The 56887-nt window shown below is 70.5% G+C and carries 53 protein-coding genes (2 of these 53 only partly in view); 17 read left to right on the forward strand and 36 right to left on the reverse strand.

Annotation, left to right across the window (positions count from 1 at the left end; all coding sequences use genetic code 11):
• A protein-coding gene (locus ACX114_RS30585) for an ATP-binding protein (RefSeq protein ID WP_459290363.1) crosses the window boundary here: on the forward strand, nt 1–642 show its 3' portion. 1926 nt of this gene lie to the left of the window's left edge; the window shows 642 of its 2568 coding nt (coding positions 1927–2568); its start codon lies beyond the left edge, outside the window; it ends in the stop codon at nt 640–642.
• A gap of 23 nt (nt 643–665) precedes the next feature.
• On the opposite strand, the gene ACX114_RS30590 is transcribed toward ACX114_RS30585, so the two are convergent.
• Both ACX114_RS30590 and rho read right to left on the reverse strand, forming a co-directional pair.
• A complete protein-coding gene (locus ACX114_RS30590; RefSeq protein WP_459290365.1) occupies nt 666–986 on the reverse strand; it encodes a hypothetical protein in 321 nt (106 codons plus the stop codon).
• Nucleotides 987–1011: 25 nt separating this feature from the next.
• A complete protein-coding gene (gene rho / locus ACX114_RS30595; protein ID WP_459290366.1) occupies nt 1012–2625 on the reverse strand; it encodes a transcription termination factor Rho in 1614 nt (537 codons plus the stop codon).
• 495 nt (nt 2626–3120) lie between these two features.
• Here rho and ligA point away from each other — a divergent pair, with 495 nt between their 5' ends.
• The 6 genes from ligA to ACX114_RS30625 all read left to right on the forward strand — a co-directional run bounded on the left by ligA (nt 3121) and on the right by ACX114_RS30625 (nt 11381).
• Nucleotides 3121–5145 (forward strand): NAD-dependent DNA ligase LigA, encoded by a 2025-nt coding sequence (gene ligA / locus ACX114_RS30600; protein ID WP_459290368.1) that lies wholly within the window; start codon nt 3121–3123, stop codon nt 5143–5145.
• A 10-nt stretch (nt 5146–5155) separates the two neighbouring features.
• On the forward strand, nt 5156–5443 hold the full coding sequence (locus ACX114_RS30605; RefSeq protein ID WP_120586990.1) for an acylphosphatase: 288 nt from the start codon (nt 5156–5158) through the stop codon (nt 5441–5443).
• The gene (locus ACX114_RS30610) at nt 5440–5883 is read left to right on the forward strand and encodes a DUF3052 family protein (RefSeq protein ID WP_014398919.1); all 444 of its coding nucleotides are present in this window, start codon (nt 5440–5442) and stop codon (nt 5881–5883) included. The genes ACX114_RS30605 and ACX114_RS30610 overlap by 4 nt, the downstream gene beginning before the upstream one ends.
• 574 nt (nt 5884–6457) lie before the next feature.
• Nucleotides 6458–9151 carry an Rne/Rng family ribonuclease gene (locus ACX114_RS30615; RefSeq protein WP_459290370.1) on the forward strand — a complete coding sequence of 898 codons (2694 nt, stop codon included), beginning with the start codon at nt 6458–6460 and terminating at the stop codon, nt 9149–9151.
• Nucleotides 9152–9501: 350 nt separating this feature from the next.
• A complete protein-coding gene (locus ACX114_RS30620; protein ID WP_459290372.1) occupies nt 9502–10905 on the forward strand; it encodes a YihY/virulence factor BrkB family protein in 1404 nt (467 codons plus the stop codon).
• Nucleotides 10906–11030: 125 nt separating this feature from the next.
• A complete protein-coding gene (locus tag ACX114_RS30625; protein ID WP_459290374.1) occupies nt 11031–11381 on the forward strand; it encodes an HU family DNA-binding protein in 351 nt (116 codons plus the stop codon).
• A 3-nt stretch (nt 11382–11384) separates the two neighbouring features.
• Here ACX114_RS30625 and ACX114_RS30630 read toward each other — a convergent pair whose 3' ends face one another.
• From ACX114_RS30630 to ACX114_RS30680, 11 genes are all read right to left on the reverse strand, one after another.
• Nucleotides 11385–13460, reverse strand: coding sequence for a flagellar biosynthesis protein FlhA (locus tag ACX114_RS30630; protein WP_459290376.1), 2076 nt, complete (start codon nt 13458–13460; stop codon nt 11385–11387).
• Nucleotides 13460–14506, reverse strand: coding sequence for an EscU/YscU/HrcU family type III secretion system export apparatus switch protein (locus tag ACX114_RS30635; protein WP_459290378.1), 1047 nt, complete (start codon nt 14504–14506; stop codon nt 13460–13462). Before ACX114_RS30635 ends, ACX114_RS30630 begins: the two co-directional genes overlap by 1 nt.
• Nucleotides 14503–15297 (reverse strand): EscT/YscT/HrcT family type III secretion system export apparatus protein, encoded by a 795-nt coding sequence (locus ACX114_RS30640; protein ID WP_459290380.1) that lies wholly within the window; start codon nt 15295–15297, stop codon nt 14503–14505. The genes ACX114_RS30635 and ACX114_RS30640 overlap by 4 nt, the downstream gene beginning before the upstream one ends.
• A complete protein-coding gene (locus ACX114_RS30645) occupies nt 15294–15563 on the reverse strand; it encodes a flagellar biosynthetic protein FliQ (RefSeq protein ID WP_459290382.1) in 270 nt (89 codons plus the stop codon). The genes ACX114_RS30640 and ACX114_RS30645 overlap by 4 nt, the downstream gene beginning before the upstream one ends.
• A gap of 4 nt (nt 15564–15567) precedes the next feature.
• Nucleotides 15568–16293, reverse strand: coding sequence for a type III secretion system export apparatus subunit SctR (sctR, locus tag ACX114_RS30650; protein WP_459290384.1), 726 nt, complete (start codon nt 16291–16293; stop codon nt 15568–15570).
• Complete coding sequence (locus ACX114_RS30655; protein ID WP_459290386.1) at nt 16290–16751, reverse strand: hypothetical protein; 462 nt, start codon at nt 16749–16751, stop codon at nt 16290–16292. The genes sctR and ACX114_RS30655 overlap by 4 nt, the downstream gene beginning before the upstream one ends.
• Nucleotides 16748–17899 (reverse strand): type III secretion system cytoplasmic ring protein SctQ, encoded by a 1152-nt coding sequence (gene sctQ / locus ACX114_RS30660; RefSeq protein WP_459290388.1) that lies wholly within the window; start codon nt 17897–17899, stop codon nt 16748–16750. Before sctQ ends, ACX114_RS30655 begins: the two co-directional genes overlap by 4 nt.
• A 133-nt stretch (nt 17900–18032) precedes the next feature.
• Nucleotides 18033–18515, reverse strand: coding sequence for a hypothetical protein (locus ACX114_RS30665; RefSeq protein WP_459290390.1), 483 nt, complete (start codon nt 18513–18515; stop codon nt 18033–18035).
• A gap of 7 nt (nt 18516–18522) precedes the next feature.
• Nucleotides 18523–19338: a flagellar M-ring protein FliF gene (locus tag ACX114_RS30670; RefSeq protein WP_459290392.1), complete on the reverse strand. Its 816-nt coding sequence runs from the start codon at nt 19336–19338 to the stop codon at nt 18523–18525.
• Between the two features lie 15 nt (nt 19339–19353).
• Nucleotides 19354–19842, reverse strand: a complete 489-nt coding sequence (locus tag ACX114_RS30675; RefSeq protein WP_459290394.1) for an ATP-dependent helicase HrpB — start codon at nt 19840–19842, stop codon at nt 19354–19356.
• A gap of 12 nt (nt 19843–19854) precedes the next feature.
• On the reverse strand, nt 19855–20352 hold the full coding sequence (locus tag ACX114_RS30680; protein ID WP_459290396.1) for a hypothetical protein: 498 nt from the start codon (nt 20350–20352) through the stop codon (nt 19855–19857).
• Between the two features lie 215 nt (nt 20353–20567).
• Here ACX114_RS30680 and ACX114_RS30685 point away from each other — a divergent pair, with 215 nt between their 5' ends.
• A complete protein-coding gene (locus ACX114_RS30685; RefSeq protein WP_459290398.1) occupies nt 20568–20900 on the forward strand; it encodes a PilZ domain-containing protein in 333 nt (110 codons plus the stop codon).
• 18 nt (nt 20901–20918) lie between these two features.
• On the opposite strand, the gene ACX114_RS30690 is transcribed toward ACX114_RS30685, so the two are convergent.
• The 9 genes from ACX114_RS30690 to ACX114_RS30730 all read right to left on the reverse strand — a co-directional run bounded on the left by ACX114_RS30690 (nt 20919) and on the right by ACX114_RS30730 (nt 29994).
• Entirely contained in the window at nt 20919–21320 is a 402-nt protein-coding gene (locus ACX114_RS30690) for a response regulator (RefSeq protein ID WP_459290400.1), read from the reverse strand.
• Between the two features lie 129 nt (nt 21321–21449).
• On the reverse strand, nt 21450–22175 hold the full coding sequence (locus ACX114_RS30695) for an SH3 domain-containing protein (RefSeq protein WP_459290402.1): 726 nt from the start codon (nt 22173–22175) through the stop codon (nt 21450–21452).
• The gene (locus ACX114_RS30700; RefSeq protein ID WP_459290403.1) at nt 22175–24052 is read right to left on the reverse strand and encodes a BatD family protein; all 1878 of its coding nucleotides are present in this window, start codon (nt 24050–24052) and stop codon (nt 22175–22177) included. Before ACX114_RS30700 ends, ACX114_RS30695 begins: the two co-directional genes overlap by 1 nt.
• On the reverse strand, nt 24036–25076 hold the full coding sequence (locus ACX114_RS30705; RefSeq protein ID WP_459290405.1) for a tetratricopeptide repeat protein: 1041 nt from the start codon (nt 25074–25076) through the stop codon (nt 24036–24038). The genes ACX114_RS30700 and ACX114_RS30705 overlap by 17 nt, the downstream gene beginning before the upstream one ends.
• Entirely contained in the window at nt 25073–26128 is a 1056-nt protein-coding gene (locus ACX114_RS30710) for a VWA domain-containing protein (RefSeq protein ID WP_459300326.1), read from the reverse strand. The genes ACX114_RS30705 and ACX114_RS30710 overlap by 4 nt, the downstream gene beginning before the upstream one ends.
• Nucleotides 26128–27141, reverse strand: a complete 1014-nt coding sequence (locus ACX114_RS30715; protein WP_459290407.1) for a vWA domain-containing protein — start codon at nt 27139–27141, stop codon at nt 26128–26130. The genes ACX114_RS30710 and ACX114_RS30715 overlap by 1 nt, the downstream gene beginning before the upstream one ends.
• A complete protein-coding gene (locus tag ACX114_RS30720) occupies nt 27113–28102 on the reverse strand; it encodes a hypothetical protein (RefSeq protein WP_459290409.1) in 990 nt (329 codons plus the stop codon). The genes ACX114_RS30715 and ACX114_RS30720 overlap by 29 nt, the downstream gene beginning before the upstream one ends.
• On the reverse strand, nt 28099–28980 hold the full coding sequence (locus tag ACX114_RS30725; protein ID WP_375761152.1) for a DUF58 domain-containing protein: 882 nt from the start codon (nt 28978–28980) through the stop codon (nt 28099–28101). The genes ACX114_RS30720 and ACX114_RS30725 overlap by 4 nt, the downstream gene beginning before the upstream one ends.
• A gap of 24 nt (nt 28981–29004) precedes the next feature.
• A complete protein-coding gene (locus ACX114_RS30730) occupies nt 29005–29994 on the reverse strand; it encodes an AAA family ATPase (RefSeq protein ID WP_223761076.1) in 990 nt (329 codons plus the stop codon).
• A gap of 116 nt (nt 29995–30110) precedes the next feature.
• Here ACX114_RS30730 and ACX114_RS30735 point away from each other — a divergent pair, with 116 nt between their 5' ends.
• The 5 genes from ACX114_RS30735 to ACX114_RS30755 all read left to right on the forward strand — a co-directional run bounded on the left by ACX114_RS30735 (nt 30111) and on the right by ACX114_RS30755 (nt 35040).
• The gene (locus tag ACX114_RS30735; RefSeq protein ID WP_459290412.1) at nt 30111–31079 is read left to right on the forward strand and encodes an alpha/beta fold hydrolase; all 969 of its coding nucleotides are present in this window, start codon (nt 30111–30113) and stop codon (nt 31077–31079) included.
• Between the two features lie 102 nt (nt 31080–31181).
• The gene (locus ACX114_RS30740; protein ID WP_459290414.1) at nt 31182–32351 is read left to right on the forward strand and encodes a PPC domain-containing protein; all 1170 of its coding nucleotides are present in this window, start codon (nt 31182–31184) and stop codon (nt 32349–32351) included.
• A gap of 72 nt (nt 32352–32423) precedes the next feature.
• A complete protein-coding gene (locus ACX114_RS30745; protein ID WP_459290416.1) occupies nt 32424–33434 on the forward strand; it encodes a DUF2157 domain-containing protein in 1011 nt (336 codons plus the stop codon).
• 2 nt (nt 33435–33436) lie between these two features.
• Nucleotides 33437–34546 (forward strand): DUF4401 domain-containing protein, encoded by a 1110-nt coding sequence (locus ACX114_RS30750; protein WP_459290418.1) that lies wholly within the window; start codon nt 33437–33439, stop codon nt 34544–34546.
• Nucleotides 34543–35040 (forward strand): GDYXXLXY domain-containing protein, encoded by a 498-nt coding sequence (locus ACX114_RS30755; protein ID WP_459290420.1) that lies wholly within the window; start codon nt 34543–34545, stop codon nt 35038–35040. Before ACX114_RS30750 ends, ACX114_RS30755 begins: the two co-directional genes overlap by 4 nt.
• 17 nt (nt 35041–35057) lie before the next feature.
• Here the strand turns inward: ACX114_RS30755 and ACX114_RS30760 are convergent, their stop codons facing one another.
• From ACX114_RS30760 to ACX114_RS30800, 9 genes are all read right to left on the reverse strand, one after another.
• A complete protein-coding gene (locus tag ACX114_RS30760) occupies nt 35058–36782 on the reverse strand; it encodes a sigma-54-dependent transcriptional regulator (protein WP_459290422.1) in 1725 nt (574 codons plus the stop codon).
• Nucleotides 36783–37149: 367 nt separating this feature from the next.
• A complete protein-coding gene (locus ACX114_RS30765) occupies nt 37150–37821 on the reverse strand; it encodes a trimeric intracellular cation channel family protein (protein ID WP_459290424.1) in 672 nt (223 codons plus the stop codon).
• Nucleotides 37822–37841: 20 nt separating this feature from the next.
• Nucleotides 37842–38639, reverse strand: a complete 798-nt coding sequence (locus ACX114_RS30770) for a class I SAM-dependent methyltransferase (protein WP_459290426.1) — start codon at nt 38637–38639, stop codon at nt 37842–37844.
• 7 nt (nt 38640–38646) lie between these two features.
• A complete protein-coding gene (locus ACX114_RS30775; protein WP_459290428.1) occupies nt 38647–39405 on the reverse strand; it encodes a ZIP family metal transporter in 759 nt (252 codons plus the stop codon).
• Between the two features lie 32 nt (nt 39406–39437).
• Nucleotides 39438–40724 carry a COG3014 family protein gene (locus ACX114_RS30780; protein ID WP_459290430.1) on the reverse strand — a complete coding sequence of 429 codons (1287 nt, stop codon included), beginning with the start codon at nt 40722–40724 and terminating at the stop codon, nt 39438–39440.
• A 9-nt stretch (nt 40725–40733) separates the two neighbouring features.
• A complete protein-coding gene (lpoB, locus tag ACX114_RS30785) occupies nt 40734–41345 on the reverse strand; it encodes a penicillin-binding protein activator LpoB (RefSeq protein WP_120590943.1) in 612 nt (203 codons plus the stop codon).
• A 14-nt stretch (nt 41346–41359) separates the two neighbouring features.
• Nucleotides 41360–42175 carry a hypothetical protein gene (locus tag ACX114_RS30790; RefSeq protein ID WP_120566749.1) on the reverse strand — a complete coding sequence of 272 codons (816 nt, stop codon included), beginning with the start codon at nt 42173–42175 and terminating at the stop codon, nt 41360–41362.
• A gap of 10 nt (nt 42176–42185) precedes the next feature.
• Nucleotides 42186–42749: a hypothetical protein gene (locus ACX114_RS30795; RefSeq protein WP_459290432.1), complete on the reverse strand. Its 564-nt coding sequence runs from the start codon at nt 42747–42749 to the stop codon at nt 42186–42188.
• 131 nt (nt 42750–42880) lie between these two features.
• Complete coding sequence (locus tag ACX114_RS30800; protein WP_459290434.1) at nt 42881–44521, reverse strand: mechanosensitive ion channel family protein; 1641 nt, start codon at nt 44519–44521, stop codon at nt 42881–42883.
• Between the two features lie 181 nt (nt 44522–44702).
• Between ACX114_RS30800 and ACX114_RS30805 the strand changes: the two genes are divergently transcribed.
• The 4 genes from ACX114_RS30805 (at nt 44703) to ACX114_RS30820 (ending at nt 49775) form a co-directional block, all read left to right on the forward strand.
• Complete coding sequence (locus tag ACX114_RS30805) at nt 44703–45089, forward strand: response regulator (protein WP_014398957.1); 387 nt, start codon at nt 44703–44705, stop codon at nt 45087–45089.
• A complete protein-coding gene (locus ACX114_RS30810) occupies nt 45089–46666 on the forward strand; it encodes a multiheme c-type cytochrome (protein WP_459290437.1) in 1578 nt (525 codons plus the stop codon). The genes ACX114_RS30805 and ACX114_RS30810 overlap by 1 nt, the downstream gene beginning before the upstream one ends.
• A gap of 125 nt (nt 46667–46791) precedes the next feature.
• Nucleotides 46792–48744, forward strand: coding sequence for a lytic transglycosylase domain-containing protein (locus ACX114_RS30815; protein ID WP_459290439.1), 1953 nt, complete (start codon nt 46792–46794; stop codon nt 48742–48744).
• Nucleotides 48745–48971: 227 nt separating this feature from the next.
• Complete coding sequence (locus tag ACX114_RS30820) at nt 48972–49775, forward strand: L,D-transpeptidase family protein (protein ID WP_459290441.1); 804 nt, start codon at nt 48972–48974, stop codon at nt 49773–49775.
• A gap of 4 nt (nt 49776–49779) precedes the next feature.
• On the opposite strand, the gene ACX114_RS30825 is transcribed toward ACX114_RS30820, so the two are convergent.
• From ACX114_RS30825 to ACX114_RS30845, 5 genes are all read right to left on the reverse strand, one after another.
• The gene (locus ACX114_RS30825) at nt 49780–51537 is read right to left on the reverse strand and encodes an ATP-binding protein (RefSeq protein ID WP_206790164.1); all 1758 of its coding nucleotides are present in this window, start codon (nt 51535–51537) and stop codon (nt 49780–49782) included.
• An 86-nt stretch (nt 51538–51623) separates the two neighbouring features.
• Complete coding sequence (locus ACX114_RS30830; protein WP_459290443.1) at nt 51624–54149, reverse strand: protein kinase domain-containing protein; 2526 nt, start codon at nt 54147–54149, stop codon at nt 51624–51626.
• Nucleotides 54150–54267: 118 nt separating this feature from the next.
• Nucleotides 54268–55041, reverse strand: coding sequence for a hypothetical protein (locus ACX114_RS30835; RefSeq protein WP_459290445.1), 774 nt, complete (start codon nt 55039–55041; stop codon nt 54268–54270).
• A complete protein-coding gene (locus ACX114_RS30840; RefSeq protein WP_459290447.1) occupies nt 55038–56324 on the reverse strand; it encodes an ABC transporter permease in 1287 nt (428 codons plus the stop codon). The genes ACX114_RS30835 and ACX114_RS30840 overlap by 4 nt, the downstream gene beginning before the upstream one ends.
• Nucleotides 56321–56887, reverse strand: partial view of an ABC transporter ATP-binding protein gene (locus tag ACX114_RS30845; protein WP_459290448.1) — the 3' portion only. 138 nt of this gene lie beyond the right edge of the window; the window shows 567 of its 705 coding nt (coding positions 139–705); its start codon lies off the right edge, out of view — the gene reads right to left on this strand; its stop codon occupies nt 56321–56323. Before ACX114_RS30845 ends, ACX114_RS30840 begins: the two co-directional genes overlap by 4 nt.

A 56887-nucleotide genomic window follows, 5' to 3' on the forward strand; every position in this document is an offset into this window, starting at 1 on the left:
CTGCACCTGGAGCTGGTGGAGCGCGGCCTGGGCCGGGACGCGCCCCCCAAGGCGCTGGAGCGGCTGAAGCAGGCCCGGTCCTTCATCCGGCGGCTGGCGATGCTCGTGGACGTGCTGATGGACGTGTCGCAGATCACCAGCGGCCGCCTGAAGCTCACCCGCACGGACGTGGACCTGGGCGACCTGCTGGTGGAGGTGACGCGCTTCGCGGAGGAAGAGGCGCGCCGTGACGGCACGCCGCTCACCGTGGACGTGAAGGGCCCGGTGATGGGCACCTTCGACCCATCACGCATCTCGCAGGTGGTGCACAACCTGGTCGCCAACGCGCTGAAGTTCGGCCGGGGCCGTCCGGTGGACGTGACGCTGCAGCCGGATGGCGAGGTGGTGCGGCTGTGCGTGGTGGACCACGGCATCGGCATCAAGCCGGAGGACCGCGAGCGCATCTTCGAGCGCTTCGAGCGCGCCGTGTCCACGCACCACTACGGCGGCCTGGGCCTGGGGCTCTGGGTGTCGCGTCAGGTGGTGGAGGCGCACCAGGGCCGCATCGACGTGGAGGACACGCCGGGCGGCGGCACCACCTTCCGCGTGACGCTGCCCCTGAGGGACCCGCTGGCGGACGTGGCCAACGGACTGGCCAGCTAGAAGCGAGAGGGAGATGCCGCCCGCTACTGGCAGGCGGCGGCGCAGCGCGCGTTGCGGCACGTGGGGATGCACCGGCCGCAGTCCACGCTGTTCGGAGTGCACGTCCCGTCGCACCGCACGTTGCTGCAGTCCGGCCCCACGTCGCGGTGGGTGATGGCGGTGCCCTCACCACAGCACGCGTTCGCGACGCAGTCCGAGTCGTCGTAGCAGACCTGGCTGGAGAGCACCGGCGGGGTGTCCTCAATCGGCAGGTCCTCCACCCCCAGGTCGCAGCCCGCCAACAGCCCCAGGGTGAGGCCCGCGACCGCGCGGGCGACAAGAAGAGGCAGGCGGGCACGACGCATGGGGGCTCCTTGGGCCGGAAGGGAACTACCGGTTCATCGAGCCCAGGAACTCCGCGTTCGCCGCCGTCGGACGCATGTGCTTGAGCACGAACTCCATCGCGTCGATGGGGGTGAACGGGTGGAGCACCTGGCGCAACGCCGTAATGCGCACCAGGTCCGCCGGAGACAAGAGGAGCTCCTCCTTGCGGGTGCCGGATTTGTTGATGTCGAGCGTTGGGAAGATGCGCTTCTCCATCAACTTCCGGTCCAGGACGATTTCGGAGTTACCCGTGCCCTTGAACTCCTCGAAAATCACCTCGTCCATGCGGCTGCCGGTATCGATGAGCGCCGTGCCGATGATGGTGAGGCTGCCGCCCTCCTCGATGTTGCGGGCCGCGCCGAAGAAGCGCTTGGGCTTGTGGAGCGCGTTGGCGTCCACGCCGCCGGAGAGGATCTTGCCGGACGCGGGCACCACCGTGTTGTAGGCGCGCGCCAGACGGGTGATGGAGTCCAGCAGGATGCAGACGTCGTACTTCTGCTCGACCAGGCGCTTGGCCTTGTCGATGACCATCTCCGCCACCTGCACGTGGCGCGTGGCGGGCTCGTCGAAGGTGGAGGACACCACCTCGCCGCGCACGCTGCGCTCCATGTCCGTCACTTCCTCCGGGCGCTCGTCCACGAGCAGCACGATGAGGTAGACGTCCGGGTGGTTGCGGCTGATGGCGTGCGCGATGTTCTGCAGGAGCACCGTCTTGCCGGCCTTCGGAGGCGCCACGATGAGGCAGCGCTGGCCCAGGCCGATGGGGCAGAACATGTCGATGATGCGCGTGGTCATCTCCGACGACTCGTGCTCCAGCTTGAGCTTGCGCGTCGGATAGAGCGGCGTGAGGTTGTCGAACAGGATGCGCTCGCGCGCCGCGTCCGACATGGGGTCCGCGAAGTTGACCTTGTCCACCTTCTGCAGCGCGAAGAAGCGCTCGCCCTCGCGGGGCTGGCGGATGGGGCCCGTCACCGTGTCGCCGGGCCGCAGGTTGAAGCGGCGCACCTGCGACGGCGACACATAGATGTCGTCCGGGGACGGCTGGTAGTCGCTGTCCGCGCTGCGCAGGAAGCCGAAGCCGTCGCTCAAAAGCTCCAGCACGCCTTCCGCGTGGACCTCGAAGCGCTTGTCGGCGATGCCGCCCAGCAGCGCGAAGATGAGGTCCTGCTTCTTCAGCCCCTGGTAGCCCTCGATGCCCGTGTCGTGGGCCATCTTCGCCAGGTCGACAATCTTCATCCGCTTCAGGTCATTGAGCTTGATGACCTGCATCGGGGTGCCGTCGCGCTCGACCTCCGTGATGGCGGGGGATTCGGCGGACTCCGGCGGGGCGGCCGGAGCGGCCTCCTCGGCGGGCGCCTCCTCCTCCGTGCCGCGCAGCTCCTGGAGCTCGTCGTCGCGCACGGGACGGGAGATGGGCGTGAGCACCGGGCGGGGCGCTTCCGCGGCGACCTCGGGGGCCTCGGCCTCCTCGGCGGGAGCCTCTTCACGACGAGCCGGCGCGCGGCGCGACCGGGGAGCCGGCTTCTCCGCCTCCTTCGCCGCCGCGCGCTTGCGCCGGGGCTTCTCCTCGGTGAACTCCGGCTCGACTACCTTCTCTCGGGGGGAACGGGCTTTGGCCATGACGGTCTGCGAACGGACGTAGGGGGAATCGCCCGAAGGCTCGGGCAGGCTGTACGCGGGACGGCGATCCGTCCGCGCGGCGCTCGGAAGCACCTTCCAGGGGGCAGCACCACCCAAGTCCTGGGAACGGACCGGAGGGCGCGTGGGCCTGTGGTTGGGAAGAGACGGCGCCGGGGGAACCCCTGCGCCAGGAACCGCGCTGGAAACTATTGACCGCCTCCAGAGCTGTCAAGGCATCCGTGCCTGGCTCTGTCCCGTTTTTCAGGGGGTTGCACTGGAGGGCGGGGGTATTGCGAACAGGGAATCCGCTATGTAGCTGAAATTCGGGCCTAAAGGGGCAACGGATGCGCTCCCTTGCCGTGAACACGCGTCCCCGGGTCCCCCTTCCCGAGCGCGTGCGGCGGCCCTGTCAGGTGGTGCCGGTAGAGTGCCCTTCCTCCAACGCGGGGCGTGCGCAACTGGCCGCGCCCCTGAATTGGGGTAAGGACACACCCCGTGGACACCTTCCCGAAAGCCGAAGCCCGCGCCCGAGCGCTCCGTCAGGAGCTGGCCCACCACAACCACCGCTACTACGTGCTGGACGCGCCGGAAATCAGCGACGCCCAATACGACACGCTGATGCGTGAGCTCCAGGGGCTGGAGGAGAAGTACCCCCAGTTGGCGACGCCGGACTCGCCCACCCAGCGCGTGGGCGGCGCGGCGGTGGAGGACTTCGGGCAGGTGGTGCACACCACGCAGATGCTGTCGCTGGCGAACATCTTCGATGACGCCGGGCTCACGGAGTTCGACGACCGCATCCGCAAGCAGACCGGCCTCACGCAGGTGGGCTACGTGTGCGAGCCCAAGCTGGACGGCCTGGCCATCTCCCTGAGGTTCGAGGACGGCCGCTTCGTGCAGGGCGCCACGCGCGGCGACGGCACCACCGGCGAGGACGTCACGGGCAACCTGCGCACCATCAAGAGCCTGCCTTTGGAGCTGTTCCCCCAGGACGGCGTGAAGGTGCCCAGGCGGCTGGAGGTGCGCGGCGAGGTCTTCATCCGCAAGGAGGACTTCCGCAAGCTCAACGAGAAGCGCGAAGAGGCGGGCGAGTCGCTCTTCGCCAACCCGCGCAACGCCGCCGCGGGCAGCCTGCGCCAGCTGGACCCCAAGGAGACCGCCGCCCGGCCCCTGTCCGTCTATCTGTATGAGTGCGTGCCCGGCGACGGCGTGCCCGCCTTCAAGACGCACACAGAGAAGCTGGAGTACTTGAAGACGCTGGGCCTGCCCATCAACCGCTACGCGCACGCGGACGGGGCGGACGGCGTGCGCCAGCGCTACGACGAGTCCCTCAAGGGCCGCCACGCCCTGCCCTTCGAAGTCGACGGCATGGTGGTGAAGGTGGACGACGAGGACCTGCGCCGCCGCCTGGGCCAGGTGTCCAAGAGCCCGCGCTGGGCGGTGGCCTACAAGTTCCCGCCGGAGGAGGAGTCCACCACGGTGGAGGACATCGGCATCCAGGTGGGCCGCACGGGCGCGCTCACGCCGGTGGCGCACCTGAAGCCGGTGAAGGTGGGCGGCGTGATGGTGTCTCGCGCCACGCTGCACAACGAGGACGAGTTGCGCCGCAAGAACGTGCGCAAGGGCGACACCGTCTTCGTGCGCCGCGCGGGCGACGTGATTCCGGAGATCGTCTCCGTGGTGCTGTCCAAGCGCCCGGAGGACTCCCAGCCCTTCACCTTCCCCACCCACTGCCCGGTGTGCCACGCGGTGGCGGCCAAGGACGAGGACGGCGCCATCATCCGCTGCACGGGCGCGTCCTGCCCCGCGCAACTGGTGGAGAAGGTGCGCCACTTCGCCAGCCGCCTCGCCCTGGACATCGAAGGCCTGGGGGACAAGCTGGCCACGCAGCTGGTGACGTCCGGCCAGGTGAAGACGTTCGCGGACCTGTTCGCGCTCACCCGGGACTCGCTGCTCAAGCTGGAGCGCATGGGAGAGAAGAGCGCGGACAACCTGCTGGCCTCCATCGAGGGCAGCAAGAACACCACCCAGCGCCGCTTCCTGTATTCGCTGGGCATCCGCCACGTGGGGGACTCCACGGCGCGCGCCCTGGCGGAGGCCTTCCCGGACGTGAAGTCGCTCTTCACGGCCAGCCTGGAGGACATCAGCCGGGTGAAGGACGTGGGCCCGGTGATGGCGCAGGTCATCCACACCTTCTTCCAGGAGCCCCAGAACCAGGCCGCCATCCAGGCCCTGCTGGACGCGGGCGTCCACCCGGCCCCCCCGGCGGTCGCCACGGGCGGCCCCTTCGTGGGCAAGACGGTGGTGCTCACCGGCACCATGGAGCGGCTTGCGCGCGAGCAGGCCAAGGAGGAAATCGAACGGCGCGGCGGTAAGGTCTCCGGAAGTGTCTCGCGCAAGACCGATTTCGTCGTGGCCGGAGAGGACGCGGGTACCAAGCTGAAGAAGGCGCAGGAATTGGGCGTAAGAATCCTGGATGAGCAGGCGTTCCTGAAGCTGCTAGAAGGGGACGCCAGAGCATGAGGCCAGAGGCATGAGCACGCAGCGCCGGGCGACCCTGCGCATCCAGGGCACGGTCCAGGGCGTCTCCTACCGGGAGAGCGCCCGCCAGGAGGCGCTGCGTCTTGGCCTGTCCGGCTGGGTGCGCAACCGGAGCGACGGCTCCGTGGAGGCCACGGTGGAAGGCGAACCGGGCGCGCTGGAAGACTTCATCCGCTGGTGTCACACGGGTCCCCGCATGGCGCGCGTCACGGACGTGGCGCGCACGGACGGGCAGGCCTCTGGCGAATTCCGCACCTTCACCGTGGAGCGCACATCATGACGCCCTACGCGCTGGCTTCCCTGCCGGCCATGCTGGGCATCCGGTCCGGCACCAAGGTTTCCGTCATCAACCCCCCGCGGGGCTTCGTGCAGAAGCTCAACCCGCTGCCGGACGGGGTGGAGTTCCTCGTCACGGCCCAGACGGGGCTGGACGTCATCCTCTTCTTCACCTCCGACGCCACGGAGCTGGTGCAGCGGCTGCCCGCGCTGTCGCGCGCCACCACCCTCAACGGCGGCATCTGGGTCTGCTGGCCCGCCGGCGAGGGCGTGAAGACGCGCCTGTCCGAGGACTTCGTGCGCCAGGCGGCGCTCGATATCGGCCTCGTGGACAACAAGATCTGCATCATCGACGAGACCTGGACGGGCCTCAGGCTGGTGCGGCGTCCGAGAGGGAAGCTGGACAAGCCGGAGGGGCGCAAGCAGGCCCCTGCCCAGGCCTGAACGTCCGTTTCCGAGCGTCCGGGGACCCGCCGGGCGGGCCCGCCCTCCATCTGCCCGACAGTGGATGAACGGGCGCATCGGGCCTTTACACACCTGGAGGGGCGTGGAAAACTCTCCGTGTTTCTGGGCGGTTGTGTGACGCCCCGCGTTGGCGGGACATCACGCCCAGGCAGGAATTTCGACGGGTTGCGCTTCCGGTTTCCTTCGGATGCCCCTGCTGCTCCGGGGCCCCCAGACGCCCCCCCAAGGTGGCCCACATGACGGGCACCGACCGGGTGTGGAAGAGGGGGCGGACGGCACGGGCGTGGTGGAAGCCTCGAGCGCGTGAAGAGAAGCAGCCCCGCCCGGTACGGTGCCGGTCGCAATGCGGGGCGACATGACTCGGAGGAGCAGGCGGCGATGTCCTCGGCCCCCACCCAGGCGATGCGTTCTCCCTCCGGGACTTCCGGAAGGCGTGCACACGCCGGAGGCCCCCTGGCCGCCTCTCCCTTCGCAGCGCGCTCGGAGGTGTGGCGTCTCGCCGCCTCCCGTCCGGTGAGGTCCCCCCTACCGTGCGCGCCTCCAGGATTCATCCATGAGCAGTGTGCTCGTCATCAATGCCGCGGGTCGGGAGACCCGGGTGGCGCTCGTCGAGGGCGGCCATATCGCGGAGTTCTACCTCGAGCGTAAGAAGGACAAGGGCGTCGTCGGAAACATCTACAAGGGTCGCGTCGTCCGGGTCCTCCCGGGCATGCAGGCGGCCTTCGTGGACATCGGGTTGGAGAAGGCCGCCTTCCTGTACGTCAGCGACGTCGTCTACGACCCGGACTTCGCCCGCGCGCAGTTCGAGCTGACCGAGGGCGAGCACGAGGACGCCCCGGAGGTCCCCACCGAATCGGAAGCCGACGCCGTGGAGTTCGCGGCCGCCAGCGTCCCGGACGCCACGCACGCCCTGCCCGCCGGCACGGAGGCCCCCGCGGCCGTCCCGGAGCCGGTGCTGGCGCACGACGGCGCGCTGGCGCTGGACGTCCAGGCCCAGGCCACCCCGGCCGTGGAGCCCGCCCCGGAGGCCTCGCCCGAGTCCGTGAAGCCGGCTCCGGAGGCCACCCCGGCCCCGGTGGAGGCCCAGGCGGCTCCCGAGCCGGTCGCGGCTCCCGTGGCCGTCATCGCGGAGACCCCGGCCGAGGGCGCCCTGCGGGAGGAGGCCCCGGTCGAGGTGTCCACCGCCGCCGTGGCGGTGCCGCTGACGGAGAACGGCACGCCTCCGGTGGAGGCCCCCGCGGTGGTGCAGGAGACGCCCGCGGAGAGCGCCACCGTCGCAGCCATCGCCGGGTCCGGCGTGGCGCCCGCGACGGAGGGCGGCGCCGCCGAGCCGCCGCCGCACGCGGCCGCCCTGGGTGAGCTCATCCCCTCCCCCGCCGCCGACGCCCGTCCCGCCGAGGTCTCCGGCGAGCGCCGCACGCCGCGTGAGGCGCGCGAGGCCCGCGAGCCGCGCAACCGGGAGGGCCGTGAGAAGGACAAGGACAAGCGCCGCCAGGAGCAGCCCCGCCGCGAGAAGCGCGACGAGGAGAAGGAGAAGCCCAAGCAGCGCAAGACGGACAAGATTGAAGACCTGCTGAAGGTGGGCCAGGAGGTGGTGGTCCAGATTTCCAAGGACCCCATCGGCACGAAGGGCGCGCGGCTCACCTCGCACATCTCCATCCCCGGCCGTCACCTGGTGTTCATGCCCACGGTGGACCACGTGGGCATCAGCCGCCGCATCTCCAACGAGAAGGAGCGCCGCCGGCTGCGCGAAATCGTGGACCGGCTGCGTCCGCCCGGCACGGGCTTCATCGTGCGCACGGTGGCGGAGAACGTTCCCCAGGAGAAGCTGGAGAGCGACATCCGGTTCCTCATCGAGGTGTGGAACCAGGTGGTGCGCCGCAACGAGAAGCGCGGCGGACCGGGCCTGCTGCACCCGGACCTGGACCTCATCCTGCGCGCCACGCGCGACCTGTTCGCCCACGACGTGGAGAAGCTCGTCGTGGACGACGCGGAGGAGTACGAGCGCATCCAGGGCTTCGTCACCGCGCAGGACCCGGCCCTGCGCGACCGCGTGGTGCTGCACGAGACGGACGAGCCCGTCTTCGACGCCTACGGGATTGAACAGGAGCTGCAGCGCGCCACCCAGCGCAAGGTGTGGCTGAAGAGCGGCGGCTACCTGATCATCGACCAGGCGGAGGCGCTCACCGCCATCGACGTCAACTCGGGACGCTACGTCGGCAAGAAGAGCCTCGAGGAGACCATCACCAAGATCAACGTCGAGGCGGCCAAGGAGATCGTCTACCAGCTCCGGCTGCGCAACATCGGCGGCATCATCATCTGCGACTTCATCGACATGGAGAAGGCGCAGAACCGCGACAAGGTCTTCAAGTCGCTGCAGGAGGCGCTGGGCCGGGACAAGGCCAAGACGAACGTGCTGCGCATCTCCGAGCTGGGCCTGGTGGAGATGACGCGCAAGCGCGTGCGCGAGTCCATTGGCCGCGTGCTGCACGAGGACTGCCCGTACTGCGACGGCAAGGGCTTCGTGAAGACGGCGACCACGGTCGCGTACGAAATCTTCCGCGAAATCCGCCGCGAGGCGCCGGGCTACAAGGACTCCACGCTCGTCATCAACTGCAACGCGGAGGTCGCGCGGCTCCTGCAGGGTGAGGAGCGCAACGAGCTGCGGCACCTGATGGACCGCTACAACAAGTCCATCCAGGTGAAGGCGCAGCAGAACTACCACCGCGAGCAGTACGACATCTACGGCCGGTCGGCCACCGGCCCCGAGCACAAGGTGGCCTCGTCGCCGGGCTCCGGTGACGGCGAGCTGGCGATGCAGCAGCGCCGCCCGGATAGCAATTACGGCGGCGGCCGGCAGGACCCGGGCCGCCGCGGCGGTGGCCGGGACCGAGACCGTGAGCGCGGCGGCGGTGAGAACCGCGGCGGCGGCGAGAGCCGCGGTGGTGGCGAGCGCGGCGGGGAACGCGGAGGCGAGCGCGGCGGCGGTGACCGTCGCGAGGGCCGCCGTCCCGAGCGCGGCGAGCGCGGCGGTGACCGCAACCGGGACCGTGAGCGTCGCGGCGGTGGCGAGGGCCGTGGCGGTGAGCGCGGCGAGCGTGGCGGCGGTGAGAGCCGTGGCGGTGAGCGGTCCGAGCGCGGAGGCGGCTCCGGCGGTGGCCACAACGGCGGCAATGGTGGCGGCACGCCTCCCGCAGCGTCCGGCGGGGGCTCGTCCGAGCCGTCCGGCGGAAGCAGCGAAGGCTGAGCACTCGAGCGACACCGGGCCCTTGAGCCCGGTCCCTGAATGACCGCGAAGGCCCGGTGGGTACAACCCGCCGGGCCTTCTGCATTGGCGCTGGAGCACGGCCTCCCGCATGGTGGACAGCCAGGCGGCCAAGGTCCGTGCATGTACGGACAACGTCCGCTCTGGCGGGGTGGGAGGGCTGGTTCAGCGGGGCGGGGTTTGGCTACGGTGGCACTTCCACGCCGGGGGTGTCGTCGAGTCCCTGGCCCATTTGAATCGCCTGGGATGAACCGCTCGCCTCCGCGCCTTCGCACGCACCTGGACTCCCGCGACCTGGCCTCCCCGGGCGGGAAGCGCACCGGGAGGGAGCCGTGAAGCTCCGGAAGCTGTCCTGGGGCGTGCGGCGGTCGCTGGTGCGTGCGCGGGCCTGGGCGCTCCAGATGGCGGCCCGCATGTGGGCGCCTTTCGGGGCCACGTCAGCGGGCCGCTTCGCGGCGGACATCTTCTTCGCGGGGCGCACCGTGGCGCGCGGCTTCATGGGCGAGAACCTGCGCCTGCGCGCCGCCGCGCTCACGTACATCAGCATGTTCTCGCTGGTGCCGCTGCTGACGGTGGGCATCGTGCTCTTGCGCACGCTCCACCAGGAGCAGTTCCAGCGGAAGCTGCGCTTCGTCATCTCCGAGGTGCTGGCACCGGGGGTCAGCGAGGAGTCCGCCGCCCTGCTCGACCGGTTCCTGCACCCGGGCAACTCCATCGCGGTGGGCAGCGTGGGCTTCCTCGCGGTGCTGCTGTCGGCGGGCTCGCTGCTGCGCCACATCGACGGCGCGGTGAACGAGTTGTGGGGCATCCGTCGCCAGCGCCCGTGGCTCACGCGGCTGGCCATCTACGCGGGCCTGCTGCTCTTGGGCCCCATCTTCATGGCCATCTCCTTCTCCGGCACCGGCCGGGTCCGCGTGCTCTTGCAGACCTACGCGCCCTCCGCGCCGTTCTTCATCGGGGTAGGCACCACGCTCATCGCCATGGGCAGCCTGACGCTGCTGTACCTGTGGACGCCGTATGCCCACGTGCGCGTGCGCTCGGCGCTGGCGGGCGGACTGGTGTCGGGCCTGGGGTGGATGCTGGCGAAGCAGGTGTACGCCGAGTTCGCCGCGCGCAGCTTCCTCTACAACCCCCTCTACGCGTCGCTGGGCGCCCTGCCCCTGTTCCTCGCCTGGGTGTACGTGAGCTGGCTGGTGATGCTGTTCGGCGCCCGGCTGTCGTACGCGGTGGAGCACGTCTCCTTCCGCGACTCGCTCTTCGCCTTCGGCAGCCACCCGCGCGCGCACGAGTTGGTGGGCGCGCGCGTCGCCCAGGACGTCACCCTGTGCTGGGTGGATGGCGCCACCCCGCCCCTGCCCCGGGAGCTGGCCACGCGGCTGCGCGTGCCGGAGTCACTGGTGCACGAGGTGGTGGACCGCATGGTGGAAGCCCGCCTGCTGGAGCGGGGACGGCGGGGCGGCCTGCGCCCCACGAGGGACCCCGCGGACATCACGCTCGCGGACACCACGCTCGCCGTGCACGGGGTGATGATCACCGGCGGCCCCGAGACCTGGACGGGCCCCAAGGCCCCGGGCTTCGAACAGTTCGAGCCCCTGTTCCAGGCGGCCGACTGTGCCGGGGTCGATCTGCTGCGCCGCACCCGGTGGCTGGACCTGGTGACGCCGCTGCGCCCGGGGCTGCTCGCCCCGCCCGCCCCCGAGGCCCCCAAGGCAGCGGCCAGCGGCGGAAATCCGTAACGTTTTTAGAGGTTTGGAAGCCCACCCGGCTTGCAAGGAGGAGGTGTTCTGTTATGTATTCGGGACTCGACCACGGGCCAGAGAGCCCTGTCACCAAGGGGTCACGGGGTTTGCGGGAGCGTCCGATGCTCAAGTCCGATCTGATCAACATCCTCGTTGCCAAACGAGGCGTGACCCAGAAGCAGGCGGAGGCGACCATCGAGACGATCTTCGAGTCGATGAAGGACGCCCTCTGCCGCGGGGAGAACATCGAGATTCGCGGGCTGGGCGCCTTCCACGTGAAGAACTACCAGGGCTACCAGGGCCGCAACCCGAAGACGGGCGTGGTCATCCCGGTGAAGCCCAAGCGCGGCCTGCTCTTCCGCACGGGCAAGGAGCTGCGCGACCGGGTCAACCGCCCCGCGCCGCTGCAGACCCAGTCGGACCTGCCGCCCTCCTCCGAGTTCAAGGGCAGCAACGGCACCGGCACCCTCTAGGCTTCACCGCCCCACGGCGACCGGCGCCAGCCGGCCGATGGGGCGAATCTGCAGGTCCCCGTCCAGCTCGCCGTAGGTGAGCACCGCCACGTCCGGGAACGGGCCCTCGCACAGCTTGCGCAGCGGACGGCGGATGTCCGGGGCCGTGAGCAGCACCGCCCGGCCCCCGTTGGCGATGACCCGCACCCCTTCCAGTATCTCCATGATGCGCTCCGGCTCGGGCGCGGGCCCTCGGGGACCGCTGGCGCGCAGCACCTCCTCCACTTCGGGATCCACGAGGTACGCGTACAGCGGGCCCGTGGGCGCGAACTGGTGGCTCAGGTAGCGGTGCAGGGCCTGACGGCAGCGCTCGGCCAGGGCCATGGCGTCGCCTTCGGTGGTGGGCGCCACGAGCGCCTCCAGGATGGCGCGCAGGTCGCGGATGCTCACCTGCTCCTGCACGAGCCGCCGCAGCACGTCCACCAGCAGCGGCAGCGGCACCTTCTGCAGCGCCTCCTTCACCAGCACGGGCGACTGAGCCTCCAGCCCCTCCAGCAGCCCCTGCACCTCCTGAAGGCCCAGCAGCGCGGCGGCGCGCAGGCGCAGCACGGCCCGCAGGTGGTCCGCGATGAGCTCCGAGGGCTTGCGCATCGGCACCTGGGCCAGCTCCAGCCGGGAGCGGGCCCCCTCCCCCACGCGGCTGATGGGCCGCCCGCTGGCGGGCTCCACCGCCGCCTCCGCCTGGACCTCCAGGAAGGCCAGCTCACCGGGAGGAACGAGCGCGTACAGGGCGCCGGGCTGCACCACGCCGCCACCGGCGGGCACTTCATCCAGGAGGATGCGGTACTCCCCCGGCCCCAGGTAGGCGGCGTGGGTCCGCACCCGGATGCCGGGGATGCGCACGCCCAATTCGAAGAACAGCTCGTCGCGCACGGCGTTCAGCACGGTGTGCACGAAGGCGCCGCCGTCTGCCTCCGCGAGCGGCGTCAGCTGCGCGGACAGGTCCAGTGTGAGCGGTGTCACTCCAACAGGTGCCTTCGCGCTCTCCGGCGGCTTGCCCGCGGCTCCAGCGGGCACTGCGGCCTCCTGGGAGGCGCCATCCTTCGACGCTGGCTTCTCCGGCGCCTGCCCCTTGCGCCGCACCGCATACCCGAGCCCGCCGAGGCCCGCGGCCAGCGCGAGGAAGGTCAGGTGCGGCATGCCCGGCATCAAGGCCAGCGCGACGCACAGGCCCGCCACGGTGGTCAGCGTGCGGAAGTCACCGAAGAACTGGGAGCCAATCTCCGCCCCGAGCGAGTCCTCCTCTTTTTCCGACGCCACCCGCGTGACGACGAGGCCCGCGGCCACCGCGATGCACAGCGAGGGTACCTGGGACACGAGCCCGTCACCGATGGCGATGAGGGCGAAGGTGGCGGCGGCCTCGGAGAAGGACTGGCCGTTCTGCAACACGCCGATGAGGGTGCCGCCCAGCAGGTTCACCGCGACGATGACCAGGCCCGCGATGACGTCGCCCTTCACGAACTTCATCGCGCCGTCCATGGCGCCGAACATCTGGGACTCGCGCTCCAGGTCGCGCCGCCTGCGCCGGGCCTGGGTCTGGTCGATGGCGCCCGCGCGCAGGTCCGCGTCGATGGACATCTGCTTGCCGGGCATGGCGTCCAGGGTGAAGCGGGCGGACACCTCCGCGACCCGCTCGGCGCCCTTCGTCACCACCAGCAACTGCACCAGCGTGAGGATGGCGAACACCACCGCGCCGACCACGTAGTCGCCTCGCACCACGAACTCGCCGAAGGCCTGGATGACTTCGCCCGCGTGGCCCTCGGAGAGCGCCAGCCGTGTGGACGACACGTTGAGCGACAGCCGGAACAGCGTGGTGAAGAGCAGCAACGTGGGGAACGACGTCACCCGCAGCGCGTCCCTCGCGTTCAACGCCGCGACCAGCAGCGCCACCGCCGCGGCCAGGTTCACCGCGAGCCCCATGTCGAGGAGCCACGCAGGCAGCGGAATGATGAGCGCCCCCAGCACCGCCGCCATCGCCACCGCGAGCACGACGTCCGAGGACTGACGGGCCTTCAGCAAGACCTTCAGGAATGGGGGCATCACGTCTGTCTCCGTGGACGGTCGTCCGTCTCGCGAAGCTCCATCGCTGTCCGCAACACGACGGCCGCCGCCTGGTACAGCTCCTCGGGGATGGACTCCCCAACGTCGAAGTGGATGAGGCTGCGGGCCAGCGGCACGTCCCGGACCACGGGGATGCCCTGCCGGCGCGCCTCCTCCTTGAGCGCGAGCGCGTCCTGTTCGCGGCCCTTGGCCACGAGATAGGGCGCGTCGCATTCGCCCGCGTCGTAGCGGAGCGCGACCGCGATGTGCGTGGGGTTGACGATCACGGCGGTGGCCTTTTGCACTCCACGTGCCGGACCGCCCTGCGCCAGTTGGCGATGCAGGGCGCGCCGCTGTCCCTTGTGACGTGGGTCGCCCTCGCTCTCCTTGTGCTCTCGTTTGACCTCTTCGCGGGTCATCATCAGCTCGTGACGGTGCCTGCGACGGGCGAGCGCGTAGTCCACGGCACCGCACCCCAGCACCACCCACGCCAGTCGCGTCACCAGCGCCGCCAGCCGGCCGAGCAGGAACTCCATTCCCCGGGTTCCATCGAGCCACGCGGTCCGCAAGGCGTCCGGACCGACGGACTCCACCTCGTTCCAGATGATGAGGCCCAGCAGCGCGGCCACGAGCAGCGCCTTGCCCAGCTCAAGCATCGGCCGGACGCTGAAGAGACGCTTGAGGCCCGCCGCGGGATTGATGCGCTCGAGCTTCGGCGCGGCGTGGCGAGCGTCCAACTCGAAGCCCACGGTGGCCACGGAGACCGCCAGCGAGGCCGCGAGCGCTCCGCCCAAGGCAGGGCCGCACAACCGCGCGGCGACCCAGGCCCCCTCCTCCCAGGCGCCAGCGGCGGTCTGTTCCAGCATCAACCGCGCGGTCCAGTCCTTCAGCCGGGCAAAGCCATCGGGCGCGAACGCGATGAAGCCCAGCAACCCGCCCAGCGTCGTCGCGCTGGAGGTCAACATCCGGCTGCGCGGAAGCTGGCCCTTGCGCCTGGCCTCTCGCAGCCGTTTCGCGGTGGGCTGCTCCGTCTTCTCGCCACTCATCGGGAGACCTCACCCAGCAGCGCCAGCGCGCCCTCTGTCGAGGCCACGCCCGCGAGCAGGCGCTCACACAGCAGGCCCACGCCCAGCCACAGCAGCGCTCCGCCTCCGAGGATGCGCAGCGGAGCCCCCAGCTCCTGGAGGTTCACCTGGGCCGCGGCCCTCGATGCCATGCCCAGGAAGCAGTCCACCGCGAGCGATGCAGCCGCCACTGGAGCGCCCACCGCGAGCCCCGTGGCCATGGCGCCGCCCACCATCACCACCACGTGCAGGGCCGAAGCCTCCGTGGGCACGAAGGCCCCCAGTTGGACCACTCCGAAGCCGCGCAGCAGGGCGGAGAGCACCACGGGGAACAGCGCGCCCGACACCACCCTCGCCACCAGCAGGTGGTACAGCGCGTCTCCCGTGGCCGACTCGCGGCTCCCCGCTTGCGGCAGGCTCGCCTCCGCGGAGGTTCCCCGGAACAGGTCGATGAACCGGCCGCCCATCCTCGCCGCGTCGAAGGGCAGCGCGGCCACGAGCCCCACGGAGACGCCGTAGGCCAGCTCACGCACCACGAGCGCCGCCATCACCACCGGCGTCTCCACCGTGCCGCTGAACTCCACGCCTGCTTCGACGTGCAGGAAGAGCGAGAGCGCGAGCACCAGGCCGAGCCGGACCGTCGTTGGCGCGGCCTGGCCTCCCAGCAATGGACAGAGCAACGCGATGGGCACGAGCCTCGCCGCGCACAGCGCCACCGCGACCACGTGCGGACCCAGGGCGAGGAGCTGTTCGCCCAACGCCTCGGGATTCACAGCGCCACCTCCGCGATGAGCATGAGGAGCTGTTGGGTGAAGCGCGTGAGCTGTCCGGCGATCCACGGCCCCGCGAGCACCAGGGACAGCACCGCCGCGCACAGCTTGGGCACCACCGACAGCGTGCTCTCCTGCAACTGGGTCGTTGCCTGGAAGAGGCTCATCAGGAAACCCACCAGCAGGCTCGCGCCAATGGGCGGCAGCGAGGCGAGCACCATCAACAGCAGGGCTTCACGGCCCAGGGTGAGCAGGACGTCCTGGGTCATGGCGTCACCGGTAGCCGAGGATGAGTCCCCGCGCGAGCAGGGCCCAGCCGTCCACGGCGACGAAGAGGAGGATCTTGAAGGGCAGGCTCACCTGACCCGGCGACAACGTCTGCATCCCCAACGCGAGCAACACGTTGGCGATGACCATGTCGAGCACCAGGAAGGGAAGGAAGACGATGAAGCCAATCTGGAAGGCTTCCTTCAGCTCGGTGATGACGAAAGCCGGAATGACGACGAACAAATCCGTCTCCTGCACCTGCTCGGATTCCTCCGGAGGCCGCAGCTCGCGGGCCAGGTCCACGAAGCGGGCCCGTTCCTCCGGACCGCCGTGCTTCATGAGGAACGCGCGCAGGGGCTCGGTCACCTGCTTCGCGGCGGAGAGGATCTGCGCTCCGGAATGCACCTCGTCGTACGCCGCCTGTCCCGCGTCGTACATGCGCTCCATCACCGGCGCCATGATGTGCCCGGTCAGCACCACCGCGAGCCCCGTGAGCACCAGCGTCGGCGGTGCCTGCTGCGTGCCCATCGCCGAGCGGGCCAGGGAGAGGACCACGGCAATCTTCGAGAAGCTCGTCAGCATCAACACCGCGAACGGCAGCAGCGACAGGAGCGCGAGCATCCCCATCATCGCCAGCGGACTGCCGGCATAGGAGGCCTGCGACAGGGACTGCTCCGCGGCGAACGCGCTCGCGGGCAGGAGCACGCCGCATCCCAATCCGAGGGCCTTCATCCCCCACCCCGCTTCCGGAGCGCGCCGCACGCCGTCTTCGTCTGCCGAGCACGGGGGAAGAGCACCGTCGGTTCCAGCTCCAGGTCGAAGCGGGACTTCATCGCCATGGCACGGGTCTCATGGATCTCCGCGAAGGTGTCGCCGTAGGCCACGAGGTACCGCCGTCCATCCGCCTCCACGAGCGCGAGACCACAGCGCTGGGAAAGCCCCGTCCGCGAGACGATGCTCAGGGGCTCCGGAGCGGCTGCGTCGGCACTCCCGGCCACGCCTCCCTTGCGGAGCAACACCCAGCCCAGACCGGCCAGCGCCATCGCGCCAATGACCAGGCGCGAGGTGCCCACCAGCGACAGTCCCCCCAGGGGCGCGAGCGTCGCCAGTCCCACGAGCAGGGCCAATGCGAAGAGCAGCCTGCCGCGTGGCGAGAACGAGGACAGCAGCGTGTTCACGGGTGCGCTCACGGCAGCAACGCCAGGATGCGGGCGCCCACTTCGCCTTCAATCTCCACCAACTCCGCGCGCGCGACCACGCGGTCACCCACGCGCAGCAGCACCGGGCTGCTCGCGTTCACGTGCAGGGGCAGCAACGTGCCCGGCTTCAGCGCCGCCAGCTCCGCCAGGGGCAACATCAACCGCGTCAGCTCGATCTCCACATCCACCGGGAGCGGCGGCATCGCCTCGCTCCGCTTGTTCGTCGCCACCATGTCCGACTCCTGTCGGGCCGCGCGCGAGTGCACGCTCCCTGTCGAAAAGCCTTCCGCGAGAAACTCGCCCCGGAGCGCGAAGCCCCGGGTGATCAGCTGTCCCTGGCCCTCCACCCGGCCGTCCCGGAGACGCACGCCCTCGAAGAGCACGACGTCTCCCGCGGCCAGCGCATCCACCGCCGAGGCCTGCAATGGACTGCGTCCCATGAGGCAGCGCGCGGGGACCGATGCCGCCAGCACCTGGGACGCGGCCGCGCCTGCCGACTCTATGGGCAGCTCTTGAAACGCGGTCTGCACGGTACGGGCGGGCAGGAGCACCCGGCCTCCCACCGTCGATCCCTCCACCGTTGCCGTCAGCAGCACCGCCACATAGGGCTGCCGTGCATCGACTCGCGTCAGCACGTCACCGCGCCGCATCGACACCGCGGACAAGCGGGGGCCCAGACTTCGTACCCACTCGCCCTGCCCGCGCATCGCGGCCAGGACGGACAGCAGCAGGTACACCAGCGTGGACTCTTCCAGCCGGGTCAGCTCCGCCACGGGAGCCGACCGCAGTCCCGTCCCCGCCAGCCTCGCCAGCGCCGCGAAGACCAGCGGCACCTCCAGCTCCACGATGGCGGTGCCCCCGACCGCCGACAGCTCCACCAGCGCGAACACCATTCCCACCGCCAGCTCGCGCTCCGGCTGGACCGCCGCCGGCACCAGGTGCCCCTCCACCGTGACCGCCGCTCCCAGGTCCCGCGACAGCGCCGCGCCCACGTCGCGCAGGAGCTCCGCGCCCCAACGCCCCACCTGGGGCCGCTGTCCCAACACCAGGTGAGCACGCGTCAGCCGGCGCGCTCCCGGGCGGAACGGTCGCGTGGGCTTCTTCGCGACGCTGGGGGACCTGACTGGATTCGTTTGCATCCGGAGCTCCGGGACGGCGATGGGACACACGTCCCCTGTGCACGGCCATGGCCAGGGGACCGGCTCGTGGAATCAGGGTGTTGGCTGGAGGCGGAGGTCCGTCTTCGGGATGGCCCTCCACACCCGAGGACGCTCAGCGCAGCGCTTCGCGGATGCGCCGCTCCGCCAGGGCGGTCAGGGCCGGAGCGGCATCCGCTCGCGATTCGGCCCCCTCCCACTGGGGAAACCGGCTGCGGTGGTACGGCGGAAGGCCACGAAATGCTTCCTGGCGCAGGGCTTCGGGAGCCGTCTCCAGGAAGAGGGCCAACCGGGTCTCGCCGTCCGCCCGCTCTCCGAACTCCACCGCCACCTTGGCCTGGCGCTGGGCGGAGGGCATGGCGGCGAAGCGCTCCAGGTGGCGCAGCGCCCTGCCCGCTTCAGCATCCACCAGCCCTCCCAACAGCTCCGCGGCGCGCTCTCGCGCCAGCACGCAGACGACCAGCGCGATGCGTTCCAACGGCAGGGACAACGCGGGCAGCGTGACCTCCGCCACCGCGGCGGCCCGCGGTGCTTCCTTCCTCGAGGGCAGGAGCTTCCGGGCCTTGCGCAGCACCCGCCCCACGCGTGTGACGTCCATGGTGTGCTCAGGCCAGCTTGCGCGTGGAGCCCGGGGTCACCACCGGCCGCGCGGGCGTGGGCGGCGCAGGCGGCGCCACGGGGGGCTGCTCCGCCAGGGCCCGGTAGTGCTTCCAGCGCAGCGTTGCCCAGACGAGCGCTCCGGACAGGCCCGTCACCAGCACGCCCAGCAGGGCGAGCACCACGCGCAGCCGCAGCGGGACAGGGCCTCCCTTCGGAGACGGCGCCTCCACGTGCGTCGTCACCTCGTCCACCAGCAGCGAGACCGCCTCCGGTGACAGCCCCTCCACTCCTCCCGCGATGAGCTCACGCAGCGTGTCCGCCGACTTGCGCACGCGCGTCGCGCCGCCGGGCGCCGTGCGCAGCATGGCCGAAGCCTTCGAAGGCGTGGGAGCCTGGCCCGGCCTCGGCGGCGGTGGGACCACCAGGTGCACGCGCGCCAGCAGCACGCCGTCCACCGTCTGGAGCGTCTTCTCCAGCTCCCGCTCCATTCCCCGGACGCGGCAGACCTGTTCCTCCAGTGGCGAGCGCACGAGCCCGCTTCCGCCAAACACGTCGCAGCCTGTCTCCGCCGCGAGCCGGGGCAGCCCCAGCTCCGCCAGGATGCGCACCGCGTCCGAGGACTGCGCGTCCGTCACCTCGATGGCCCACGTGGGTTTCTTGCCCGACTCGGGCACCTTGCGCGCGTCGAGCCCCCGCTCGACGAGCACCGTCTGCAGCTCATTGGCCTGACGTTCGTCGAGGCCGTGCTGGATGCGCTCCCGGCACGCCGAAGCACCCAGGAGCAGGAGGAAACAGAGACAACGAAGGGGAGCGGAACGCATGGAAGAAAGGACTCCTCACACCTGGGTCTGGAGGACCTGCTTGACGCCGCCGGTGGCCTTCTCGACGACCTTGCCGGCGAGATCGAGCTCCTGACTGGCGCGGTAGACGTGGGCCTGGAGCGCGAGCAACTCCGAGGGACTGAACGTGCGGCCGGACTCGGCGAGCTTCAGGATGTGGTCCAGCCGCTGCTGCGCCTGCCCCACGCGGTCCAACACCTCCACCGCCTGCTGACCGCGCGCCGCCTGGACCGAATCCACGCGGACCCCCGGCTTCACCTCCGCGCAGCCCGCCTTCGCCCCCTCCACGCCGTCCGCCCGCGACGTGCCGGCGGTGGCCTCGGTGGGCGTGCGCACCGGCTTCGGCGGCCCCTCCGTCGTCACCGGCACGGGGCGCGATGGGGGCGTGCGCACGCCCTCCAGCACCTTGCCGAACGTCTCCCTGCCGGACTCCACCGCGGGCGAAGGGCCCGCGCCGCCCACGGCTCCCAACTTGTCGATGGCCATCGCGAACGCGCCTCAGCGGATGTTGTTGATGGCGGCCTTCGCCGAGTCGTGGCGGACCTTCATGATGTTGGAGATGGCGTTGTGCTCGCGGCTCTCCTTCTGCATCTCGTTCTGGAGCGACAGGTAGGCCACGTTGAACTTCTGGCCGTCCGCGGCCATCAGCTTCTGCGCCTCCAGCAGGTCCCACGCGTCCCCCTGCCCCGTCGCCGCGCTCCCCGTCGAAGCCGTCGTCCCCACCGCGCTCGCGCGCGCCGACATCGCGGAGGCGCCTCCCGCCGCCGGCACCGACGACACCGCTTCGGCCGGCACCGCCGCGGACACCGTGCCGCTCAGCGTGGACACCACCGCGCTGGAGATGGGGCCTGACGGCAACATGCCGCCCACGAGCCCCGCGCCCGTGCGCACCACCTCGCGCGCCGCTCGCGCCAGCGTGGGGCCGAACTCCGTCTTCGGCGTCTGACGCGCGATGGACGGGGCGATGCTCAACGAAGGGATGCGACGGTCTTCCAAGGGGTGCCTCCGGCAGGGATTCGCCGGGGCTGCCTTCCACCATCCGTGCCAGGGGCCAACCCCTTGAAACGACAGGAGCCTTCCGCGTCAGACGTCTCCCGTGCGCGAGCGCTACGTCCACCGCGCGGGACGGCGGAGGAAAACCCGAAAACTTGCCACCTCGCCAACCTGCATCAGAGTTGTCGCGTCCTGTCGCACCCGAAGGTGAGCCCCCGATGATGAACCCCTCCAATGGTCCCCGTCCGAACGAGCGCGAGCGCTACCACCCGCGCGTCGAAGCCCGGCTCCAGGTGAAGGTGCTCCTGTCGGGCCGCACCGTGACGGCGCAGGCGCGCGACATCTCCATGAACGGCCTGTTCCTCCAGGTCCACCCGGCGGACTCGCAGCGCGCGCTCACCATCGCCCTGCCGCTGCCGGGCGACCGGGAGCTCGTCACCATGTGCACCATCCGCCGCCGGGAAGTGGACGGCGTGGCGCTGGAGTTCGGCGAGCTGGACTGGGACGACCTCATCGCCCTGGCCCGCTTCCTCCACCCGCACCTGCCGTAAGGGCCTTCCGGTGGAGCGTCAGTCCGCGGCCGAGCGGGCCGCGCGCAGCCGCTCCACCAGGTCCATCAGCTCCGCGCCGCGGAAGGGCTTGTGGATGTAGCCGTCCGCGCCCGCCTGCGTCGCGCTCTCCACGTCCGCCTTCTTCGCCTTCGCGGTGAGCATGTAGAGCGGCACCTTCGCCGTGGCCGGGTCGCTCTTCAGGATGCGGCACACGGAGACGCCGTCCAGCTGCGGCAGCACCACGTCCATCAGGATGAGGTGGAAGTCGCGGTCGCGGGCCAGCTTCAGGCCCTCGATGCCATTGGCCGCGCAGACCACGTCCACCGCGCCGTCGCTCAACATGGAGCGAACCAGCTCGCGGATGACGGGCTCGTCCTCGACGAGCAGGATGTGGAAGGGCGCTTGCGCGTTGCCAGCCATGATTCCTCGGGGCCCCTCGTAGGCCATTGCCCTGGCGACGTCCAGCGAAGCGACGCCTCCCGGTAGCCCCTCTGTACGAAAGCGGTCCCCTGTCGGTTTTCCCCGACGGCGGGGTCGCTCCGGCCCCGCCTAGATTTCGGCGACGCCGTCGCGCTCGGCCCAGCCCTCCAGGCCGTTGGGCAGGCGGATGCGGACGTACTTCCCCGTCTCATCCAGGAGCTGCACCTTCAGGCCGGCGTGCACCTCGAAGAGCGAGCGTCCCTCCGAGCGAGGCAGCTCCCGCGCCACCAGCGTGGGCGCCAGCACCACGGCCTCGTGCACGTTCTGGTGCACCCAGATGTGCGCACCCAGGAGCAGCGCCGCCGGCACCGCCGCCGTGAGGCAGAGGCCCGCCACCACCGCCACCGCCGTGCGCCGCATCGAAGGGAAGGCGCGCCGGAAGAGCAGCAGCGCGAAGCCCACCAGCCACGCGACGAAGAAGACCCAGGCCACGGCCGCGCCGTCCGTCGCGGCGGCCAGCCGGGGGAGGAAGGCCTCGTCGGCGGTGGCGCCCACGACCTTGTCTACCTGCCGCGCCCTGGCCAGGGCCAGGTTGGCCTCCAGGTCCTCTGCGCGTCCGCCCTGCTTCCGGGCCTGCTCCAGCGCCAGCACCGCGCGGCCCAGGTCGCCCCGGGCCAGGTGCGTGGTGCCCAGGTTGTAGAGCACGTCCGGTCCGCCGAAGCCGTGGGCGATGAGCTTCTCGTACTGGGCCTGCGCGGTGGCGTAGTCCTCGCGGCCATACGCGTCGTTGGCCTGCTGGAAGACGGCCTCCGCTTCCTCGGCGGTGTAGTAGCCCTGCGTCGCCGCGTCGCTCATCACGCCCAGCCTTCCATCACCGCCGCCGCGGTCGCCAGCACCTTGCGCCGCTCACCCGGCTCCACCCCGCCGCCGTAGCGGCCCAGGTCGCACGCCTCCAGCACGAAGAGCACGCGCGCGCGCCGCTCCGCGTCCACGCCCGCCGCCGCCAGCTTCTCCCCGAGCGCCTCGCGCGTCAGCCCGCCCACGGGGAAGCCCAGCTGGGCCTCCAGGAAGCCCACCATCGCCCGCTCCACCTCCACGTAGAACGCGCCCGAGTCCGAGCCCGCCTTGAGCTTCTCCGCCTCCGCCAGCCGCTTGCGCGCGGCCTTCGCCTGCTGACGGCCCCGGTCCGCCTCGGAGCGCGTGGCCAGCTTGCCGCGCATGCCTCCCACGAACGCCACGCCCGCCAGCAGGCCCAGCGGCGCCAGCACGCCCGCGATGAAGAAGGGCCGCATCCACACGGGCTGCGACGGCCCCACGAACCGGGCCCGGGCGCGCACCGGACGCAGGCCTCCGGTGGCGAGCACGTTCTTCTGCTCATTGGCCGCGTCCGCCACCTGCGCGGGCGTCATCGTCGACGGCAGCGAGGACACTCCGCCCGCTCCCGCCTCCACGGTGATGGTCACGGGGTCCGTGCGCGCCGTCTCGTACTGGCGCCGCGACGGGTCGAAGTACGGGAAGCGCAGCTCCGGGAGCGTGAAGGTGCCCGTGCGCTGCGGCATCACCAGGTACTCCACCACGCGGCGGCCTTGGATGCGGTTGCGGTTGGGCGTGAGCCGGTCCGTCGTCGTGGGCTCGTAGATTTTCAGCGCGGCCGGGCCGGTGAGCTTCGGCGGGGTGACGTTCTTCACGTTGCCCTGCCCCTCCAGGATGACCTTCACCGTGATGGGCTGCCCCAGTTCCACGCGCGTCTGCGACACGTCCAGCGACATGCGCCACGAGCCCACGTTCGCGTTGGACATGTTCGGCGGCGCGCCGTTCGGCAGCGGCCGCACCTTCACCTTCAGGCCATTGGAAACGCGGTGCACGCGGTGGCCCGCGAAGAGGAAGCCCGTGGTGATGTCCGCCTCCGCCGGGGTGATGAGCAGCGTGCCGGACTTCACCGGGAAGAGCGCGCGGCGGCGCAGCAGGTAGGCGCGGTACGGGATGCCGTCCACCACCTTCTGCTCGCCCGTGAGCTGCGTGGGGCTCTCCACCTCTTCGGTCCAGAAGCCCTCCAGCTTGGGCATCGTCACCGCGTCCACGCTGGACAGGTCCACGCGCGAGTAGATGTAGAGCGACAGCGTGGCCTGCTCGCCCACGTAGAGGTCGTCGCGGTCCAGGCTGGCGCGCAGGAACAGGTCCGAGTCCCCGCGCGGAATCACCGGCTCGTCGTCCCGCAGGTCCGAGTCGTCGTCCCCGAACGGATCCGGCATGTTGCGGAAGTTGCGGAACGGATCCGGCAACGGCGGCCGGCCGCCCTGCTGCGCCTGGGGCGAGCCCCCCACGCGGCCTTCGCGCACGGTCAACTGCACGGCGTCCGTGCGGTATGTGCGGCCTCCCGCGGTGAGCGTGGCGGGCGGAAGGGTGAGCTTGCCCGCGCGCAGCGGGCGCATCAGCAGTTCGTGGCGGGTGATGTCCTGGATGACGGCGGGGCCGCCACCGGACAGCGAGATGGAGCGCTGGCTGCCGCGCGACGAGGAGAGCACCTCGAAGTCGTTGGACTCGGGCAGGCGCACCTGGGCGTTGGACGGCGCGTCCACCACCACCACGGTGAGCTTGAAGGTGTCCTCGGTGCCCACCTCGGTGCGGTCCACCGTCTGGTAGAACTCGATGTCCGCCGCCCACGCCGGCGCCGTGGCCAGGAGGGCGAGTACGGCGAGCAGCGCCGTGCGCCCGCTACCAGTCCTTCTCATTGGGCTTCCTCTGCTTCTTCTTCTGCTGGAAACGCCAGAGCTGGAGATTCTTCTCGTTCTGCTTCATCGCATCCAGCAGGCGCTCGGCCTCCTGCCGGTCGACGTCACCCGGCGAACTTCCGCCATCGCGCGGGTTGGACTCCGTCTCCTCCTCGCCCTCGCTGCCGCCGTCCGCGCCGCCATCGCGCGAGTCGCCTTCGCCCTCGTCCTGGCCCCCATCGCCCTGGCCACCGTCACCGCCGCCGTCGGTGGGACCGCCATCGCCGCCGCCGTCCTGACCGCCATCCGAACCACCATCACCGGGCCCGGCATCGCCGCCGCCACCATCCGCGCCGCCGTCCTGACCGCCATCCTGCCCACCGCCGTCCTGGCCTCCGTCGGCCCCACCGTCCTGGCCGCCATCCGCGCCACCATCCGCGCCGCCGTCCTGGCCGCCATCCTGCGGCGTGCCACCGTCACCCTTCTGGCCGCCGTCCTCGCCCGCGTCCGGACGCCCACCGTCGTTGCCGCCGTCCTGGCCTCCGTCGGTGCCGCCATCCGGACCGTTCTGGGGCGGAGGCAGGTCGCGCAGCACCACCTCGTAGTTGTGCCGGGCCTGCGGATCCGTGGGATCCAGCGTGAGCGCCTTGCGGTAGGACTTGAGCGCCTCCGAACGGTCACCCGCCGTGGCCGCGAGGTTGCCCAGGTTGTACCAGCTCTTCTGCGCCAGGTCGGGCTGGCGCGAAGACTCCGCCACCTGCTTGAACGCCTCGCGCGCTTCCGCCGAGCGGCCCAGCTTCGCCAGCGCGTCCGCGCGGTTGAACTCCACCGTCGGATCATTGGGCCGCTCCTTCTTCGCGGCCTCGAAGTCCTTCAGCGCGTCCTCGTAGCGTCCGGCCGCGTAGGCCTCGCGCCCGCGCTGCACCAGCGGGTGGTCCTTCTCCAGCGGCCCCACCGCCCACGCGGGCCCCGGCAGCGCCAGCAGCCCCGCCAGGCCCACAGCCATCGCTCGCGCCGCGCGCCGCCGCATCGGTTGCGTGCTCATGCGGCCCTCCGGCGCGAAGGGATGAGCGCCATGCCCAACACCAGCAGCACCAGGCCGGGGACGGCGAACCACTGGAAGCGCTCGTCGTAGCGGACCGTCACGCGGCTCTCCAGCTCGCTCTTCTGCAACTGGTCGATGCGCTCCACCACCTGTCCCATCGCCACGCCGTTGGGCTGGTAGAAGAAGGCGCCGCCCGTCGCGTCCGCGATGGCCGTGAGGCCCGCTCGGTCCAGGCGCGTGATGACCGTGTCGCCGTTGGAGTCCTTCTTGTAGTCCACGAACTCACCGCGCCGGTCGTAGACGGGGATGGGCTCACCGGAGTCCGACCCCACGCCCACCGCGAGCACCTGGACGCGCGCGTCCTTGAGCGCCTCCGTGGCCTCGCGCACGTCGCCGGTGAGGTCCTCGCCGTCCGACAGCAGCACCACCACGCGCTCCTTGGAGCCCCGGTCCGCGTTGTCCAGCACCTGCTTGGCCAGCCGCAGCGCCGCGCCCACGTTCGTGCCGCCCTGGGGCATCGCGTCCGGATCCACCGCGCGCAGGAACAGCTTCACCGCCGAGTAGTCCGACGTGAGCGGCGACTGCACGAACGCATCGCCCGCGAACACCACCAGGCCCGCGCGGTCGCCCTTCAATTCATCCAGCAGCGTGTTGAGCTCCAGCCGCGCGCGGTCCAACCGGCTGGGCTGCACGTCCCTGGCGAGCATGGACTTGGACGCATCCAGCGCCACCACCACGTCGATGCCCCGGCGCTTCGTCAGCTCGCTCTTCGTGCCGCACTGGGGCTGCGCGAGCGCGAGCCCGAACAGCATCAGCCCCAGCCCGTACAGGCCGCCCTGCACCGCCGGCCGCCACACGGACACGCCGGGCGCGAGCGTCGCCACGTGGCGCTCCGCGATGAGCGCCGACAGCCGCGTCCTGCGGCCCAGCGCCTTGAGCAGCGCGAGCAGCCCCAAGAGCAGGCCCACCGCGAACAGCCCCAGGAACAGCGGCTGCGCCAGGCCCACCTGGTAACCCAGGAGCGTGAAGCGCCAGGCGTCCAACGTGGGCATCATGGGAACACCCGCAGGACGGTGGCGCGCAGCAGCAGCTCCAGCGCGGCGAGCCCGAAGGCCACCAGCAGGAACGGGTGGAAGTTCTCCTTGTACGTGGCGCTGGCGCCGCCCTCCATCAGCTTCGAGCGCTCCAGCGCGTCCAGCACCTTCTGCAGACCCTGCTTGAGGCCCTCCGGGTCGGTGGCGCGGTAGTACTCGCCGCCGGTGCGGTCCGCGATGTCCTGCATCAGCTCCGGGTTGATGGGGATCTCCGTCTCGCGCCACACGGTGTTGCCGAACAGGTCCGTGCCCTGCGGGAAGGGCACCTTGCCGCCCTTGCCCACCAGGATGGTGTAGATGGGGATGTGGAGCGACGCGGCCATGTTCGCCGCGTCCAACGGCGAGATCTTGCCGGCGTTGTTGTCACCGTCCGTGATCAGCACCACCACACGGCTCTTCGCGTCCGAGTCACGCAGGCGGTTGAGCGACGTGGCGATGGCGTCACCGATGGCCGTGCCGTCCTCCAGCACGCGGGTGCGCAGCTGCTTGAGCACCTCCTTCAACACGCCGTAGTCCAGCGTCAGCGGGGACTGCGTGTACGCGGCGCCGGAGAACACCACCAGGCCCAGGCGGTCGTTCACGCGGCCGGAGATGAACTCGGTCAGCACTTCCTTGGCCACGTTGAGGCGGTTCTGCGGACGGAAGTCACCGGCCTCCATGGACGTGGACAGGTCCAGCGCCACCACGATGTCGATGCCCTCCACCGACAGGTCGCGCACGCGCGAGTCGCGCGACTGCGGCCGGGCGATGGCTACCACCGCCGCCACCACCGCCGCGACGCGCAGGAGGGGGAGCAGCGGCAGGAGGTACGTGCGGAAGCCCCGGCCGCCCTTGGCGAAGACGTGCGCGGCGGAGAAGCGCAGCGTGGCGCGGCGCTTGCGCTCCCAGAACGCGAGCGCCAGGAGCAGCGGCGCCAACAGCAGGGCCCAGAGCGCCTCCGGGTTATTGAACGCGAGGTCCGGGGGCAGCATCGGGCTTGGGGGGAGCGGGAGGAACGTACGTTTTGGCGAGCAGGTCGTAGCCGAAGGCCAGCGCCTGATTGCAGGACTCGGGGGAGGCGTCGGCGCGGGCGTACTTCACCATGTCCGACTCGGAGACAAAGCGCATCAGCGCGTCCTCCGGCAGGCCCGGCGTGGGCAGCCTGCGCAGGGACGCCATCAGTTCGGACGACGTGCACTCCAGGGCCTCGAAGCCGTAGCGCTCGCCCAGGTAGCCGCGCACGATTTCGGAGAGGCGAAAGTAGAAGTCCTTCACGTGGCCGCGGCCGGGCAGGTCCTCGCGCTTGAGCGCGTCCAGGGACTGGCGCACGCGCACGTCCAGCGGCAGCACGGGGACGACCTTCTCGCGCTTCGGCCGGCGCTGCCACCAGCGCACCAACGCCCAGACCGCGGTGGCCACCGCCAGCGCCACCGCCAGCGCGTAGAGCAGCGTCCAGGAGCGGATGGGCACCTCCTGCGGAGGCTGGTAGTCGAACAGCTCAGCGCCCTGCCCCTGCGCGTCCGGCGGCAGCGTGGAGGTCACCTCCACCGTCTTGCCCTTGAGCACGAAGCGGCGCGGCCCCTCCGGCGTCGCCACGTCGAAGGCGAGGTCCGGCAACTGCACGTCGCCCAGGTCGAACGCGGAGAAGCGCAGGCCAAACGTCGTGGTCGCGTCGTTCGCGTTGTCCTGGCGCTGGCGCGTCTGCTGGAGCAGCTCCACCGAGCTCTCACCCGTGGGCGCCACCAGTTCGTAGCGCTGGTCCTTCGGGTGCGTGAGCGTCACCTGGTAGGTGAAGGGCTCGCCGATGTGCACCGTCTCCGGATCCACCCGCGCGGACGCGCCCGTGGGCGCCACCGTCTCCAGCGCGACGGGGACCTTGGGCGCGGGCGCCTGGGCCCAGACGGACGGCGCGCTGACGAGGAGGACGGCCGCGAGGACGAGCGCGTGTCTCATGCCGCCATCCTCCGGGCCCGCGCGCGGAAGAAGTTCGCCAGCGCCTTGCCGTGATCATCCCCGGCGCGCAGCTCCACGTGGTCCAGCTCCAGCTTCTTGAACAGCTTGCGGCGCTCGTCGCGCTGGGCCTGCATGGCGCGCATGAACTTGCCGCGCACGGCGGTGGAGCTGGTGTCCACCACGAAGCGCTCGCCCGTCTCCGGGTCCTCCATCTCCACCAGGCCGTGGGCGGGGAAGCGCTGCTCCAGCGGATCCTCGATGACCACCGGCACCAGGTCGTGGCGGCGGCCGACGAGGCGCAGCGGCTTCTCGTAGCCCGTGGCCATGAAGTCCGACACGAGGAACGTCACGGCCTTCCGCTTGGACACCTGCGTCAGGTACGTGAGCCCCGCGGACAGGTCCGTGCCGTGGCCCTTGGGCTTGAAGGTGAGGATGTCGCTCACGAGCCGCAGCACATGCATGCGGCCCTTGCGCGGCGGGACGACCTTCTCCACCCGGTCCGAGAAGAGGATGAGCCCCACGCGGTCGTTGTTCGCGATGGCGCTGAAGGCAATCTGCGCGGCCACCTCCGCGGCGACCTCCGCCTTGGTGCGGTCCTTGGAGCCGAACTCGTTGGAGGCGGACACGTCCACCAGGAGCATCACCGTGAGCTCGCGCTCCTCGGTGAAGACCTTGATGAAGGCCTCGTTCATGCGCGCGGTGACGTTCCAGTCGATGAAGCGGATCTCGTCGCCGGGCTGGTACTGGCGCACCTCGGAGAAGGCCATGCCGCGGCCCTTGAACACCGAGTGGTACTGGCCGGCCAGCATGTCGGAGACCACCTTGCGGGTGCGGATCTCCAGCTTGCGGATGCGGCGGATGAGGTCCTTGGGCAGCACGGGCGCGCTCTTACCGGGGGCCTGTCAGGGGACTTCCACGCGGTCGAAGACGCGCTGGATGATCTTCTCCTGGGTGAGCTCCTCGGCTTCCGCCTCGTAGGTCATCGCGATGCGGTGGCGGAGCACGTCGAAGGCGATGGCCTTCACGTCCTCCGGGGTGACGAAGCCGCGGTGGCGCAGGAACGCGTGCGCGCGGGCCGCCTGCGCGAGCGCGATGGTGGCGCGCGGCGAGGCGCCGAACTGGATGTAGTCCGCCAGGTCCTTGAGGCCGTAGCGCGCGGGCTCGCGCGTGGCGAACACCACGTTGAGGATGTACTCCTTCACCTTCTCGTCCATGTAGATGGCGTGGACGAGCTCGCGCGCGCGCACCAGGTGCTCCAGCGCGATGACCCGCTGGGCCTTGGGCGACGAGCCGCCGGCCATGCGGTCCATGATGACCTTCTCCTCATCACGGGTCGGGTAGCCCACCTTCACCTTGAGCATGAAGCGGTCCACCTGCGCTTCGGGGAGGGGGTAGGTGCCCTCCTGCTCGATGGGGTTCTGGGTGGCCAGCACGAGGAAGGGCGAGGGCAGGCCGAAGGTCTGGTCGCCGATGGTGACCTGGCGCTCGGCCATGGCCTCCAGGAGGGCGGACTGGACCTTGGCGGGGGCGCGGTTGATTTCGTCCGCGAGGACGATGTTCGCGAAGATGGGCCCCTTGCGGACGGTGAACGCGGCCGTCTGCTGGTTGTAGATCATGGTGCCGACGAGGTCCGCCGGCAGCAGGTCGGGCGTGAACTGCACGCGCATGAAGGTGGCGCTGAGCGAGTCCGCCACGGTGCGCACGGTCAGCGTCTTGGCGAGTCCGGGCACGCCCTCCAGGAGGACGTGGCCGTTGCACAAGAGGCCGATGAGGATGCGTTCGAGCATGTACCGCTGCCCGACGATGACCTTGCCGGTCTCCTGGTTGAGGACCTCGACGAAGCTGCTTTCCTGCTGCACGCGTTCGGTGAGCGCGCGAATGTCGGTGTTCATGTCCCCTCTGTCGGCCTGGGCGGCGGGCAGCCTAGGGTTCCCGGGCGTCCGGCTCAACACCGCTGTGGGCCAGACATTCCGTCAAGCGGCCCCGTGCCGTAAAGGGTCATCCGCCCATGTCCCGCCCGCCCCCGCCCCGCCGCTCTCCCCTCCCCCCTCGCTGGGACGCCGCCGGCCGCCCCGGAGCCCCGGGCGCCACGCCCCCCGTCGGCCCGGTGGAGACGGGGCTCCTGGCCCAGTTGGCCCCGGCCGTGGTGCCCCAGGTGCACTGGCTGCCCGGGGGCGGCGCGGTGCGGATCCTCGAAGGGGGCCCCTCCGAGGACGCCCATTCCACGGTCGTCTTCCTCCACGGACGTGGGAACGCGGCGACCCACTGGTTCCCGTACCTGACGGTGCTGGCCCGGCATCACCGGGTGCTGGCCCTGGACCTGCCCGGTTTCGGTCAGTCCACCCCGGCCGACGTGCACGTGGGGTCCGCGGAGGACGCGGTGCGCTTCTTCACGGCGCCGGTGGAGGAGGCGCTGGGGATGCTCACGCGGGGGCCGGTGTCGGTGGTCGGCCACTCGCTGGGCGGGCTGGTGGCGCTGGAGCTCGCGCTGCGCGGCGCGGTGCCTGTGGAGCGGCTGGTGCTGGTGGACGCGATGGGGCTGGGTCCGGAGATGCCGCGCGCCTCACGCCTGTTCTTCCGCGCGGGGCCGGAGCGGCTGGCGCGCAACCTGGGCCCCTGGGCGATGGCGCGGATGCTGCCGCCGCCTCCCACGCCGCTGGGAGAGAAGCTGGGACAGCTGGGCTACGAATTGTTGAGCGTGCCCGGCGGCAGGCCCGAAGCCGCGCACGCCTTCAACGCGCTGGTGCCGCTGACGGGGCCGCTGTTCCACCGCCGCGAACGACTGGGCGAGGTGAAGCTCCCCGTGCTGCTCGTCTGGGGTGAGCGCGATGAGACGCTGCCCGTCGCCCTGGCGGACGAGGCCGCACGGCGGCTGCCCCAGGCCCGGGTGCTGCGCGTGGAGTGTGGCCACAGTCCCCAGCTGGAACACCCGGAGCGCGTGCTCCCGGAAATGAAAGCCTTTCTCGGAGGACAATGACAATCACTTGTCAGCCCTTCCTGGGGCCCCCGGTCATGGGGTATTGATTGATGTCACGGTGCTCGGGCCGCGCGAGCGCTTTGGGGGATGAGGGGCATCCGCATGAATCGGAAATGGAAGTCTTTCCAGCGCGTGGCGCTGCTGGGCGTGGTGTTGGCACTGAGTGCCTGCGGCAAGGACGAAGTCCAGGACCCGGGCTTGCAGCCGGGGGCGCAGGGAGAGGTGGAGTTCACGACGCTCACCGAGCCCATCCGCCTGAAACTCGCCGTCAAAGCCGGCCAGCTCTACCGCTTCGTCTGCAAGCCCGCCACCCTGACGGGGTGTCAGCTTCAATTGCGAGACGCGACGTCGCTGGAGCCCCTGGGAGAGGCCCGGTCCACCAACGTCAACGAGAAGTGGGGGATCACCCTCTTCTGGACGGCGTCCGCGAACGGGCCCGTCGTGATGGATCTCCAGGCCGCGGGCGGGGGAGGAAGTAGCATGGCAGGACAGTTCAGCTACCAGTTCACGGAGGCCGCGGATGATGCGGGCAGCTCCTTGGACGAGGCTGTCAAACAGCCGGTCACGCAGACAGAGACAAGTTTCGAGGGCTTCCTGGAGACCTCCGGCGACGTGGATGCCTGGCGGTTCTCCGTGCCCGCGAATCACAACTTGCGCGCCAGATGCCGGGCGGCGGAGGCCGGCAGCCACCCGGACATGGAGCTCTTCCTGCCGGATGGGACGTCCCTCGGTACGTACAACTACGGCGCGTACCCCTTCGACGACCTCCCCTACATCGCCGTCAAGAACGTGGGAGGGGGAGACATCCTCTTGCGCGTCCAGGCCAATGCGCGGCAGCCCTCGACCTTCTCCCACCGGTATGAGTGCACGGTCAGCGATGCAGGCCCGGATGACCATGGGGACGTCGCGGCGGAGGCCACCGTCGTGACGGTGCCCGCGCAGGTGGACGTCGCCTTCGGCGCCAGGAATGACGTCGACATGCTGGCCACGGACCTCATCGAGGGCCACGTGTATCTCCTGAAGGACGCCACCGCCGGCATCCCCAGCGGCAAGGCCAGCGTCTACTGTGGCACCACGGTGACGGATGCCCAGGGCACGCAGCAGGGCCCGAAGCTCGTGACGTACGGGGACGGGGCCCGGTTCACGGCGCCCACGAGCGGCCGGTATTTCCTCGCGCTCGAGCGCACCTTCAGCGATGGGTATTGGGGGAACTGGGGCTCGCCTACGAGCCACCGCTTCGAAATCACCGACGTCACCGAGGCCACGCCGTAGCACCGACTGTGTCTGGAGGGGCTGGAGGCCAGTGTCCCAGCCCCTCCGTCAAACAGGCTACAGTCGCCGGCCGTGCCGAAAGACTTCCTCGACTTGGAGGCGACGCCGGAGCGGCTGCACGCGCTGGCGGACGCCGGAATCCTGGGCCCGGACGCGTACGGGCGCGCGCTGCACCTGGCGGTCGCCTCACCGACCCGGCCCGCGTGGCGCGCGTTTTTGTCCACGACGCTGATGGCCCTGGGCTCGCTGCTGGTGCTGGCGGGCGTGGTGTACTTCTTCGCCTTCAACTGGGCGGAGCTCGGGCGCTTCTCGAAGCTGGGCCTCATCTGCCTGGGCATGACCGGAGCGGCGGTGGGCGCGTGGCGGCTGGGCGACCGGCCCGCGGGCCAGTTCGCGCTGCTCGCGGCCGCGGTGCTGGTGGGTCCGCTGCTCGCCGTGTACGGGCAGGCGTATCAGACGGGCGCGGATCCATATGAGCTGTTCATCGGCTGGGGCGTGCTCATCCTGCCCTGGGTGGCGCTGGCGCGCTTCACGCCGCTGTGGATGCTCCAGCTCGTGCTCGTCAACACGGGCGTCATCCTCTTCTGGGGCCAGCGCATGACGCGCGTCGAATTCTATGAGGCGCGGCTCGCGCTGGTGCTGGGGCTGCTCAACGGGTTCGCCTGGGCGACGTACGAGCACTTCGCCAACCAGAAGGTCTCCTGGCTCCAGGGGCGGTGGATGCCCCGCGTGTTGTCCCTCATGACGCTGACGCCGCTGGTGACCCTGGGCATCCTGTTCATCGTGAGCAATCACGACCGCTCGCTCGAAACTGGCGTGTCCCTGCCGCTGGTGCTGGGGGCGCTGGTCGCCATCTACGCCCTGCACCGGCACCTGCATGGGGAGCTGTTCCTGCTCACCGTGGGCGCGCTGAGTGCCATCACGCTCGTCACCACGGCGGTGGGCTGGTTCCTCATGGAGGTCACGCACGCGGAGGAGCTGACCCTCTTCATCCTGCCCCTGGTGCTCATTGGCGAGGTGGGCCTGGCGGTGTACTGGCTGCGCCACGAATCGCAGGCCACGGGCGTTTCGGAGGAGACCTGATCATGGCCCTGCGACCGACCATTCAAGACGTACTGACGGGGCTCAAGGCCGAGGGCCACGTGGACGCGGAGGTGGACGCGCGCGCCCGCACCGCCCTGGAGGTCCGGCATAAGAAGCTGGGGGCCTCGCCCTGGTTCGTGAAGGCGCTGGCCGGTGGAGGCGCGTGGCTGTCCGCCGCCTTCCTGCTCAGCTTCTTCGCCTGCGTGGGCCTCTGGAAGGAGGAGCTGGCGCTCACCGGCCTGGGCCTCGCGCTGACGGTGGCGTCGGTGTTCCTGCGCCGGGCCACCCACGGGCCCTTCATGGAGCAGCTCGCCCTGGCCCTGTGCATGGCGGGCGTGGGTTCATTCCTCGTGGGGCTGGCGCAGCTGGACCAGAACACCGTCACCATCGCGTTCGCGGGGGCGGTGGTGTCGCTCGCGCTGCTCGCCGTGTTCCCGGACCTCATCCTCTACTTCCTGGCGACCGTGGGGGTCTGCGTGTCCGTGGGGGTGCTGGCCGTCGAGGCCGTGGGGGGCGCGGGCGCGGACGCGTGGATGCTCGTGGGCACGGCGGCGCTCGCCGGCCTGCTGCTGCACGAGCCCCGGCTGCGGCGCGGACACCTGGGCGCCCGCGTGGGGCCCATCGCCTTCGCGCTCGCGTGCGCCGCGCCCGGGTGGCTCTTGTTCCGCAGCTTCGAGAGTTCGCAGGAGGGCTTCCACTACGTCTTCCGCTTCGAGAGCGCGTTCGTCCCCAGCGCGTACATGGCCATCGCGCTGGCGCTCCTCGTGGTGTGGACGGGTTGGCAGGTGCTGCGCGAGCTGGGGCTGGCGCATGAGCAGCGCATCTGGATTCCCGCGGTCTGCGCGCTCGTGCTGCTCACGGTGATGACGCTGAACACGCCGGGCGTGCTGGTGGCGGTGCTGATGCTGACGCTCGGCTTCCACCGCCGCAGCCGCGTGATGCTCGGGCTGGCGGTGGCGTTCCTGCTGACGTTCGGCGCGTACTACTACTACGACCTGCACATCACCCTTTGGGCCAAGGCGCTCGCGCTCACGGGCAGCGGCCTGGTGCTGCTGGGCGTGCGGCAGTTCTTCCTGCGGCTTCCCCCCGCCGCGCTCACGGAGGCCCGATGAAACGCGGCGCCGTCATCTTCGGAGGGCTCGCGCTGGTGTTCGCCGCGCTCGCCTTCCTCGTCGTGCAGAAGGAGACCGTGCTCGCGCGGGGGCAGCCCGTGCTGCTGCGGCTGGCTCCGGTGGATCCGCGCTCACTCATCCAGGGCGACTACATGGTGCTCGACTACGCCATCAACCAGGGCTGGCGCGAGGGCCGCGAGCAGCCCCAGGAGGACGGCAACGTGGTGCTGCGCCTGGACGAGCACAACGTGGGCGAGTTCGTGCGCTACGAGATGCCGGGCACCGAGCTGGCGCCCGGCGAGGTGCGCCTGCGCTTCCGCATCCGCAACTCGCAGATGCGCCTGGGCGCGGAGGCCTTCTTCTTCCAGGAGGGCCACGCGGAGCGCTACGCGAACGCGCGCTACGGCGAGCTGCGGGTGATGGACAACGGCACCAGCGTGCTCGTGGGCCTGCGCGACGAGAACTACCAGCCGCTGGGCAGCGCCATCCGCTAGAAGGCGCGCCCTTCGCCTCAGTCCGAGTCCTCGTTCTCCAGCAGGTCGGAGAACGGGGAGCCCCCCTCGCCCAGCGCCTTGTAGAGGCCGTCCACCTTCTCCAGCTCGCGCTTGAGCGCCTTGTGGTGGTTGCGGTTCTTCACCAGGCTCTCGCGGCCCAGCAGGCGGAAGGCCTCGTCGCGGCCCACCTGACGGATGGCCGTGCCCAGCACCAGCCCGCGGAAGCCGTCCGCGAAGTCCAGGTCCAGCGGGCTGCCGCGCCTGCGGGCCTCACCGACGAAGGCCTGAGCCGCGGCCCGCAGCGCCTCCGGCAACGGACGGGCCCCGGGGGACTGCTCGTAGCCCAGCGCCTCGGCCACGTGCTTCTCCTGCAGCACGAGGTCGACCGTGCCATTACCTGCCTGCCCCACCATCGCCAGCGAGTACGCACGCCGCACGATGTTGTCGAGCTGCCGCAGGTTGCCCGGCCACGAGCTGGTGGTCAGCAGCACCTCCGCCTCCGGCGCCAGCCGCGCGGAGCCCTCGGGCAGCCGCTCGCGGTGGCGGCGATTCACCATGTACCGCGCCCAGAGGGGAATCTCGTCCTGCCGGTCCTGCAGGGGCGGCATGCGCACCGGCAGCACGTTCACGCGGTAGTACAGGTCCTCGCGGAAGCGGCCGGCGCGCACCTGCGCGTGCAGGTCCGCGTTGGTGCCGATGATGAAGCGCACGTCCGCGAGCTTCTCGCCGGTGCCCTCGCCCAGCGGCCGGTAGCTGCGCGACTCCAAGAGGTGCAGCAGGCCCGCCTGCGCCTTCAGCGACAGCTTGTCGATTTCGTCGATGAACAGCGTGCCGCCGTCCGAGCGCGCCACCACGCCCGGCGCGTCGCGCACCGCGCCGGTGAAGGCGCCCTTCTTCCAGCCGAAGAGCTCCGCCATCTGGAGGTCCTCCGGCACCGTCACCAGGTCCAGCGTCTCGAAGGGCTTGCCCCGGCGGCCGGAGCGCTCATGGCACCAACGCGCCAGGCGCGACTTGCCCGCGCCCGTGGCCCCGCTCACGAGGATGGTCTCGTCCTGGAGCGCGAAGGTGCGGAGGATGGGCAACAGCTCCGCCATGGAGCGGCCCACCACGGGGAGGAACTCGTCCACCTCCGGCGTGGCCACCGGCCGCTGTGGCAGCGCGGTGAGGTACGGCGCGGCGATGTCCGTGAGCAGTTGGAGCAGGTCTCCGGCGTCGCGCCAGACGAACTCCTGCCCCATGGCGGCCAGACAGTCCGCCTCCAGCGAAATCATGCCCTCCATGCCTGCGGGCGTGCGCAGGGGAAGCACGCACACGTGCGTCGCGTGGCGGCCCAGGAAGCGCTGCTTGCTCTCGTTGCTGTGGAAGCCCGCGAGGCCCGGGTCGCCCGTCACCGGCGCGTCCGGCGCGTGCGGCTGCACCGTGCCGATGTTCACGTCGATGGACACCGCGCACCGGTGCTCCACCACCGCGCGCCAGGCCGTGGCGGAGGTGAAGAAGGGCGTCCCGACGCCCGCGTCCGTCACCTCGCGCGCGCCCACGTCCAGCGCCGCCAGTCGGCGATACGCCTCACCGGGACGCAGGTGGACGATGCCGCGCAGGACCCGGGCCCGGCCCGCATAGCGGCTGGCCGCCACCGCGCCTTCCGCCACCGCCAGCATCCGACGCAACGTCGCCGCCGCCGCGGTCTCGAAGTCCCTGGAATCCCGAAGCGCAGCCATGAGCTGCGCCAACTCGTCTTGCATCCACTCGCCTCCCGTGCGGAAGCCGCGCCACCGCCGACCGGCGAAGCCGTCCAAAAAGCAGACGCGGACTCTATCGGAGATGACGGGGAGGTGCGGATTCAGATGGAGAGCGCGGAAGGAGCGGCCCCTCCTTCCGCGCTCCGGGTGCATCTGGATGCGGTACACGCCGTTGCCGGCGTATGGGCGGGACGCATTGCGGATGTCGTGCCAAGCATGGGATCCCAATGATTTCGCGGGGTCAGGGTGCACACGTCATCCAGTCTGCGTCCCAATGGAACGCAGACGCGTCCGTGCAGGACGCAAAACCCCTGACGTTTGAGCTCCAATGCCTGTCAGGCCACGCCTCCCGAACAGGCAGGCAGCCGGGTCATTCCATACCAGACAGGGAGAAGTGGGGCAGGTTCCAGCCGCGCCAGACGCTGACCATGCGCAGCGCGAAGCAGGTGGCGCCGCCCACCAGGGCCATGGTGCGCGAAGGCCGTCCCAGCCGCTGGCCCACCACCATGACGAGCGCCCCGGCGAGCGCCGCCACGGCGTAGATGTCCGCGCGCAGCACGGTGGGCACGTGGTTGAGGAAGAGGTCGCGCAGGGTGCCGCCGCCGGAGCCGGTGATGGCGGCCATGAGCACGGCCATCAGCGGACGCAGGCCGTAGTCCAGCGCCTTGCGGGCTCCGGCGATGGCGAACAGGGACAGCCCCGCGGCGTCCAGCGTGACGAGCAGCAGGGGCGGCACGTACGTCACGAAGCGGTGGAGCAGGAGCACCGTCGCGCCGCCCGCGAAGGCGACCAGCGCGTAGCGCTCGTCCCGGATGGAGTTGGGCGGCGTCGCGCCGATGAGCAGGTCGCGGAGGATGCCGCCGCCCAGCGCGGTGGTGAACGACAGGACCATGATGCCCAGCGGATCCAACCCGCCGGCGATGGCCGCGATGGCGCCCTCCACCGCGAAGACGTAGGTGCCGGCGAAGTCGAGCCCCAGGAGCAGCCGCGCCTCGCGGCCGTCGATGCGCGCCTCTGTCCCCGCCGCCACGGTGGGTTCCATGGCGGCGACGCTAGCACCCGTCAGGCCTTGGAGGCGGTGTCCGGCTTCAGCACGAAGACGCGGTCCAGGCGCGGGCTGCCGCGCCCCACGGGCGAGTCCAGGTCGTAGTCGAAGTCGAACGTGGCCGCGACGCGCAGGCCGGACTTGCGGAACAGGCGCTTCACCTGGGCCTCGTCGTACGTGCGGAAGTACCACGTCGTCTCGATGAGCCAGTCCTTGCCCGGGCCGGTGACGCGCAGGCGGTTGCGCATGGGCGAGCGGCGCAGGCGCTGCTCCGGCAGGCCCTCGTGCGTGTTGCACACGACCTTGTCCTTGCCCACCTGCCCCACCCAGCGCTCGTGCTCAGGACCGGAGCGCGCGTAGTCCGTGAGGTGGAAGCCCAGCACGTAGATGCCGTCCGGTTTGAGCAGGCGGCGGGTGCCGGTGAGGTGCTCCACCGCGGCGTTCTCGCTGTCCAGGTAGCGGAAGGTGGAGACCAGCGTGTGGGCCAGGTCCACGCGCCCCTCCAGCGCCGGGTCGAAGAAGTCCTCCATGCGCGCCTGGGACAGCTTCACGCGGCGGCGCTCCGCGAGGGACAGGCGCTTGCGCGCGTGCGCGAGCATGGCCTCCGACAGGTCGTAGCCCGCGACCTTCAGGCCCCGGCTCGCGGCCTCCGCCACCAGCCGGCCCGCGCCGCACGCGGGCTCCAGCCACTGGTTGCCGCCCGTGCCGAAGCGCCGGCTCAGCTCCTGGAGGAAGTCCGCCTCGCGCACGGTGTCCGTGCCGAAGATGGCCTCGTAGTACTCCGGATGCTCGTACCAGTCCTTGCGTCGTTCCATGGTGCCGTCAGTGCTCCGTGTGCCCCAGGACGCGCGCGAGCACGAACATCACCAGCAACCCGGCTGCCAACGCCACCAGGTTGCGCCCGGGCTTGTCCCGGCCGTGCTTGTTCACGTGCGGCAGCAGGTCCGACACGGCGATGTAGAGGAAGGTGCCGGCGGAGAAGGCCAGGGCCTTGGGCGCCAGCGACTGGAAGCTCAGCACCGCGTCGAAGCCGAAGTAGAGCACCGCGCCCACCGGCACCATCAGGCCGTACAGCGCGGTGTACGCCAGGATGGTGCCGCGCTTCTTGCCCTCCGCCTGGAGGATGGACGCGAGCGACAGCGACGAGGGAATCTTGTGCGCGGTGATGGCCAGGAGCGCCATGGCGCCCACGCCCTCCTTCACCGAGGAGCCCAGCGCGATGCCGTCGAAGAGCGTGTGCGTGGACAGGCCCAGGAACGCGCTGAAGCCCAGCGCGTGGCCGTGCACGTGCTCCGCGCAGTCCGGCGGTTCCTCGCAGGCGTGGGCCAGGAGGTAGCGCTCCAGCACCAGCACGAAGAGGAAGCCCATGGGCACGAGCGCGAAGGCCCACCAGCCGCCGCCCTCGTAGGCCTCCGGGAGCATGTGGAAGAAGGCCGCGCCGAACATCACGCCCGCCGCGAAGGCCAGGAATGTCACGAGCCGCGTGGAGCGGTCATTGAAGATGACCACGCCCGCGCCGGCCAGCGCGCTCACCACGACGATGAAGGAATACAGGATGACTTCGGCCACGACCGGCGACATGGGGCGCGCACCCTACTCCCAAAACGACGCCGTCAGTAGCTTCGCACCACCAGCACCTCCACCCGCCCCGGCTTCACCTCCACCAGGTGTGTGGTGGGCCGGCCCGGTGCATCCACCTGGACGGTGTGTTTTCCCGGAGGAAGCCGGAAGCGCGCCACCTGGAACTCCGCCGGCAGTGAGAGCCAGGAGCGCAGGTCGGCCTGGTTGCCCGCGTTGAGCACCAGGAAGGCGAGCACCCCCAGCTCCTTGCTCTTCGTCAGCGCGCCCACGCCCGCGGCCACGCCCGCCTTCGCCACCGCGCCCGCCAACTGCTTCGCCAGCATGCGGCCGATGCGGTCGTTCAAATGCACCTGGGCCACGCGCGACAGCGACGTCACCGTCACCGCCTGCTCCGCCCGGCCCTCCACCGACACGCGCACCGGCGGTGTACCGCCGCGGTCCCGGTACACGGGCACCTCGATCAGGTCCCCGGAGTCACCGTAGTCGCGCGACGCCCGCTCCTTCTGCGGCGACAGGCCCGCCTCCACCACCACGACGAGCTGCCCGTCACCGGGGCCCACCGGGTCGTGCGCAAGGTCCGGGAACTTCTGGGAGAGCATCTCGTAGGCGTCGTCGCGGCCCGTCTTCTTCGCCAGCCGCAACAGCGGCTCCACCAGCCCGCCCAGCCGGGGCTCCAGCTCGTACGCCTTCATGTAGTCGATGAAGGCCGAGTCCCACTCATGCTGGTCCTCGTACAGCACGCCGCCCAGGTAGCGCGCGATGGCGAGCTGTTCGTACGGCTTCTTCTCCTCGGTGATCATCTTCTCGATGCGCTCGTTGACGCGGCGGACCTCCACGAGCGCGTCCTCGTCCCGGCCCAGCTCCGCGTAGTTGAGCGCCTGGAGGACGGAGATCATCAGCTTCTCGAAGTCCTCCCCGCGGTAGGCGCGGCGCCGCTCGTTGCTGAGCAGGATGCCGGCCTCTTCGCTCACGGAGGTGATGTCCAGCTGCGAGCTCAGGTCATCCGCCTGGGCCAGCACCTTCGTGCTCTCCTCCCACTGCCCCGCGGCGTGCAGCACCATGCCCTTGTCCAGGAGGAGCAGGAGCTGGTCGCGCTCGGGGGCCTCCTTCTGCTCGCCGTCCAGCTCACGCAGGGCGCGCGGATAGTCGGACGCCTGGTACGCGGAGCGCGCGGAGGCCGTGCGCGCCACGTAGTCGCTGGCGCAGCCGGTCCCCAGGACAGAGCAGGCCAGGACGAACAGCAGGCCCCAACGCGCCGCCGCCGGGGAAGCGGCGGGGACGCGCGGGGCCTGGGCGGCGATGTCGGGGAGGTTGGACACGGCGGACGGCTACCAGCTCACGCCCTGCTTCTCGAACTTCTTGCGGATCTGCTTCTCGTCCGTCCACGCAATCGTGCCGGTGCGGACGTCGTTCAGCTTCGCCGTCATCTTGTAATAGACGAGCTTGTCGCGGCCGACCTCCTGGATGATGGACGCGAGGTCGCCCGTCATCAGGAAGTCCACCGACGCCTGCTGGCCCGGGGCCTTGGCGGCGTTCGGGTTCACGTAGCCGGACTGCTGGTACTCGTACTCCTCCGCGATGTCCTGGCGCGCCTGCTGGTCCACCAGCGCGAAGCGGCCCGTCTGCGCGAGCGCCGTCTGGATCTTGTCCCCCAGCGAGCGCATGTCGATGTGCTCACTGGTGCTGTTGCGCAGCTTGCCCACGAGGACGATGGGCAGGGCCGCGCCCTGCGGCGGAGGCTGAGCGAAGCGCGGGGAGCTGGCGAGCGACTCGGCCATCTTCTTCGCGATGAGCTGCAGGTCGTTCTCGTTGAAGCGGTCGCCCAGCATCTCGATGGTGTTGGGGTCCTCGTAGGTGCCGCGCGTGAAGGCGCGGGGGCCTCCACAGCCGGCGAGCGACACGGCGACGAGGGCGGACAGCAACAGGCGGCGGGTGTTCATGGTCGGGTCGACTCCTAGTTCCATTCGCATTCGAAGCGGCTGCCTTCGAAGTTCCACTTGTAGGCAAGCACCGCGTCGCGGCGGTAGCCGGCCGTCAGCCGGCAGAGGCTCTGCAAGGACGCGCGCGGATAGTCGAAGGTGTACGTCTGCGCCTTCGCGCGCTCCTGCGGGGTGAGCTGCGAGGGGTGCGTGAGCGTGGGGCTGGCGCTGGCCGCCACCATCACGCGGTGCGCGCCATACGTCTTGAGCGGCACGTGGCCCGCGAGCTGGATGCGGCGCACCGTGCGGGCCACCATGATGTCGCTGCGGTCCACCATGGTCTCGTGGCTGTTGCGGCGCTGCAGCAGCTCCGGGAGGTTCGCGGAGAACACGCGGGTGATGTCCCCGTCATCCACGAAGAAGTAGAGGAACGCCTCGCGCGCGGTGCGGCTCTCCCCGGTGAAGTCCAGCGTCACCAGGATGTCCAGCTGCCGGTTGGGCGCCAGGCCGTGGCGCGACACCGCCGCCAGCACCGTCTTGTCCACGCCCGCCTTCTTCAGGCGGATGAGGCCGTCCGCGCTCGCGTCGCAGGCGCAGCGGCGCTCTTCAATCATCTTCACCAGCTGCGCGGGCTCGAAGCCGGCCTGCGACAGCTTGGTCAGCTCCTCGTCGGTGAGCGGGAGCTGATCCGACCGCTCATAGATGCGCGGCAGCGCGTTCGGGTCCCACTGGATGATGTTGTAGGTCTGCACGTCCCCGGACGGGAACGGCAGTGCCACGGACGGCGAGGCGGCGCGAGGCGCCTGGGCCGTGGTCAACGCGACAGCGGCGGCGAGCAGTTGAGCGATCATGGCGTTTCCGTCAGAACCGGTATCCGACGTTCATGAACAACCGGTTCGTGACTCCTCCTCCCCCGATGGGAATGTCCGGCGAGTAGTGAAGGCCCATGAGCACGCGGTCGCGGCGGTCCAGGAAGAGCTCCGCGCCCACCTGCGGCGACAGGGCGAAGCGAAGGCCCTCGCCCTCCGGGATGACGATGGCGCCCGCCTTGAGGCCCAGGGTGAAGGCCACCGGCCAGCCCCAGCTGCGGAAGGTGGGGCCCACGTTGCCGATGAAGCGCCCACCGTCGAAGACATACGCACCGCTGACATCCAGGCGGTACCAGTCATCTCCCCAGAGGGACACCGTGGCGCCCACGAACAGCGGCGGGCCTTCCGGCGCGCCCGCGGGGTTCTCCTGGGAGTTGATGGCCGCGCCCCAGTCGAACTGGAGGGACACGCCCCGGCGGTTGTCGCCGTAGCCTCCCGTGCCGTACTCCGACTCCTCGGGCCCGTCGGTGCGGCCCCGCTCCTGGGCGCTCGCGGTGAGCGGCGCGGCGACAGCCAGGAGCGCCAGGGCTCCGCACAAGGTGACAGGACGCTTCATCTGTTGGACTCCCCAGCTTGGGTGCGAGTGCTCTTACGCGCGTCTTACGTCGCGTGGGCCGACATATTCATCGCGCGGCGAGCGTCCGTGCAAGCGCCCGTTTTCCCTGGGGCTCTCACGGCCGCTCTTCTTCAGGACCGGGGCTCCGGAGCGCCCTGGATGGCGTCCTCCTGGTCGTCCCGGGACGGCGGAGGCTGCGCGGGGCGGGACTCGCTGCGCACCATGGGCAGCCAGTGGGGCTTGGAGCGCAGGAAGACGACCAGCCGCTCGCGCACGAGGAAGCGCAGGTCGCCCAGCTTGCTGGAGTTCGCCGCGCTCACCAGCGCACGCACGGTGAGGGTCTTGTCCATCACGTCGAAGACGACCAGCGTCTTCACCCGCCCATCCCACAGGTCCTTCGCCTCGTTGGCGAGGATGCGGTCCAGCTCCGCGCGCAGCGCGTCGATGTCCGCCATGTAGTCCACCTGGAGGATGACGGTGCCCATCATCTCCGGGGACCCCTTGCTCCAGTTCTGGAACGGCTTGTCCAGGAACTGGTTGATGGGGATGACCATGCGCCGCTGGTCCCAGATGCGCAGCACGACGTACGTGAGGGTGATCTCCTCCACCGTGCCGAACTCGCCCTCCACCAGCACGTTGTCGCCAATGCTGACGGGCTGGGTGATGGACAGCTGGATGCCCGCGAGCAGCGACGCCAGCGACTTCTGCGCGGCGAGACCAACGGCGAGGCCGGCGATACCGGCGGAGGCCAGCAGCGATACGCCCACGTTGCGCACCACCTCGAACTGCATGAGCAGCAGCGCGGCGGCGATGACGTAGGTGGCGACCTCGAAGACGGCGCGCAGCACGGCCAACTGCGTGCGCAGCGAGCGCGCGCGGCGGTGGGGGCTGGTCTCGGAGGTGACGCGGCTCTGGACGTAGGCCTCCGACACTCGGAGGAAGCGCAGGATGAACCACGCCACCGCGACGATGGTGAGCGAGTAGCTCACCCGGTCGCTCAGCAGCTTCAGCTTGGGAGGCAGGAGCAGGAACGACGTCCCCAGCGCCAGGAGGATGGCGAAGAAGGGCAGCCGCAGGGGCCCCCGGCCCGCGCCGACAATCTGGTCGTCCCAGGCGATGCGCGTCCAGCGCGCCACCCGCAGCCCGGCGGCCAGCAGGAGCTTCTCCAGGAGATAGGAGAGGATCCACGCGCTCAGGAGCGTCACCACGAGCCCCAGCCACTGCCACGGCTCCAGCCCCAGCACCGTGCGCTCGAAGAAGAAGGCCGGGAGCGTTTCAGTGAGCAGCGGGCCGTACTCCTCGAAGAGCGGGTCCACCATCTTCACGGTGGGCTCCGACACCACCCAGATGAAGGTGTTGTCCGCGCTCATGCGCTGCAGCCGGATGGGCACGCTCTCGCCCTTGAGCGGGATGGCCCCCAGCGACACGAAGCGTGAGGTGGCGGACTCGCCCTCGGGCGTCTTCGGCAGGACGGACGTGTCCACCGACAGCTCGCGGTCCAGGACGAACTTCAGCTTCCGCGCCAGCTGGGCGCCCTGAGCGGGCTGCTCGGTGGCCGGGAGGTGGTCCAGGTAGAGGTAGTGGGCGGCGCGGGCGTAGTCCCCGCGATGCACCGCGTCCAGGAAGCCCTGCGCCGTGGCGCGCGGCGACGTGCGGTCCAGGTCCTGGGGGACCTGCCCCAGGCCATTGTTGAGGGCCAGGACGGGGAGGCCACCGAGGACGCACCCCAGGAGAAGGAGGGCCACCAGGACCCGGGAGGCATGGCGCATCATGGGCGCCTCCATACTCCGTGTGCGGCCGGTTGTGCGGGAAAGACGGTGGGTGTTTCCGAGCCCGCCCGGCCGCTGGGACGCCCGGGGTCGAGAACAGAAAACCCGGGCTGGAACGCGACACGGGAAAGCATTGGTGCGCCGCTGGGTGGTGGGCTAGAACCGACCCCCAAGGAAGGTCGCCGTGTCCGAAGAGAAGCGAAGAATCCTCCTCATTGACGACAGCGAGATCACCCTCGCCATGGAGAAGGCCGTCCTGGAGGCGCGGGGCTATGAGGTCGTGGCCACCTCCACGCTCATGGAGTTTGAGAAAACGCTTCAGAGCTGGCGGCCGGACCTCATCCTCACGGACATCCACATGCCCGAGGCGAAGGGCACGGACATCTGCCGCACGCTGAAGAACGAGTACAACACGCAGGACATCCCCATCGTGTTGTTCTCCAGCCTGCCGGACGACGAGCTGTCGAAGCTGGCCGAGCAGGTGGGCGCGGACGGCTCGCTCTCCAAGGTGAACGGCCTGGAGGCGATGGGCGAGAAGATCGACGAACTGGTGCAGAGCATCCTCTGGTGATGACGATGCGCGCGGCCGTCCTCGCGGTGCTCGTGAGCGCGCTCCTCACCGGTTGCAGACGCCAGGAGCCGCGTGCCCCGGAGAGCGCCCCCGGGAAGCAGCAACAGCAGGCCTCCCCCACTCCCGCCGCGCATCCGGGCGCCGTGCTGTTCATCTCCGCGGACACGCGTGGCTACCTGGGCCCGTGCGGCTGCAGCGAGAACATGCGTGGCGGCATCGGCCGGGCGGCGTTCCAGGTCCAGCAGGCGCGCCAGGGCGGCCAGCCCGTGCTCTACATCGACGGAGGCAACAGCCTCTTCGGGGAGACGCACCTCACGGCGGACCAGGTGCCGCAGGAGGAGCGCAAGGCGAAGGCGCTCGCGGACGCGTTCCGCACCATGGGCATCGCCGCGCGAGCCACGGGCGAATTGGACGACACGCGAGGCGCGGCGTTCCGCCAGGGCCTGGGCCTGCCGGAGATTCCGGCCGGTGGCGTGAAGGTGCTGGACGCGGGGACTCGCAAGGTCGGCGTGGTGGCCGCGGCGTCCGGCGAAGCGCTGGTGAAGGCCAGCCAGCAGGCGCGCGAGCAGGGCGCGGACTTCGTGGTGGGCCTGTTGGACCAGCCGCTGGAGGCCGCGCAGGCCGCCGCCGCGTTGCCGGGCCTCGCAGCGAACCTGGTGGTCGCCACGCACAGCGCCGGTGAGTTCTCCGCGGAGGAGAACCGGCTGGTGCGCTCCGACGTGCCGGTGGTGGCGGTGCAGAGCAAGGGGCGTTCGCTGCTGCGCGTGGACCTGACGTACGCGCCAACGAAGGGGCCCTTCACGCCGCAGCGCTCGCAGGGCGACGTGGAGCGGGAGGTGACGGCGCTGGAGCAGCGCATCGCGCTCCTGGACAAGGAGATCGCCCTGCCCGGCATCGACCCCAAGCTCAAGGCGCTGAAGCAGGGCAAGCGCGACGAGCTCGCCGCGCGCAAGCAGGGCTTCCTCACCGCGCCACCCGCGCCCGCCACGGACGTCAACGGCTTCGCGCTGCGCTTCCTGCCGCTGGAGTCGAACCTGCCCAGCGCACAGGACACGCAGGCGCTGGTGAAGGCGTACGACGCGGACGTGGGCCAGCTGAACCTGGAATGGGCGAAGGCGCACGGCCAGGACTGCCCGCCGCCTCCGAAGGGCCAGGCCGGCTTCGTCGGCAGCGCGGTGTGCGCGGACTGCCATCCGGACGCGACCGGCGTGTGGGAACGCACGAAGCACCACCACGCGTGGGAGACGCTGGAGGAGGTGGGCAAGCAGCACCACCTCAACTGCGTGGGCTGCCACGTCACCGGCTGGCAGAAGCCCGGCGGCGTGTGCCGGCTGGACAAGGTGGCGGGCCGCGAGGACGTGGGCTGCGAGAGCTGCCACGGCCCGGGCTCCAAGCACGTCGACGCGCCGAGCCCGGCCACCATCGTGGGCAAGCCGGGAGAGGCCGTGTGCGTCACCTGCCACAACACGGAGAACTCGCCGCACTTCGACTTCGCCACCTACCTGCCTCGCATCCTCGGTCCCGGCCATGGCGGAACGGGAAAGAGCGGGCAGGCAGGCGAGCCGCCGGCGAAATAGGGTCGCTCGCTCCCACGGTGGGTCCTTCCCGAGGGCGTACCGAGCGACTTGTTGTTTGACTGTCAAGAAAGCTGGCGAATACTGCGGGCTTCGCCTGCTTCTGGGCGACCTCGCCTGGCGTTCCCATGCCGCTTCCTCTGCTCCTGCTTGCCCTGGCCTCGGTTCCCTCCTCGCAGGGCGTGGCGCCGTCCCCGGTGCCGCCGCCCGGCGTGCATGCGGTGACCTCCTCGCAGGCTCCCACGCTGACGGCGGACGGCACCCTGGCCACGCCCCCCTCTCCCATGGAGGAAGGCGAGGAGACGGAGGAGGTGGAGAACGAGTCCGCCGAGTTGGAGGAGCTGCGCGCGCTGGAGGGCGCGACGCTGGACCCGGAGGCGAAGCCGAACGCGGAGATGATGCAGTCGCTGCGGCGGCTGGGGCTGACCAACCCGTTGCGGCTGCGAATGCTGGACGCGCTGGAGGAGCCCACCTTCCGCGAGGACGACACCGCCCCGCCGCTGGCGCGCATCACCGACCTGGCGAACTTCGATATTTCGCAGGTGAAGGACCGCTACGACATCCCGGTGGACATGCAGCCGCGGGTGGCCGAGTACATCCAGTTCTTCCAGGGCCCCGGCCGCAAGTGGTTCCGCAAGTGGATGGCGCGCTCCACGCGCTACCTGCCGGTGATGCAGCCGATTCTGGAGGCGAAGGGCCTGCCCCGGGACACGGTGTACCTGGCGATGATTGAAAGCGGCTTCTCCGCGAACGCGTACTCGTGGGCGCACGCGGCCGGGCCGTGGCAGTTCATCTCCAGCACGGGCAAGCAGTACGGCCTCAAGCAGGACTTCTGGGTGGACGAGCGGCGCGACCCCATCAAGGCCACGCACGCGGCGGCGTCGTACCTGAAGGACCTCTACGGGGAGCTGGGCCACTGGTACCTGGCGTGGGCCGGCTACAACACGGGCTCGTACCGGGTGCGCAAGATGGTGGAGCGCTACGGGACGAACGACTTCTGGGTGCTGGCGGAGGAGCGCGGGCTGGCGAAGGAGACGAAGCACTACGTGCCCAAGCTCATCGCCGCGGCGCTGGTGGCGAAGAACCCCACCGCGTTCGGCTTCTCCGAGGAGGAGTTCCAGTACGAGTCCACGCTGGAGTACGACGAGGTGAAGCTCACGGACGCGACCGACCTGGACGTGGTGGCGCGCGCCGCCGGGGTCAGCGTGGCGGACGTGCAGGAGCTGAACCCGGAGCTCAAGCGCTGGTGCACGCCTCCGGCGACGGCCGCGAAGCCGTACACGCTGAAGCTGCCGCGCGGCACCACGACGCTCTTCGCGGAGAACCTGGCGAAGCTGTCGCCCGCGGACCGGCTGACGTTCCGGGTGCACACGGTGAAGAAGGGCGACACGCTGTCGCAGATTGCCCAGAAGTACGGCACGGCGCCGGAGGCCATCCTCCAGATGAACCGGCTGAAGAGCGCGCGGGTGCTGAAGGTGCGCGCGGAGCTGGTGATTCCGGTGCCGGCGAGCGGCCGGGGTGGCAGCGGTGACGCGGGGGTCGGCGGCGCGCTGGCGGCGAAGGTGGCGCAGGCGCGGCGCAGCGGCGTGGTGGCGACGCGGCCGGAGGACGAGGTTCCGGCGGGAACGCCCCGTGGCCCCGTGGCGGCGGGCCCCGTGAAGACGGAGAAGGTGAACGGCAAGACGCGCATCACCTACGGCGTGCAGGAGGGCGACAGCCTGTGGCTCATCGCCAACCGCTTCCAGGTGTCGGTGGACGACCTGAAGAAGTGGAACAACCTGCCCAAGCGCAACCGCACGCTGTCCTTGGGCACGCTGCTCGCGGTGTGGCCGCCGGAGTCCAAGGGCGCGGCGCCGGCGAAGGTGGAGGAGCGCGGCGGCACCATCGTGGTGGCGAACGCGGTGGCGGGCCAGGCGCCCGTGGGCCCCAAGGGCAAGGTGCACACGCTGGCCGAGGGCGAGACGCTCTGGTCGGTGTCGCAGCGCTACAACGTGTCCGTCGAGGACATCATGAAGTGGAACCACATCAAGGACCACCGCACGGTCCCCACCGGCAAGCTGCTGTCGCTGAGCGCGCCGTGACGGTGTGATGCGGCGGCCGGGACCTTGCAGTCCCCGGCGTCATGCTCGCATCCGCACTGCTTCGAGAGTCACCGCTTCTTCCCTCTGAGACACCTGGCGCGCGCGAAACCGCGCCGGTCTTGTCCGTCCTGCCCCGTGGAGTCGAACGTCCGGGGGCCAGGACGGGGTCCGAAGGAAACTCGCTGACGCGTTTCAGCGGGCCGGTTCCGACCGTGGGCCTGGGCGTCATGGAGCCTCCGGTCGACTTCGCGGGCACGGCGATTCCATCGGCAGGCGTCCTGGAGCATCCGCGCTTCGCCGGGTCGCCTCAGCTCACGGACGTGGCGTCCGGCGTGACGGTGCTGGGCACGGGCTCGAAGGGCGACGGGCTTCGCGCGGTGCAGGGCGCGCTCATGGACATGGGGTTCGCGCTGTACGGCGGCGCGGACGGACGCTACGGCCCGGACACGGCGCGCGCGCTCCGCAACTTCCAGGTGCACGCGGGCCTGCGCTCCAGTGGCGTGCTCGACGCCGTCACCCTGCGGGCCCTGGAGGCGCTCGCTCCGGCTCCGGGCTCACGGGGACAGTCTCGCGCCCTGCCCTCTTCGTTCTACGCGGGTCAGCCCGTGCGCGTGGTCATCGCGCTGCGCGAGCACCGCTCGTTCCTCTTCGACCCGGAGGGGAAGCTCGTGGACATCTTCCCCAACGCGGTGGGCACCGCCGCCACGCCCACGCACCCGGGCCTCAAGGTCGTCCGGGCGAAGTTGGATCAGGTGGCCACCGAGGACGCGGGCGCGCGGCTGTGGAACGACCGGCACGTGTTCGGCGCGCGGCTGCTGGACCTGTCCTGGGCGGATGGACAGCGCAGCGGCGAGGAGCTGCATGGCACCAGCGCCCCCGCCCTGCTCGGGGGCGACGTGTCCCACGGCTGCATCCGTCACGCGAACGAGGACATCCTCGTCCTGCATGACGCGCTCGCCGTGGGCGACCGCATCGCGGTGGTGGAGACGCTCCAGGACCCGCACCTGGGCGTCCCCGTCACCGTGGGTTAGGGACTCACTGCTCTTCCAGGAGCATCTTCAGCTCCCGCACGCGCTTGCTGATGTAGTCGCGGTCCAGCTTGCGGAAGTTCTCCGGCAAGAGCGCCCGGCTGGTGCACTCCTGCACCGCCACCAGGTTCTGCATCTCGATCTCCAGCGGGTAGCTGGGCGGCACGAAGTCCGCCAGCACCGCGGCCAGGTCGTCCTTCGTCACCTGGTCGCGCCCCTCCGCCAGCGCGCGGAACTTCGAGCGCACCATCACCGCCTCGATGTCCGCGCCGCTGAAGGCGCGCACGCCGCCGGGGATGAGCGCGGCAAAGGACTCCACGCCCTCCACCGACACGCCGGTCTTCTTGCTCATCGCCTGGAACAGCTCGTTCCGCTCCTCGTCCGTCTGCGGATAGAAGAGCGCGAGGTGCTCCTCCGCGCGGCCCTGGCGCTTCAGGTCGATGGGCAGCAGGTCCGGGCGCGCCGTCAGCAGGAACCAGACGATCTTGCCGCGGTACTGCGTGTTGCCCATGAAGGACGCGATGGAGCCGAAGATGCGGCTGCTCGTCCCGGAGTCCCCGCCGGAGTCGCGGTTGCCGAGGAAGGTGTCCGCCTCGTCGACCATCACCGCCACCGGCCACAGGGCCTTCAGCAGGTTGAAGATCTTCTCCAGGTTCGATTCCGTCACGCCCTGCCACTGGCTGCGGAAGTTCAGGAACTTCACCACCGGGATGCCAATCTCCCCGGCGAAGCAGCTCACCATGAACGTCTTGCCCGTGCCCACCGGTCCGCTGACCAGGTAGCCCATGGGCATGACCTCGATGCGGCCCTTCTTCAGCGCGGACGCCGCCTGACGCAGCATCTGCTTGGCGGGCGCGTGCCCCGCCACCGCATCCAGCGTGTGCGCGGGCTCGATGAACTCCAAGAGGCCGTGGCACTCCGCCTGGATGAGCTCCTTCTTCTTCTCCTTGAGCAGCTCCGGAGTGATGCGCACCTCCCGCTCCAGCGCCTCCGTGAGCACGCGGTCCAGGTTGATGCGCGACAGGCCGGCCGTCATCTTCGCCAGGCCCGCGAGCGGCACCTCCGACACGGACTGGAGCTTCTTGCCCTCCAGCTTGGAGCGCACGTACTCCAGGCGCTCCTCCTCCGTGGGCAGCGGCAGTTCAATCGGCGCTACGTACGGGTTGCGGCTGATGCGCGGCGACACGTCCGACAGGTTCTCCGCCAGGAGCACCACGGACACGTCGCCGGCCAGGAACTGCGGGTCGTGCGCCCACTTGTCCAGCGTGGCCACCACGAAGCGGTCCTCCGCGGACAGGTGGCTCATCTCCCCGCCCGGCACGAGCGTCTCCGCGTAGTCGATGATGAGCGCCATCGAGCGGCCCTCGCTCAGGCGCATGCGCAGGAAGTTCTCCAGAATCTGGAGCGCCCGGCCCGGGTCGCGCGGCAGGACCTTGGAGAAGTCCGTGCCGTACATGGCGTCGTAGCCTGTCATGGCCCGCGCCAGGTCCTTCTGCGTCTCCGGCGTCGCGGAGCGGATGCCCGACGAGCGGTCGTAGAAGAGGACGTGGTCGCGCCCGCCGAACAGCTCCTCCGACAGGAACGTCTTGAGCGTCCCGAAGCCGCGCCCGCCGTCCTCCAGCTGCAGCGGCTGCAGGTCGCGCACGGCCCCGTACAGCAGGAAGGTGCTGACCGTCTTCGTGTAGTACTTGCGCGCCAGCTGCTGCGCCCACCGGGGCAGATCCGCCAGCGGATCCGCCTTGTTCACCTTACGCACCTTCGTCACGGACATCCCTCCGGCGCCGCTCCCCCCAGGGACATCCGGGGGGAGGACCCCCAGACTACCTCTTAAGCGTCAGGACCGCGGTGCCGCTAATCGCGGCAGCGCGCCTGCCTCTTCAAGGTTGCTTCCACCTTGAGCGTGGAACCCGCCGGGGACGGCGTACCCACGGATACGTCCTCGTCCGCGTGGCATTTCGCCTTCAGCGTGAGCTCGCGCGTGCCCCACGGCACCCGGATGGTCGCCGGGGTGACGGCGCCCAGGTCCTTGTTGCCCTGGTAGATGGCCGCGCCCTCGGGCGTGGACTCGACCCGGATCTCCAGGGGCGCGCGCTCCAGGTTCGCCACCACGTCCAGGCTATTGTTGTTCACGGCCATCTTCTTCACGAAGGGCACGTAGCCGGCGGCGGTGACCTCGACCAGCGGGGTGTCGCTGCTGAGCGAGAAGTCATTGAGCACCGACTCCCGGGAACCGGGCTTCCGGGCGACCTGGCTGTCGATCTTCACCTCGGCGTCATCCGGCTGGGTCTTGAAGATGACGACCACCGAGCGCGCCTGCCGCTTGAGGGCCACCGGCACCTGCGTGGCGTTGGTGCCCTCGGCCACCATGACGGACTGGTTGAAGGCCTCGTAGCCGTCCGCGGTCACCACCACCAGCACGTTGCCCACGGCCATGGGCTTGAGGACGAAGCCGTTGGAGGGGAACTTCTCCGGAGGCCCCGCGTTGATGGACACCATCGCGCGGTCCTTCGCCTCCTGCGTCTTGAGCTCCACCATCACGTAGCCCTGCGCGGGCTTGCTCGGGGAGAAGACCAGGGCCACGCCCACCAGCATGAACAACGAGGCCAGACCCACGGCGCCGTAGAGCAGCCGCTTGTCCAGGCCCTTCAAGCCCATGCCCCGGGCGGGAGCCTCCGACTCGGGCGCGTTCTTCTGGCGGGCTTCCTTCGCGGGCGGACGCGGCGCGTTCCCATTGTTGAGGACGGGGGGCGCGGGCGGACGCGGCGCCGGTTCCGGCAGCGGGTCCGGCCGGTGGAGGCGCTGCGGCGGCCCCTCATTGCCCCGGTTCGGCGTCGGCCGGGGCGCGGGCGCGTCGTTGGCCATCAGCGTGGGGACGTTGGTCAGCGACGGACGCGGCGGCGCGGCGGTCAGCACCGGCGCGCTGTTCTGCGACAGGCGCGGCGGCCCCGGAGGCGTCGGCGGCAGCGACGAGGGCGGCGGGATGACGGCGGTGCGGCCCGACACGTCCTCCTCCCCGTCGTCCGGCGGCGCGGCCGGGGTCTCCAGCGGCGTGACGGCGCGGCCAATGGCGGCGCCCGGCTGGGTGGTGGGCTCCGGCGAGTCGTTGAAGACGGCGTCGCGGTCCACCATCTGCGTCGCCAGCTCCTCGTCCTCCTTGGGCGAGGGCGCGGCGGGCGCGGCGGTCAGCTTGGGCAGCGCCGCGAGCGTGGGCGAGCGGCGCGCGCCCTGCGCGGCGCCACCGGAGCTGGAGGCGCGCGGCGGCGGCGCGGAGACGGGCTCCACGGCGGGCGTGGAGGGCGCCACCGCCGGGATGTTGGTCATGCTCTGCGTGGGCACCGGGGACGGGCCGCTGAAGCCCGCCTCGATGGCCGCGAGCATGCCGTCCGGCGCGCGGATGTCCGCGTACTCGGCCAGGCGCTGCTTCTCGCGTTCCACCTCTTCGGCGAACGTGGACTTCATGTACTGCATGAGGTCCTTGCGGCCGAAGATGGAGTCGTTCGTCAGCAGGAAGCGCTGGAGGTCGTCGCCCAGCTCGCTGGCGTACTGGTAGCGCTCCTCCACGTCCTTCGCGAGCGACTTGAGGACGATGCGCTCCAGCGCCTCCGGGATGCGCCGGTTGTACGTGGACGGCGACGGCACCTCCGCCTTGCGCACCTTCTCCAGCACGGAGAAGTCGCTGTCGCCCACGAAGAGGCGCTCGCCGGTGAGCATCTCGTAGAGGCAGACGCCAATGGCGAACACGTCCGAGCGGCGGTCCAGCGGCAGGCCGCGGATCTGCTCCGGGCTCATGTAGCCGAACTTGCCCTTGAGGATGCCGGCCTGCGTCTTGGTCGCCTTGCCCGCCGCCTTCGCGATGCCGAAGTCGATGACCTTGACCTCGCCCTCGAAGGACACGAGCACGTTCTGCGGCGAGATGTCGCGGTGGACGATGTTGAGGTCGCGCCCCATCCCGTCCTTCTTGCGGTGGGCGTAGTCCAGGCCCTCGCACATCTTCGCCACGCAGAAGGCGACCAGCGGCACGGGCGCGGGCTCACCCTTCTTCCGGCAGCGGTCGAAGATGGCCCGCATGTCCTTGCCGGGGATGTACTCCATCGAAATGAAGTAGCTGCTGGCGATCTGCCCCAGCTCGTAGATCTGCGCGATGTTGGCGTGGGTCAGCTGGACGCTGATCTTCGCCTCATCGATGAACATCGAGATGAATTCTTCATCCTCGGCGATGTTCGGCAGGATGCGCTTGATGGCGACGAGCCGCTCGAAGCCGCTGGCGCCGAACTGTTTGCCGCGCCAGACCTCCGCCATGCCGCCGATGTTGACGCGGTCCAGGAGGAGATACTTCCCGAACGGGATGGGTTGCCGCTTCGGTTGAGAGGTCGTCACTTTGAGTGGGGGTCGAGTCCTTGCAGGGAGCCTATCGATCGCGGCTCCAAAGGGTCAACCGCGCGCGCGGACCTATTTCCGCCCGCTTGCCCTGCAAGCAGCCCCAGCGCAGCTGAACTTATGGCGACGGCGACGCCGCGGCGCCCCCATCCACGGTGGGGATCTCCAGGTCGATGCCCGGAATGCCCTCGTTCTCCTCCTCGGGTTCCGCGGGGAGCGGGGCACGCACGATGGCGACGCGCGGCTCTCCTCGGTGGGAGAGCACGGCGGGCGCACCAAAGCGCACCTCGGCGGGCAGCCCCACCAGCGTCACCCAGGCCTGCTTGCCATCCCGGGCCACGCAGTAGAGCAGCGTGCCGGCCCGGGTGCCGGGCGCGTCACGGACCGGGCCCTCGCACTCCGTGCGCACCTGGAGTGTATAGGCCGGCACCGACGTGCCGCGCTCCAGGTACGGCGGCGGGCCCAGCGCGTCCACCAGGGGCTGTAGCACCTGGGAGCGCGAGGGCACGGCGTCCACCGTGGCCAGCTTCTGGGCCTCGCCCTGGAAGCGCTGCAGCGCCACCGAGGCCATCTCCGGCGAGTCCAGCGGCGTGCGGCCCTCCGCCAGCACCAGGTCCAGGAAGAGCGCCACCACGAGCAGGATGGGCAGGAGCCGGTAGCCCTTGAAGCCCTCGGGCTGCTTTCGCAGCGCTCCCGCGACGAAGACGGCCAGCCCCGCGACCGCGAGCCCCAGCACGACGCTGGCGCGCACGGTGGACGGCGGCGTCAGGAGCGCGGAGACCGCTTCAGTCCGGGCGCGCAGGCCATCCGAGAGGTCGCCCCCGTAGATCCACCCGAGCGCCCCCAGGCACAGGACGTTGGTCAGGAGCGTCTTGCGCGAAGGGCCGCTCATCCCGCCAGCGTCCTCGCCGGATCCGTGGCGGCGGCGCGGCGGCTGGGGAAGTAGGCCCCGGCGAGCGCGGCCACGAGCCCCAGGAGCACGCCACCCAGCACCACGGTCACGGGGAAGGAGAAGAAGCTCTCCGGCTTGAAGGGGAAGTTGGGCAGGTAGCCCTTCGCGAGCCGGTCCACGATGAAGGCCAGCACCAGCGCCGCCGCCGTGCCCGCGGCGCCGCCCAGCACGCCCACCACGCCGGCCTCCGCCAGCACGATGGCGCGCACGTCCGCGCGCGAGGCGCCCACCGCCTGCATCACGCCAATCTCCTTGGCCCGAGCGCGCACGGACGAGGACATGGCGTGGGCGATGTTCACCGCCGCCAGCACGCAGATGAGGATGGAGAGCAGCGCCAGCGCGGACGTGGTGAGCGCCACCGCCGCGCCCGCGTTCTCCGCCAGCCGGCGCTCCTGATCATCGATTTCGAAGCCCATCCCCTTCACCGCCTCCACCAGCTCCGGGACGCGGGAGGGGTCCGCCGCCACCAGCGTGACGCCGGAGTAGCTGTCCGCGTCCGCGCCGGAAGCGCGGTTGATGCGCACCGCCGTGTCCAGCGGGATGGTGATGCCCGCGAGCATGGCCCGGTCGGACGCGCCCACCACCTGCGCCTGCTGCGTGGTGCTGGGCCCGCCGGACGTGGCCGCCACGTAGGAGCGGTTGAACTCCACCGGGAAGCCGAAGCCGATGAGCATCTCCGCGGACAATTGCGGCAGCTTGCGCGCGGGCGCGAACGTCTTGTTGTACAGCTCCAGCAGGCGCGTGGAGATGAGCGCGGGGATGGCCTTGCCCTCCCCCGGGTCCTTGAAGTCCTTCGCCTCCGGCAGCCCCACGTCCTTCTGCACCAGGCCGGGGTCCACGCCCACCGCGAGCACCTCCATGCCCATGCGCAGGCGCGAGCCGAAGAACACGCCGTCGTAGCGCGTCACCGCCGGCACGCGGACGTTCATCTTCCGGTACGTCGTCTCCACGCCGGGCAGCGCGGCCAGGCGCTCCACCGCGGCCGCGTCCAGCTTGCCGCCGCCCAAGAGGCCCAGCGACACCGCCGGGGGCACCACGTCCACCAGCCGCGAGTCCGTGGGGAAGATGCGCTCGCGGATGACGCGCCCCACACCCAGGCCCAGGCCCACGAAGAACACCAGCGCGCCCACGCCCATGGCCACGCCGAAGGCGGAGAAGAACGCGCCCTTGCGCTCGCGCGCGAGGGACAACCTCACCAGTCGCGACAGTGCGTCGAACCTCACGGGGCACCTCGCGAGGCCAGGGCCGCCGACGTGGGGGTTTCCTCCACCAGCCGCGCGTCCTTGAGCCGCAGCACCCGCCGCGCCACCGCGCTCATGCGCTCCTCGTGGGTGACGGTCAGCACCGTGAGCCCTTCCTTGTGCAGCTCCTGGAAGAGCTGGATGACGCCCGCGCCGGTGGCCGCGTCCAGGTTGCCCGTGGGCTCGTCGCACAAGAGCAGCTTCGGGCCGCCGAAGAGGGCCCGGGCGATGGCCACGCGCTGGCGCTCGCCGCCGGACAGCCGCACCGGCGCGCGGTCCTGCTTGGCGCCCAGGCCCACGCGCTCCAGCAACTGGCTCGCGCGCTTGCGCCCATCCGGCGTGACGGGACCGAAGTGCGAGGGCAGCAGCACGTTCTCCAGCGCGGACAGGTTGGGGATGAGGTGGAAGGACTGGAAGACGAAGCCCACGTGCGTGTTGCGGAAGCGCGCCAGCTCCTTGTCCTTGAGGCCGGTGAGCTTCACGCCGCCCACCTCCACCTGCCCCTGGTAGTGCACGTCCAGGCCGCCCAGCAGGTGCAGCAGCGT

The organism is Corallococcus sp. M7 (genome assembly GCF_054512695.1).

Coding starts and splice junctions, on each gene's coding strand:
- ACX114_RS30755 (WP_459290420.1), top strand. CDS start 34,543: ATGAAACGCGGCGCCGTCATCTTCGGAGGGCTCGCGCTGGTGTTCGCC.
- ACX114_RS30820 (WP_459290441.1), top strand. CDS start 48,972: ATGGAGCCTCCGGTCGACTTCGCGGGCACGGCGATTCCATCGGCAGGC.
- ACX114_RS30700 (WP_459290403.1), bottom strand. CDS start 24,052: ATGAGAAGGACTGGTAGCGGGCGCACGGCGCTGCTCGCCGTACTCGCC.
- ACX114_RS30630 (WP_459290376.1), bottom strand. CDS start 13,460: ATGCCCCCATTCCTGAAGGTCTTGCTGAAGGCCCGTCAGTCCTCGGAC.
- ACX114_RS30625 (WP_459290374.1), top strand. CDS start 11,031: ATGCTCAAGTCCGATCTGATCAACATCCTCGTTGCCAAACGAGGCGTG.
- lpoB (WP_120590943.1), bottom strand. CDS start 41,345: ATGAACACCCGCCGCCTGTTGCTGTCCGCCCTCGTCGCCGTGTCGCTC.
- ACX114_RS30615 (WP_459290370.1), top strand. CDS start 6,458: ATGAGCAGTGTGCTCGTCATCAATGCCGCGGGTCGGGAGACCCGGGTG.
- ACX114_RS30730 (WP_223761076.1), bottom strand. CDS start 29,994: ATGAACACCGACATTCGCGCGCTCACCGAACGCGTGCAGCAGGAAAGC.
- ACX114_RS30765 (WP_459290424.1), bottom strand. CDS start 37,821: ATGGAACCCACCGTGGCGGCGGGGACAGAGGCGCGCATCGACGGCCGC.
- ACX114_RS30775 (WP_459290428.1), bottom strand. CDS start 39,405: ATGTCGCCGGTCGTGGCCGAAGTCATCCTGTATTCCTTCATCGTCGTG.
- ACX114_RS30690 (WP_459290400.1), bottom strand. CDS start 21,320: ATGGCTGGCAACGCGCAAGCGCCCTTCCACATCCTGCTCGTCGAGGAC.
- ACX114_RS30605 (WP_120586990.1), top strand. CDS start 5,156: ATGAGCACGCAGCGCCGGGCGACCCTGCGCATCCAGGGCACGGTCCAG.
- ACX114_RS30770 (WP_459290426.1), bottom strand. CDS start 38,639: ATGGAACGACGCAAGGACTGGTACGAGCATCCGGAGTACTACGAGGCC.
- ACX114_RS30815 (WP_459290439.1), top strand. CDS start 46,792: ATGCCGCTTCCTCTGCTCCTGCTTGCCCTGGCCTCGGTTCCCTCCTCG.
- sctQ (WP_459290388.1), bottom strand. CDS start 17,899: ATGCAAACGAATCCAGTCAGGTCCCCCAGCGTCGCGAAGAAGCCCACG.
- ACX114_RS30795 (WP_459290432.1), bottom strand. CDS start 42,749: ATGAAGCGTCCTGTCACCTTGTGCGGAGCCCTGGCGCTCCTGGCTGTC.
- sctR (WP_459290384.1), bottom strand. CDS start 16,293: ATGAAGGCCCTCGGATTGGGATGCGGCGTGCTCCTGCCCGCGAGCGCG.
- ACX114_RS30645 (WP_459290382.1), bottom strand. CDS start 15,563: ATGACCCAGGACGTCCTGCTCACCCTGGGCCGTGAAGCCCTGCTGTTG.
- ACX114_RS30715 (WP_459290407.1), bottom strand. CDS start 27,141: ATGCTGCCCCCGGACCTCGCGTTCAATAACCCGGAGGCGCTCTGGGCC.
- ACX114_RS30635 (WP_459290378.1), bottom strand. CDS start 14,506: ATGAGTGGCGAGAAGACGGAGCAGCCCACCGCGAAACGGCTGCGAGAG.
- ACX114_RS30735 (WP_459290412.1), top strand. CDS start 30,111: ATGTCCCGCCCGCCCCCGCCCCGCCGCTCTCCCCTCCCCCCTCGCTGG.
- ACX114_RS30800 (WP_459290434.1), bottom strand. CDS start 44,521: ATGATGCGCCATGCCTCCCGGGTCCTGGTGGCCCTCCTTCTCCTGGGG.
- ACX114_RS30710 (WP_459300326.1), bottom strand. CDS start 26,128: ATGCCCACGTTGGACGCCTGGCGCTTCACGCTCCTGGGTTACCAGGTG.
- ACX114_RS30720 (WP_459290409.1), bottom strand. CDS start 28,102: ATGAGACACGCGCTCGTCCTCGCGGCCGTCCTCCTCGTCAGCGCGCCG.
- ACX114_RS30705 (WP_459290405.1), bottom strand. CDS start 25,076: ATGAGCACGCAACCGATGCGGCGGCGCGCGGCGCGAGCGATGGCTGTG.
- ACX114_RS30610 (WP_014398919.1), top strand. CDS start 5,440: ATGACGCCCTACGCGCTGGCTTCCCTGCCGGCCATGCTGGGCATCCGG.
- ACX114_RS30835 (WP_459290445.1), bottom strand. CDS start 55,041: ATGAGCGGCCCTTCGCGCAAGACGCTCCTGACCAACGTCCTGTGCCTG.
- ACX114_RS30665 (WP_459290390.1), bottom strand. CDS start 18,515: ATGGACGTCACACGCGTGGGGCGGGTGCTGCGCAAGGCCCGGAAGCTC.
- ACX114_RS30760 (WP_459290422.1), bottom strand. CDS start 36,782: ATGCAAGACGAGTTGGCGCAGCTCATGGCTGCGCTTCGGGATTCCAGG.
- ACX114_RS30740 (WP_459290414.1), top strand. CDS start 31,182: ATGAATCGGAAATGGAAGTCTTTCCAGCGCGTGGCGCTGCTGGGCGTG.
- ACX114_RS30750 (WP_459290418.1), top strand. CDS start 33,437: ATGGCCCTGCGACCGACCATTCAAGACGTACTGACGGGGCTCAAGGCC.
- ACX114_RS30590 (WP_459290365.1), bottom strand. CDS start 986: ATGCGTCGTGCCCGCCTGCCTCTTCTTGTCGCCCGCGCGGTCGCGGGC.
- rho (WP_459290366.1), bottom strand. CDS start 2,625: ATGGCCAAAGCCCGTTCCCCCCGAGAGAAGGTAGTCGAGCCGGAGTTC.
- ACX114_RS30695 (WP_459290402.1), bottom strand. CDS start 22,175: ATGAGCGACGCGGCGACGCAGGGCTACTACACCGCCGAGGAAGCGGAG.
- ACX114_RS30675 (WP_459290394.1), bottom strand. CDS start 19,842: ATGGCCATCGACAAGTTGGGAGCCGTGGGCGGCGCGGGCCCTTCGCCC.
- ACX114_RS30670 (WP_459290392.1), bottom strand. CDS start 19,338: ATGCGTTCCGCTCCCCTTCGTTGTCTCTGTTTCCTCCTGCTCCTGGGT.
- ACX114_RS30810 (WP_459290437.1), top strand. CDS start 45,089: ATGACGATGCGCGCGGCCGTCCTCGCGGTGCTCGTGAGCGCGCTCCTC.
- ACX114_RS30685 (WP_459290398.1), top strand. CDS start 20,568: ATGATGAACCCCTCCAATGGTCCCCGTCCGAACGAGCGCGAGCGCTAC.
- ACX114_RS30790 (WP_120566749.1), bottom strand. CDS start 42,175: ATGATCGCTCAACTGCTCGCCGCCGCTGTCGCGTTGACCACGGCCCAG.